The organism is Methylomonas sp. LWB (assembly GCF_001856095.1).
Classification (GTDB): domain Bacteria; phylum Pseudomonadota; class Gammaproteobacteria; order Methylococcales; family Methylomonadaceae; genus Methylomonas; species Methylomonas koyamae_A.
Map to the genome: position 1 here is coordinate 227438 of NZ_MKMC01000012.1, position 57671 is coordinate 285108.

A 57671-nucleotide genomic window follows, 5' to 3' on the forward strand; every position below is an offset into this window, starting at 1 on the left:
GGCAGAAATTATTTGATTCCGCAAGGCAAGGCCGTATTGGCCACGCCCGCGAAAATCAAGGAATTCGAAGAACGCCGCGCCGAACTGGAAAAACAAGCCGCCGACAAGTTGGCCGCTGCTACCGCTCGCGGCGAAGCCTTGAGCAAATTGAGCATTGTCATCGCTCACAAAACCGGCGACGAAGGCCGTCTGTTCGGTTCCGTCGGCACCCACAACATTGCCGATGCGGTGACCGCCGCCGGCGTTAAAGTCGAGAAACACGAAGTTCGTTTGCCGAACGGCGTGATTCGCAATATCGGCGAGTATGGCATCGCATTCAATCTGCATGCCGACGTAGTCGTGACCTTGCCGATCAAAGTCGTCGCCGAGTAATCCGGTATGATCGTCGTAACCGGCGGAGCGGGCTTCATCGGCAGCAATCTGGTGCTGGGGCTGAATGCTCGCGGTTACGACGATATTTTGGTGGTCGATCATTTGACCAACGGGGTCAAATATAAAAATCTGGTCGAGTGCCGGATCGCCGACTACCTGGATAGAAGTACTTTTCTGGAACGTCTCCAACAAGGCGCGTTCCGGGCCGAAGCGATAGAGGCGATTTTCCATCAGGGAGCTTGTTCGGCGACGACCGAATGGGACGGCCGTTACATGATGGACAATAACTACGAATACACGAAGACGCTGTTTCATTATTGCCAGAGCCATAAAATCCCGTTCATTTATGCGTCCAGCGCCGCGACCTATGGCGCCGATCCGACGTTCAAGGAAGAATTGGCTTACGAAGGTCCGCTGAACGTCTACGGTTATTCCAAGTTTCAATTCGACCAATACCTGCGCCGGCAAACACAGTTGACCGCCCAGGTCGTCGGGTTGCGTTATTTCAACGTCTACGGTCCGCGCGAAGCCCACAAAGGCAGCATGGCCAGCGTTGCGTTTCATCTGAACAACCAAATCAAACAAGCCGACGCGATCAAGCTATTCGAAGGTTGCGACGGTTACGGTAACGGCGAGCAACGCCGCGACTTCGTTTACGTCGGCGACGTGGTCGACGTCAATTTGTGGTTCCTCGATCATCCGGCGGTTTCCGGTATTTTCAATTGCGGTACCGGCCGCAGCCAGACCTTTAACGATGTCGCCAACGCCGTCATCGCCTATCACGGTCGCGGTCGTATCGAATACATTCCCTTCCCCGAGCACCTGAAAGGTTGCTATCAGAGCTTTACCGAAGCCAATCTCGATAAATTGCGCGCCAGCGGTTGCGACCTGCGGTTTAAAACCGTCGAAGAAGGCGTGCGTTTATATATGCAATGGCTGAACAGCTAAGATAAAAACGCTGCAACAACCTCTGCGAAAACCCCATACACCCCTTCGTAACAGGACGCCGCAACTGGTTGTTCTGCGACACGGTGGCCGGTGCTCAGGCCAGCGCCAATCTCTATTCGCTCATCGAAACCTGCAAAGCCAACCGCATCGATCCCTACAGCTATTTGGTGGAATTGTTCCGTCTGTTGCCGCAGGCCAAAACCGTCGAAGACTTCGACGCACTGCTACCTTGCAACAGGGCAAGTGTTCGCTGCCAGCTTATTCGATTTCGCTTCCAATTCGGTGGCGTTGAATCGTAAGGCGCCACCTTCTCCGGCGGCGTTGGTAAGGTAATTCCGATTGTCCCAAATGTGCATGCCGGGTCATGCTGTCGGCTAGCGCTTGCGTCGCGATAGGTTTAATCCGCCCCACGCCGTTTGTGCGGGATCGTGTTAACCTGAGATTTTATCCAAACCTAACGGTATGCCACGCATTATCCTGATTCGCCATGGTCGGCCGGCCGTGGCGCTGACCGGCAGGGCCAGGGCTCGCGAGCTGGCCGGCATTGCTCGCGCCTACCAAAACGCCGACATCGTCGATACGCCGCCGCCGGCAACGTTGGCGATCGCCGCCGGCGCGAAGCGGGTAGTTTGCAGCGATTTGCCGCGCGCCCGGCAGTCGGCGCGGGCCTTGGGATTCGACGATCGGCAAGCGGCGGAGGCGGTGTTTCGCGAAGCGGCGTTGCCGCATTTCAGTAGCGGTGCTTTAAAGTTGCCGATCTCGGTTTGGTTGACCTTGTTGCGCTTGGCATGGTTGGCGGGATACGCCCGAAATGGCGAATCCTATCGCAACGCCAGGCGCCGCGCGCGGACGGCGGCGCAGCGCTTGATCGGCCTGGCCGCCGAACTTGAGCCGGTCGTCTTGGTGGGGCATGGCGTTATCAACTATTTGATCGCGCGGGAATTACGGGCCCAGGGCTGGAGCGGTCCCGCGAAACCGGACCATGACTTTTGGGCATTCGCGGTATATCAGCGGCCCGGCACCGCTTCGGTCGGCGATTAAGCGGCGTCGGCCAGTTCCGGTATCAGGCGGCGCAGCCGAAAGTAGGTCGCCAGATAGGTCAGCCAGGCCAGTAACGCGAACAGCGCGCACACCCCAAAAACTGCCGCATAATCGGCGCCGCCGGCCAACAGCGATGCGGCGAGGTTGGGGCCGAAGATTTGGCCTAAGCCTTGCGCGGCGGGAATCAGCGACGAATAGCGGCCGGAGTGATCGGCGTTGGCGATAAAGCCCATTTGATACACGTCGATGAATATCCACAGCCAATTGAACGCCAACAGGCTCAGTGTCACGCTCGCGGTATTCATCCCCAAGCCGAGCAAGCCGACCGCCGCCGCCATCATCATCAACGCCGCCAATAGCGGCCTGGCCAAGCCGAAGCGGTTGCTGATCCGGGTCGCCAGCAAGCAACCCAAAATCCCGGCCAGCGAACCCCACACCAGCAAGCGGCTGATCCAATCCGGCGCGACGCCGGCCGAGCGGGCCGCGAGTTCGATATAGGTCCAATAACCGCCGATGTTGGTATAGGTCAGCAAGATCGCCAGCAGGCACAGCCAAACCAGGTAGGCCGGCACGCGGCGATGTTCGACGCGGTGGCCTTCGCCATTCTCGACATCGACAGCCACCTCCAACTGGCGGTCCTCGGCGTGGGCGGGCATCCAGTTCAGCCCCGCCAGACCGAGGGCGTAGGCCGCGATGAAACCGGCGTAAATGCCGTTCATCGACAAGTGCGGCAATACCTGTAATTCCAGCGCCTGGGAAAACGCGAACGCGAACAGCATGCGGTTATAGGCCCGGGCCGGCCGCGCGGTGGCGCCCAGATTGGCCACCGCCACCGACGTGTACAGACCGCTGCCCAAGCCGGCCAGCAGCCGCAGCAGCAGCGTGATCGGGTATTGTTGATAACGTAGGCACAAGGCATTGGCGACGATGACGGTCAGCGCGCCCAGCCATACCAGGTGCCGCCGGTTGCCCTTGGCAATCATGGTCGCGCCCAGCGCCGCGCCGGCGGCCAGACCGCCCAAGTCGGCGCTGGACAGCCGGCCGACCTGTTCTTCGGAAAACCCCAGCAAGGCCACGCGCGCGGCACTGATCGCCGGCAAGGCCACCAACACACCGTAGCCGACCAATGTCATGTACAGCGAAATCGCGATGGATCGCCGATCGTCGAAGGGCGTGCGGAAATGGTGGAGACGACTGGCGGCGGCGGTCACGGGGCTGGGCGAAGCAGACAACAAAACCGCGATTTTACAGGCATCCGGACGCGGGGTGGGCCGGCTGCCGCCAATCTGCCGCAACCCCGCGCCGCCGCGGCCTTGGATTGCCGACTCGGCCAGCGATGGGTTGAGCTTTGCGTGGATCGTTGACCTCGCCGAAGCGAAAGCCTTTGTGGACGTCGCGCCGCTGGTCTTGCCGATCGATCGACAACGATAACGGCACGGCTTCCACCGCAAAATTCATCCCGCATTGCCGGCGCGGATCGGACCGCCACCGCGAAACCGGAGCGGACTTTGGTCAAAGGAGTCAGGGCGGCGGCGGTCTCCGCGCCCGGATTGACCGCGACCGCTTGCAACAGATCGCAGCGTGGACGGCTTAGCCGATCCAGCGATGGCGCGATAGCGCTCCGTTGAATTTTGCGCCGCCGATGTCGTTGATACCCGGCGTCGAGATTTTTTGCCCGGCGTCGACCCGGCGATACTCGAAGCCGAGTGTTTTTTGCCCGACGTCGAGCCGGCGATACCCGCTTAGTGCAGAATCAATCCGGTTGCTTCCGCTCATCGGCAGCCGGCGAATCGGACCCACGCGACAGTTTGGCTTCGCGTGTAGGCTAGAGCTAAGGCAAAGACGGTTTCCTCAGCGACGTCTAAGGCGCTCACTGAGTTGAGGTTAGGGCGTTCCCTGAGCGGAGTCGAAGGGAACGAAGGGTTTGGTTTCATTGCGCTTGCCTTATAAATGGTCGGGCCGACCGCGTAGTTCAAGCACCAGCGCGTATTTGACCGGGCCCAGGCGAATGGCCTTTTAACGGTCCCGAGGCTGGATCAATAATCATGTTACCGGCCCAATCTAGCGTTGGTTCGCCAAGCGATGGGCCCGGCGTTTTTGCCGCCAACGGATGAAACCGGTGACGTACAGTATCGCCGGCACCGGGCCGCAGGCCATGACCAATAGTTGCCCGGCCGGCCCGAGCGCCTGGCCGCTGTGCAAGCCGAATTGCCAGGCGTGAAAGCGGTCGCCGGCGCTGAGGTGGGCCGGGTCGGTTCGGTGCAATAGGGCGCCGGAATATTGATCGATGGTCAGGCGATGGCCGGCCAGCGTCGGCGTCACTTCGTCGCCGCCGAACAACTCGACGACGTAGACGCCGTCCGGCATGGTCGGCAAGGCCAGCGTCGCCGGTTTGCCGCCGGGAAAATAGCGCCGCGCCGCCGCGACGGCGACATCCACCGACAGCGCGGGGCCGGCGCCGGGCGTCGAGTGCAAGTCGTCCGGAGCGGCCGTCAGCGGCGAAAAGCGATCGACGATGGCCCGGCTTTGCGCTGGAAAGTTCATGTAGGCGCCGGTGAACAACAACGCGGCGAACACGACAAACCCATAGCTCCCCGCCAATTTATGTAGATCGAACACCCGTCGCTGGCGGCTGGCGCCGGCCTTGGCCGTCAACGCCGCGCGCCATTTGCCGGGCTTCGGCCACCACAACGCGATACCGCTCAGGACCGAAACCAAACCGATCAAGCCGATGCCGCCCACCAGGGTTTGGCCGGTTTCGCCCAGCCAAAACGAGTCGTGAAATCGGTAAATCACGGTCATGATCGGTCCGTGCCAACTGCAACAGGCGGCGAAGTCGCCCCACAAGCGCTGGCCGACTACGCTAGCGGTGTAGGGATCGACGAACATCTCGTAGCTGTTGGGCGACGCCGGCCAGCGGTAACTGAAGCGAAAGGCTCGATCGGCTTGTTCGGGAAAAACCAGCCAGTCCAGCGGCGCGGCATCGGCAGGAAGGCGGGCTTGCGCCGCCGCGATGATTTCGGCCAAGGGCCGTGCCACCGCATCGGGCGGAACCGCTACCCGCGTCAGCTCACGATTCAACCAGGCGTCCAGCGGCCAGCCGAACACGATCAGACTGCCGCTCAAGCCGATCAGCGCCAGCGGCAAGCCCAGGAGCAGGCCCAGATAACGATGCAGCCTCAGCCACAGGCCGCGCAGGCGCCGGCGGCTCATTTAATACTCGATGCGCAACGAGCCCATGAAGGTGCGCGGCATGCCGTAATGGATGACCTGGCCGCCGTTGCTGCCGGAGTAATAGGTTTTATCCAACAGATTATCGACGTTCAATTGCACGCTGGCCCGGCTGCCGCCGAGCTTGAGTTTATAGCCCGCCATCAGGTTGAAGACGGCGTAGCCGGGTAGGGTGTAGCTGTTGTCGAAGTCGCCCTTGCGGTTGCCGATCGCGGTCGCGCCGCCACCCAGCGTCAGACCGTTCAGGTCGCCGGACTGGAATTCGTAGGTGGTCCACAAGCTGCCGTTGTGGCGGGCGACGTTGGGGTTGCGCTTGCCGGTTTTGCCGGGCGTCACGTTGCCGGTGCCGTCGTCGGCATAATCCTTGGTGACTTCGACGAAGGGGGTGTAGGCGTAGGCGCCGATGATCTGCCAGCCGGGCAGGAGCTTGCCGGCCAAATCGACTTCCAGGCCGCGGCTTGCCACTTCGCCGATGGCCACCGAGCGGTTGGGATGCAGCGGATCGACGGTCGGCATGTTTTGCTTGGTCAAGTCGAAGTAGGCCAGCGTGCCGGTGAAGCGTTCGTCCCACAGCTCGGTCTTGACGCCGACTTCCCATTGCCGCGCGGTTTGCGGCCTGAGCGGTTTGTTATCCTGATCGAAGGCATTGGTCGCGCCGAAGTTTTCGGTGTAGCTGCCGTAGACCGACAATTGCGGAATCGGCCGCCATAACAGACCGCCGCGCGGGCTGACCCGGTCGTCGACATAGCTGCTGAACGGCGCGAAATTGTCGGTGGTGGTGGCGTTGTCGTAACGCAAACCACCCAGCGCGTGCAGGTTGAAGGGCAGTTTGATCTGGTCTTGCAGATAAACGCCGTACCACTCGGTCAGGCTACCGTATTGGCCGACGTCGCCGCCGGCCAGCGACGGCCGGTTGGCCAAATGGCTGGGGTTGTAAACGTTGATCGGCAAGTCGCCGATGTAGTCGGCGTAATCGGCCATTTCGTCCTGCTGGTAATAATCGCCGCCGAGCAACAGCGTGTGCTTGGCGCCCCAGGTGTCGAACTTGCCGGTCAGGTCGACGTTGGTGAAATAAGTGTTCATCGTGTCGGTTTGCTGACCGTAATAGCGGCTGTCCACGCCGTCGCCAATCCAGCCGTTGCGGCCCACATACACTTCGTCCTCGGTGACCAGCTGCGTGTTGAAGCGTTGCTTGATGTTCCAATCGTCGTTGAAGTCGTGCGACCAATTCAGCCCCACCAAGATCTGTTCGTTATTGCGCTTGGCCCAGGATTCGCCGAGATTGCGTTCGCGCGGCAGTAGAATCGGCTTGCCGTTCAGCGGCGGAATGCCGATGTCCACCGGCGAGCGGATGTTGGCGTATTCCAGTTCCAGGCCAACGCGGGTGCGCGGGCTGATTTCCCAGACCAGGACCGGCGCGACGAAGATGTTTTCGTTCTTGTTGAATTCCTTGAACGAGTGGGCGTCTTCGTAGGACAAGTTCACCCGGTAGCGCAGCGATTTGTCGGCCGTTAACGGACCGGTCGCGTCGATCGCGGTGCGGTAAAAATCGTAAGAGCCGAATTGCTGTTGCAACGAATAATACGGATCGGCCAACGGTTGCTTGGTAACGATGTTGATGACGCCGCCGGGGTCGGCGCGGCCGTACAGAATAGAGCCGGGGCCTTTCAGCACTTCCACTCGCTCCACGTTGGCCATTTCCCTGGGTGAAAACAACCCCATCCGCAGGCCGTCGCGGTAGGTGTAAAAACTTTGAAAGCCGCGCACGTTAAAGCTTTCCACGGTCAAGTTGCCGGCCGGCTCGCGGGTCACGCCGCTGACGTTTTGCAGCGCCCGCTCCAAACGCACGCCTTGCTGATCCTCGATGACTTGTTGCGGAATCACCTTGACCGAAAACGGGGTTTCGATCAGCGCGGTATCGGTTTTGGTGGCGGTCGCGGCGGTAGGGCGGGTGTAGTCCGGATTATAGGGGTTGGTGCTGTCGTAAATGGCATTCGCGGTGACGGTCACCGCGCCCAGCGTCGAAGCGCCGTCGTTGCCGGCCGGCTTGAGGGTGACGGTACCGTCGGCGCCGATATGGAATGTCAGGCCGCTACCGGTCAGTAGGCGGCGCACGGCTTCCGTCAGCGTGAAATCGCCTTGCAGCGCCGGGCTGGTCTTGCCGGCTGCCGATTGTTCGGCATACAGCATCGCCGCGCCGGATTGGGCCGATAGCTGTTGCAAGGCCGAGACCAGGCTTTGCGCCGGAATGTTAAATCGGTGGATGCCTTCCTCGGCGTAGGCTTGCGCGGACATCAGCGCAATGCCGGCCGCCAGGCGTTTGATTGTCGGTGTCATATTCCTGTTCTCCATGTTTGGGGGTTACACAGGCATAGACGCAGCGGATTGAAAATCCCGCCAGCCAAGACGATTTGTGTCGCTTCGAGCTGGTTCGGAAGACTTGGGGGCATGTTCCCAGGCCGCGCCGCAACCCTTGTTGATTTGGCATCCCGTCCAGCCTTCCAGCCAACCCGCGAATGCCGAAAATCGAAGTGGCCCGCATCTTGAATACTTTTTAAGTCAAGTCGCGATAAGATGGCCGGCTTGCTTGGTCCGCGTCGGCCGGCCGGCGGGATCGGCGGCTGTCGTCGCGTCGTTGCCGGGTCCGAATTCGGGCAGGCAGGCGATCGGCGCGCCCGCCGAGATTGTGTGGAATCCGACAAAGTCGAATTCAGTTGAAGATTAATCAAACGAGGAGATGAAACAGTGCCTGGATTATTAGCCCATGTCGATCCGGATGGCTTGTTGGAATATTCGGTGGTCTACACCGACCGCGCGACCAATCATATGTCGGTAGTGTTTCAGGAAACCCTGCGCGACATCTCGCGCATTCTGAAAACCGTTTACAACGCCGAAGCGGCGATCGTCGTGCCGGGTTCCGGGACTTTCGGCATGGAAGCGGTGGCGCGCCAATTCGCCACCGGCAAAAAATGTCTGGTGATACGCAACGGCTGGTTCAGCTATCGCTGGACCCAGATTTTCGAGATGGGTGAGATTCCATCCGAAGCCATCGTGTTACAGGCCCGGCCCAACGAGGAGGGGCCGCAACCTGCCTATACGCCGGTGCCCATAGCCGAAGCGGTGGCGGCCATCGCCCGCGAGAAACCGGATTTTGTGTTTGCGCCGCACGTGGAAACCTCGGCCGGCATGATGTTGCCTGACGATTATTTGCGGGCGCTGGCCGACGCGGTGCACGCGGTCGGCGGGCTGTTTGTGCTGGATTGCATCGCGTCCGGCACGGTCTGGGTAGACATGAAGCAGCTTGGCGTGGACATCTTGATCAGCGCGCCGCAGAAAGACTGGAGCGCGTCGCCGTGTTGCGGTCTGGTGATGCTGGGTACGGCGGCGCGCGAGCGCATCGACGCGACGACCAGCACCAGTTTTGCCGCCGACCTGAAGAAATGGCTGCAAATCATGGAAACCTACGAGCAGGGCGGCCATGCCTACCACGCAACGATGCCGACCGACGGATTGCGCGGGTTGCGCGCGGTGATGCTGGAAACCGAAGCCTACGGTTTCGACAAGGTTAAGGACGAGCAGCTGGAATTGGGAAGTCGCGTGCGCGACTTGCTGGCCGAACGCGGCTTTAAATCGGTCGCCGCGACCGGTTTTGGTGCGCCGGGCGTGGTGGTGTGCTACACCAGCGACGACGACCTCAAGACCGGCAAGAAATTCGTCGATCTGGGTTTGCAGATCGCCGCCGGCGTGCCGTTGCAGTGCGGCGAAGGCGCGGATTTCAAAACCTTCCGGCTCGGTTTGTTCGGCTTGGACAAGCTGCAAAACCTCGACCGCACCGTGGCGACGCTGGCGGCGGCTTTGGACCAGTTGTAAGACTCGCCGCCGAGCGGTGTCGCGACGGCGCCTGGCCGAAGCCGGGTTGCGGTGTTGCCGGCGGCGGGGCGCGGCAACTCTGTTAAAATGCCGCCTCCTACTTTTTTAGGGCCGGGCTAGTTCTACTTTGTGAGATTGGTTGAAGATCGTCATGCCCGCCGGGAAGCGGGCATCCGGTGCCGTGGATGGTCTGCTAAATCCGTCCATGGCGTTTGGATTCGCTCCACGCTCTAACGGGTCCGGCCTCCATGCCGGAATGACGATGCTTATTGAGTCATCTGACAAAGTACAACTAGGCCCAGCCTCTCTATCTAACGGATATTTTCTTGATCTCTACAGCTAACATCACGATGCAATTCGGGGCTAAGCCCCTGTTCGAAAACATTTCGGTTAAATTCGGCAACGGCCATCGCTTTGGTCTGATCGGTGCGAACGGTTGCGGCAAATCGACCTTTATGAAAATCCTCAGCGGTGATTTGGAGCCGTCGGCCGGCAATGTCAGCATCGCGCCCAACGATCGCATCGGCGTGTTGCGTCAGGATCAATTCGCCTACGAAGACCGCCGCGTATTGGACGTGGTGATGATGGGCCACGCCGAAATGTGGGCGGCGATGTCGGAACGCGACGCCATTTATGCCAATCTGGACGCGACCGAAGACGACTACATGCGCGCCGCCGAGTTGGAAGCCGTATTCGCCGAATACAACGGTTACACCGCCGAATCCCGAGCCGGCGAACTGTTGCTGGGGCTGGATATTCCGCTGGAGCAGCATAACGGTCCGATGAGCGCGGTCGCCCCCGGCTGGAAACTGCGGGTGTTGCTGGCCCAGGCCTTGTTCGCCGATCCCGACATCATGTTGCTCGACGAGCCGACCAACAACCTGGATATCAACACGATACGCTGGCTGGAAAACGTGCTGAACGAGCGCGAATCGACGATGGTGATCATTTCCCACGATCGGCATTTCTTGAACAGCGTCTGCACCCACATGGCCGATCTGGATTACGGCGAGCTGCGGGTGTATCCGGGCAACTACGACGATTACATGACCGCCGTGACCCAGGTCAGGGAGCAGTTGCTGGCCAGCAATGCCAAGAAAAAAGCCCAGATCGCCGAATTGCAGACCTTCGTCAGCCGCTTTTCCGCCAATGCGTCCAAGGCCAAGCAAGCCACGTCGCGGGCGCGCCAGTTGGAAAAGATCAAGCTCGATGAAGTCAAGCCGTCCAGCCGGGTCAACCCCTTTATTCGTTTCGACCAAGCCAAAAAACTGCATCGCTTGGCCGTGGAAGTGGAAAACCTCGGCAAAGGCTATGGCGAGCGGCCTTTGTTCGAAAATCTCAATTTGATGATCGCCGCCGGCGAGCGGGTGGCGGTGATCGGCCCCAACGGCATCGGTAAGTCCACCTTGTTGAAAACCCTGGTCGGCGAATTGGCGCCGGATCACGGCGAGGTCAAGTGGGCCGAAAACGCCGATGTCGGCTATTTCGCGCAAGACCACGCCGAGGATTTTGCCGAAGATCTGACCTTGATAAATTGGATGGGCCAGTGGCGGAAGGAAAGCGACGACGATCAAGTGATACGCGGCACGCTGGGCCGTTTGTTGTTTTCGCAGGACGAGATCAATAAATCGGTGAAGGTGCTGTCCGGCGGCGAACAAGGCCGGATGCTGTTCGGCAAGCTAATCCTGCAAAAAAACAACGTGCTGGTGTTGGACGAGCCGACCAACCACTTGGACATGGAATCGATCGAATCGCTGAACATCGCGTTGGAAAACTACCCCGGCACATTGATTTTCGTCAGCCACGACCGCGAGTTCGTCTCGTCCTTGGCCACCCGCGTTATCGAACTCACCCCGAACGGCGTTGTCGATTACCAAGGCGAATACGAAGAGTATTTGCGCAGCCAGGATATTGCGTAGTCCCGTCCGCTTACTTAAAACGGCTCGGCACGATGCCATATTTTTTCAGCTTGGCGTAAACCGCTCTCGGCGTTAGCCCCATCGCGTCGGCGACCGGTTTGACGTTGCCGCGATGGTTTTGCAATGCCTGCCGCAGGAAGGCCGATTCGGCGTCATCGACCAAGCTTTGCTTGTGCGTTCGCCAGTCGTGGCCGACGGCGACAGGTTGTCTGTCCAGCTCAAGACGGGTCAATTCGCTGCCCTTGCAGAACAACACGCTGCGTTCCAACGTGTTTTCCAGCTCGCGCACGTTTCCGGGCCAATGGTAGGCGCGGATTTGTCCCATCACGTCGCGGCTGACCGACTGAACGTTTTTCGCGTAGGCTTGGTTCAGGCGTTTCAAGATCAATTGCACCAGATGTGGCAAGTCTTCCGGTCGTTGAGCCAACGGCGGTATCCATAGGCGCACCACATTCAAGCGATAGAATAAGTCCTGTCGAAATAAGCCTTGTTCGACGTGTTGCGTCAAGGATCGGTTGCTGGCCGAAACGATCCGCACGTCGACGTGCAAGGTGTGCTTGCCGCCGACCCGCTCCATCTCGCCCTCCTGAATCACGCGCAATAAGCGGGTTTGCGCGGCCGGGGACAAGGCATCGACTTCGTCGAGAAACAGTGTTCCGCCCTCGGCGCGTTCGAAAAAACCTTGATGAACCTCGATGGCGCCGGTAAACGCGCCTTTTTCGTGGCCGAACAACGCGCTTTCGATCAGACTTTCCGGTATAGCTCCGCAATTGATCGCCACGAACGGTTTGTGACCTCGGTCGCTCATCGCGTGTATCGCTCGCGCTATCAACTCCTTACCCACGCCGGTTTCGCCGTTAATCAGTACCGTGGCCTTAGTCGGCGCCACGACTTCAACTTGTTGCAAGACGCTTTGCATCGCCGCCGATTTGGCGACGATGGCCGGCGCTGGTTTGGTGGGATGACGCTTGGGTAGGCTCCACCAGACGTTACGCATCCGCTCTTCAATCCGCGAATGCAGCGCGGCCATTTCCAGCTTATCTTCCGGCTGATCCTCGCGGCGATATTCCAGACCGGGTTTGCCGACGGCGCCATCGCGCCGAGTGTGAATGCACACTTCGCAACCCCCGTTTTGCCGAGCGATGCTCTGGCGGATTTCGACTTTGGCGTAGCCGAAATTCCGGGCGGCGATTCCGCCAAACACGCTTGAGGTCATTCGACATAGTTCCGGAAAATTGCTTACGCCGTCCCCGAACGGACAACGGGTGTTTACGACGGTAATGGTGCCTGCCTCCACGGAAGCCAGCGAAAAATTGCCGCCGATATGATTTTTTAGAGCCAGAATCAAGTCGATGTAGGCGTCCTGGTCCAGTTCGCCGGACCGTCGGTATTCGGCCCGGTAAGTTTGCTCGAAGTACAGACCGGCACTCTTGGCGATGCGTTCGATCAAGGATTCGCAGTAGTCGCCGCCTTCCTGTTCGCAGGCGTGCATCAATTCCAGGATGAAGGTTTGCAGAAAAAACGCCGGGGAAATCTGGGAAAAATCGTGTTCGTTCATCGATCGCTAACAATTGAAATTAAATTTCACTTATTGAAGCACGGATTCGCGATTTGGCCGAATGGCTTGTGATAGGTCTTTGATTTTACGCCGATCAGGCATGTTTTGAGGCTTGGCCCGCGTATTGCTGTACTCGATGCGCCAGCCGGGTAAATTGCCGATTTCATTAAATCCGCGGGCTGGATTTAACAACAACGATAACGATCTTTCGAGGACAACAACATGAGTGACAACAAACCGCCATTGAACCCGCATCCATTGAGCGAATACGTGGCCTGGGCCGGTAATCGCAATCGCGAACCGATTTTAGGCGTATTAAAAGAGAAACTCCCCAAAGATAAAGGTCGGGTTTTGGAAATGGCCAGCGGCAGCGGCATGCATATCAATTTTTTCGCGCCGCATTTCGACCACTTGCACTTCCATCCGACTGATAAGGATCGGGAGGTCTTCGATAACATCAAGCAATTGACGGTGGATCACGGTAACGACAATATTGCCGACCCGGTCCATTTGGATTTGACCGATCCCGACACCTGGTTCAATCCCGGCGCGAAAGGCAGCTTCGACGCCATCTTTTGTATCAACATTTTTCAGGTTGCGCCGATCTCCATCGCCGACGGCATGATGGAGTGCGCCTCGCACTTGCTCGACAATCAGGGTATTTTGCTGATTTACGGCCCGTTCCGCGTGGAAGGCACTTTTACGACCGATTCGAACAAGGTGTTTCACGAAACTCTCAGTTCGGCGGGCGTTTCCGAGTGGGGCTTGAAAGATGTCGCCGATTTACGCGCCGCGGCCGAGCGGCACGGCATGGAATTGAAGGAGCAAATCGACATGCCGGCGAATAATTTCTCGCTGATTTTCGGCCGAAAATCCTAAGGAGGAGCGATGAGCGGATTCGGGTCGGCGGTTGTCATCGGGGTAGGGCCGGAGCGGGGATTGGGCGCCGCGTTGGCCAAACATTTCGCCGCGCAAGGGTTGCACGTATTCATTGCCGGACGTAGCGCCGGCAAACTGGAGCTGGTCGCCGAAAAAATCGCCCAGGCGGGCGGTCGGAGTAGCGCGGTAGTGGCCGATGCCACGTGCGAAACGGATGTCGAGCGTCTGTTCGACGCGATTCGCGAAAGCGGCTTGCCATTGGCGATCGCGGTGTATAACGTCGACAGCAACAACTGCGCGCCGTTGCTGGAAACCGACAGCGATATGTTTAGCCGCCTGTGGCGGCAAAACTGTCTCGGCGGGTTTTTATTCGGGAAACAGGCTGCCGCGATCATGCAATCCCAGGGACGTGGCACGTTGATTTTTACCGGCGCGACGGCCTCAACCCGCGCCAGACCGCCGTTTACCGCGTTCGCCACCGCCAAGGCTGGCTTGCGGGCCTTAGCGCAGGGCATGGCGCGGGAGTTCGGGCCCAAGGGTGTCCACGTCGTTCATACCATTATCGATGGCGTTATCGACGGCGACAGGGCAAGAGGCCAGTTTTCCCGATACGTCTCGACCAAGGGCGACGACGGCTTGTTAAAGCTGGAGGCGTTGGCCGAAAGCTACTGGGCGCTGCACCGGCAGCATCCCAGCGCCTGGACGCAGGAGCTGGATTTTCGACCCTTTAAGGAGCCGTTTTGAACAGATTGGCCGATCGGTCGGCGAGAGCCAAGAGTCGTCGGCGCCAACCGATCAGTTAACGATCGTCAAACGGTTTTCGTGCCCGAGAAATGCAGGGTCGGTTTGTGAGCGGCGATTGGGAGTATTCCTAGACCCTTATGTCGGTAAGCCTTCCAACGCCTTTCAGAGTCAAAACACTAATTCAAACGAGGTAGACGGATGAAAATATTTTTATATGCGGAGTTCCAAGTGGCGATTCCGTTCGAGCAAATTGATTGGAGACCGATCAATGTCGAGATGAAAACATATTCGGGTTTAAAGTCCAAAACTTGGTTGAGCGGTATCAACAATCACACGGTAGGCGGTTTTTACGAATTCGATTCGATAGAAAATGCCCAACGTTATATCGACGGCTTGTTACTGCCGTTTACCCAACAAGTGAAGGGCAATTTGTCGGTAAAACTGTTCGATGGCGACGTCACCCAAGACGCCAATATCGGCATGGACTCCCCGTTTTATACGGGTGGATAGCTTGGATGACGATGACGTTGCCCGTCGCGTTCAATACCGGAAGCCACGCACTTGAAATTCGTTAGAAGACGTCACGTTTACGCCAATATCGGCACGTTACCCTGGCGTTTCCAGGCGATCGGTCGCAAAGTCCGGCGCAGGGACGCCTAATGCGCGAGGGATGATCGTAACCGTACGCGGGGCGATGAAATCCACGTTGATGTTCTCGGTACTGCCGGCGCTATCGACGATGATGGAGTTTTCCTTCGAGACCTGGACTTTCTTTGCGCTGCCCAGTTGTTCCACCAGGCGGAAGCCCAGCTCTTCGGGAATCACCGTGCCGCCGGTCAGAATCGCCATGTCTTCCAGCATGGCTTTGCGGCGGTCGCCGAAGCCGGGCGCCTTGACCGCGCAGACTTTCAATATGCCGCGCAAGGTGTTGACCACCAGGGTCGCCAGCGCTTCGCCTTCTACGTCTTCGGCGACGATCGGTAGCGAACGGCCGGCTATGGAGACTTTTTCTAACGGCGGGATCAGATCGCGGATGTTCGATATTTTCTTGTCGTGCAACAGGATATAAGGATTTTCCAGTTCGGCGGTCATGCCTTCTTTTTGGTTGGCGAACTACGGCGAAATGTAGCCACGGTCGAACTGCATGCCTTCCACCACCTCCAGTTCATTCTGCATGCCGGAGCCCCCTTCGACGGTAATCACGCCTTCCTTGCCGACCTTGTCCATCGCATCGGCGATGATTTGACCTACAGCGTCGTCGGAGTTGGCCTAAATGCTACCGACTTGGGCGATGGCTTTGCTGTCGGTGCGGGGCTTGGAGAGTTTTTTCAATTCCTCGGCCGCGACGCTAACGGCTTGGTCGATGCCGCGCTTGATGCCCATCGGATTGGCGCCGGCCGAGACCGATTTCAAACCTTCGCGGACGATGGCTTGCGCAAGACCCGTCGCGGTGTTAGTGCCGTCGCCGGCCACGTCGGAAGTTTTGGACGACACTTCCTTGACCATTTGCGCGCCCATGTTCTCGAACTTGCGTTTCAGCTCGATTTCTTTTGCTACGGAGACGCCGTCCTTGGTCACGGTCGGCGCGCCGAAACTGCGCTCCAATACTACATTGCGGCCTTTCGGGCTCAGAGTTTGTTTGACGGTATCGGCCAGAACATTCACCCCGCCAGCATGCGTTGGCTGGCTTCGCCGGCAAATAACACTTGTTTGGCAGCCATAAATGCTTTTCCTCCAAAAACACTTAAATCGGAATGTTAAAAATGAATCGTCTTGGAAATTCAGGCTTCTAAGACGCCGAGGATTTCGTCCTCGCGCACCACGACATGCTCGACGCCGCCGACCTTGACTTCGTCCCCAAGCGAAATTACATCTGCGATTGCAGATAATTTTCCAGGCCGACTATTTGGATCAGACCCAATTGCTGTTCCAGCCAATGGGCGTGGTCTTCTTCAGTGTCGTCCAGCATCACTTCCAGGATTTCGCGGGTTTGGTAATCTCGCACGCTTTCGCAGTAGGCGATGACTTTGCGCAACGCGCCGACTACCGAGATTTCCACCGCCAGATCGTTTTTCAGCATCTCCGGCACCGTCGCGCCGACCAACAGCGGGTCGCGTTTGGACAGATTCGGCGTCCCTTCCAGGAACAGAATCCGCTTGATTAGCGCGTCGGCATGGTTGGTTTCGTCCTGTACTTCGTGGGCGATGCGCTCGTACAGTTTGTGTAATCCCCAGTTCTGATACATTCGGGAATGCACGAAGTATTGGTCTATCGCCGTTAGCTCGCCCGCCAGCAGTTCGTTGAGGTAGTCGATGACTTGTTTGTCGCCTTGCATATCCGCTCTCCCGTGTTGAATTGTCTGGGGACTATGGTAATACAAAACCCTTTGGTCCGGTGGTGTTCCGGGCGGTGGCTCGGGCTTTTCCGGCTTTCTGACTATACTCAGGATGTCCACCGCATTCGCGGTAGCGATTCCTGTTAATGAAGGTTCTCACCTTGGCCCCACGGATTGGCGATTGGCGCCGTTCACGGTAAGCTTGGGCTGGCTTCGATCGGCGTCGTCCAGGAGGGGAGATATGTCCGAGTTAAAGACCACACCACTTTACGATTTGCATGGCCGGCTAGGCGCGAAAATGACCGCCTTTGCCGGTTATCGGATGCCGGTGCAATACCGAAACGGCATTCTGCGCGAGCATCGGCATTGTCGAGAGCAGGCCGGATTGTTCGATATTTCGCACATGGGTCAGTGTCTGGTGCTGGGCAAGCATGCCGCCGAAGCACTGGACCAATTGACGCCGGGCGGCATGACCGAACTTACGATCGGCGCGCAGAAATACTCGGTGTTAACCCACCCCGACGGCGGCGTGATCGACGACATCATCGTCACCCGGATTCCGTCCGGGGTATCGATTGTGGTCAACGCCGGCTGCAAAGCCGGCGATTTTGCCTATCTGCAATCCGTTTTGCCCGCCTCTTGCGAATTCGTCGAACAGTCCGAGTTGGCGCTGTTGGCATTACAAGGACCGTCGGCCGCGACTATTCTCGAAAAGCTTTCGCCAAGTGCCTCGGCCTTGAAATTCATGCAGGTTTGCGACGACGACATCGCCGGGATCGCTTGCCACATTAGTCGTAGCGGTTACACCGGCGAGGATGGATTCGAGCTGTCGGTGCATGTTGACGATGTCGAGCGGCTAGCGGTTTTGTTGCTGGAACAGGATGGCGTAGCGCCGATAGGCTTGGGTGCCCGCGATACCCTGCGTTTGGAAGCCGGTTTATGTCTGTACGGCCACGAGCTGAGTGCCGATATTAGCCCGGTCGATGCCGGGTTGTCGTGGGTATTTAAACAAGGTCATCAAGATTTTCCAGGCAGTTCGATCATTCTGCCGCAGTTGCAACATGGACCGCGCCGGCGAAGGGTCGGATTGAGCATAACCGGCAAAATGCCGGTGCGCGATGGTGCCAAGCTGTTTGCCGGCGAGCGGCCGGTCGGCGTTGTCACCAGCGGCGGCTATTCGCCAACGCTAGGCCGGCCGATCGCGATGGCCTTGGTCGAAGCGGCCTGCAGCCAAGTCGGTACCGAATTGCTTGCCCAAGTCCGGGACCAAACCGTACAGGCCAGCGTCTGTCGGTTGCCCTTTGTTCCTCACCGTTATCGGAGATAGGCTATGTCGGAACGTCTACGTCTCGATCAATTGGAAATGCGCGGCAATTTCATCCAGCGCCATATTGGCCCGGACAGCCGGCAGACTCAGGCCATGCTGGCCGAGTTGGGCCTGGAAAATCTGGAAGAGCTGATCGACAAGATCGTGCCGACCGATATTCTGAACCGCGAACCGCTCAAGCTGACCGACACCATCAGCGAACGGGCGGTCATCAAATATTTGCGGCGAATGCGCGAGCGCAATCAAGTGCTGACTTCGATGATCGGCATGGGCTATTACGACACTATCCTGCCGTCGGTCATCAAGCGCAATGTGTTGGAGAACCCCGGTTGGTACACGGCCTATACGCCTTACCAGGCCGAAGTGAGCCAGGGACGCTTGGAGGCGCTGTTGAATTTCCAGCAGATGATCATCGATCTGACCGGCATGGAACTGGCGAACGCTTCGCTGCTGGACGAAGCCACTGCGGTCGCCGAAGCGATGACGATGTCGCGGCGGCTGGCGAAGAGCTCGTCGAATCTGGTGGTCGTGGACCGCGATTGCCATCCGCAAACGATCGCCGTCGTGCAAACTAGGGCCAGTTCGTTGGGTTATCGCGTGCTGGTGACCGACCCGTTCGACGCTTTGGAACAACATGAGTTTTTCGCGCTGATTCTGCAATATCCGGGCTGTAGCGGCGAGATTCATGATTTGACTGCCCCCATTGCCATCGCCCACCAAAAGCAAGCGCTGGCGACGGTGGCCGCCGACTTGCTGAGCTTGGTGTTGCTGAAGCCGCCGGCGGCGTTCGATGCCGATATCGCGGTCGGCAGCGCGCAGCGCTTCGGCTTGCCTATGGGTTACGGCGGTCCGCACGCGGCTTATTTCGCCACCCGCGACGAGTTCAAGCGTTCGGTGCCGGGCCGGATCATCGGCGTGTCCAGGGACGTGCACGGCCAGATGGCCCTGCGCATGGCCTTGCAGACTCGCGAGCAGCACATTCGCCGGGATAAGGCGACCAGCAACATTTGTACTTCCCAAGTATTGCTGGCTGTGATCGCCGGTTTTTACGCGGTTTACCACGGTGCGGCTGGCTTGCGTTTGATTGCCGGTCGGGTGCATCGCTACGCGCAAATTCTGGCCGCCGGCATCGTCGAAAGCGGGCATCAGGTGGTTAGCCTTTGTTATTTCGATACGATTGTCGTCCGCTTGCCCAACCGAGCCAAACGCATTGCCGCCCAAGCCGAGGAAGCCGGCATCAATCTGCGGGTGATCGACGCCGATCACGTCGGAATTTCGCTGGACGAAACCACGACTCGGGATCATCTGCGGGCGCTGTGGCAGGTGTTCGTGTCGCCGGTCGCCGATTTGCCGGACATTAACGGCCTGGATGGTCGATTGAGCGAATGTATTCCGGAAAAGCTGTTGCGCGGCGACGCGATTTTGCGGCATCCGGTGTTCAGCCTGTACCACTCCGAAACCGAGATGATGCGCTACATGCGCCGGCTGGCGCGGCGCGACATCGCGTTGGATAGGTCTATGATTCCGCTCGGTTCGTGTACGATGAAGTTGAACGCGGCGACCGAGATGCAGGCGATCTCGTTTTACGAATTCAACGCGATGCACCCCTTCGTACCGCTCTACCAAGCCCAGGGCTATCAGCAATTGTTCGCCGAGCTGGAAGACATGCTGTGCGACCTGACCGGCTTCCAGGCCTTTTCGTTTCAACCCAACGCCGGTTCGCAGGGCGAATATACCGGCTTGCTGGTGATTCGCAAATTCCACGACGTCAACGGCCAAAGCCAGCGTACGGTGTGCTTGATTCCGGCGTCCGCGCACGGCACCAACCCGGCGAGTGCGGCGCTGGCCGGGTTGCAAGTCGTCGTCGTGGCTTGCGACGACCACGGCAACGTCAGCGTCGACGATTTGCGCGCGAAATTGGCCGAACATGGCGATCGCGTCGCGGCCTTGATGATTACCTATCCCTCGACCCACGGCGTTTACGAACAGGCGTTCCGGCAAATCTGCGAACTGGTTCATCAAGCCGGCGGCCAGGTGTATATGGACGGCGCCAACTTCAACGCGTTGGTTGGATTGTGCCGGCCGGGCGCGATCGGTGCCGACGTAATGCATTTGAATCTGCACAAGACCTTCTGCATTCCGCACGGTGGCGGCGGTCCGGGCGTCGGGCCTATCGGCGTGCGCGAGCATCTGGCGCCATTTCTGCCGGATCATCCGGTAGTGGAAGGCGTCAATCCGCTGAAGGGCGAACATGGCACCGTCGGCACGGTGTCGGCGGCGCCGTGGGGCTCGGCTAGCATATTGACCATCTCCTGGGCTTACATTGCGATGATGGGCGCGGCCGGTCTGAAACGGGCCACGCTGACCGCGCTATTGAACGCCAATTACGTCGCGCGCCGGTTGGCGCCGCACTATCCGATTCTGTACACCGATGCGAACGGCTGGGTGGCTCACGAGTGCATCATCGATTGCCACGAGTTCAAGAAGACCGCCAACGTCAGCGTCGAGGATATCGCCAAGCGTTTGATCGACTACGGCTTTCACGCGCCGACCGTGGCGTTCCCGGTCGCCGATACTTTAATGATCGAGCCGACCGAAAGCGAAAATCAGGCCGAAATCGACCGCTTTTGCGATGCGATGATTGCGATTCGGCACGAAATCCGCGAGATCGAAGCGGGGCGCGCGGCTATCGACAACAATCTTTTGCATAACGCGCCACATACGCATAGGCTGTTGCTGCAGGAATGGAACTTGCCGTATTCGCGGCAACAAGCACTGTTTCCGGATAGCCACCAGCATGACGACAAGTATTGGCCGCCGGTCGGCCGCATCGACAATGTCTACGGTGATCGCCACGTGTTCTGTAGCTGTCCTTTGGATTGGACGGAAGCGGATTCAGGCGCGGTTTGATGCTTGCAGCGACTCGGTATTTTTAGCTTCGGCGCGCCAATTCTCTTCGAAAACTGCGCAAGTGAGCGGAGCGCGACAGGGAAGTCAGTGGAAAAAGCTTGCAACAAAAAAAAACATCGTTATAATGCCCGAATCGAATGACAGACTTTAGGCGCGTAGCTCAGTTTGGTTAGAGCACCACCTTGACATGGTGGGGGTCGGTGGTTCGAGTCCACTCGCGCCTACCAAATATAAAGCACCGCATGACGGTGCTTTTTTTATTGTGGGATCGAAAAATGCCGGTAATTACACTTCCAGACGGTTCTCAACGCCAATTCGACCAAGCGGTTACCGTAATGGATGTCGCCACGTCCATCGGCGCGGGTTTGGCAAAAGCCACCCTGGCGGGCAAGGTCAATGGCCGATTAGTCGATGCGTCCACGCTTATTGAAACCGATGCCACTCTGCAAATTGTTACCGCCAAGGACGATGAAGGCGTTGAAGTGATTCGCCATTCGACCGCGCATTTGCTGGCTCAAGCCGTTAAGCAGTTATTTCCTTCAGCGCAAGTCACGATCGGTCCGGTCGTCGAAAACGGCTTTTACTACGATTTTGCTTTCGAACGCTCGTTTACGCCCGACGATTTGGCGGCTATCGAGAAGCGCATGCAAGAACTGGCTTCGCAAGATATATCGGTTAGCCGGTCGGTGTTGTCGCGCGACGAGGCGGTTAGCTTTTTCGAGGGTCTGGGCGAAAAATACAAGGCGGAAATCATTGCTTCGATTCCGGCCAACGAAGATCTGTCGCTTTATAAGCAAGGCGATTTCACCGATTTGTGCCGCGGCCCGCATGTGCCGAGCACCGGCAAGCTAAAGGCGTTCAAATTAATGAAGATCGCTGGCGCCTATTGGCGCGGCGACTCCAAAAACGAAATGCTGCAACGCATCTACGGTACCGCCTGGGGCGATGCCAAGGAATTGGCGGCGTATCTGCATCGGCTGGAAGAGGCCGAAAAGCGCGACCACCGTAAAATCGGCAAGGTCCTGGATTTGTTTCATACCCAGGAAGAAGCGCCGGGCATGGTATTCTGGCACGACAAAGGCTGGACCATTTATCAACAGATCGAGCAATACATTCGCGAAAAATTGCGAGTGAACGGCTACGGCGAAGTCAAGACTCCGCAGATCGTCGATCGCAGCTTGTGGGAAAGGTCGGGTCACTGGGATAAATTCAGTGCGATGATGTTTACGACCAATTCGGAAAATCGCGATTACGCGGTCAAGCCGATGAACTGTCCGTGCCACATCCAGATTTACAACCAAGGCATCAAGAGCTATCGCGATTTGCCGGTCCGCTTGGCCGAATTCGGTTCCTGTCATCGCAACGAACCTTCTGGCACGCTGCACGGCTTGATGCGGGTGCGCAATTTCGTTCAGGACGACGCGCACATCTTCTGTACCGAAGACCAGATTCAATCCGAAGTTTCCACTTTTATCGACCTGTTGTTTGAGGTTTATCAGGACTTTGGCTTCGACGAGGTGATCATCAAATTATCCACCCGTCCCGAAAATCGCGTCGGCGATGACGCGGTTTGGGATAAGGCGGAAGGCGCTCTTGAGTTGGCCTTGAACAACAAAGGCCTGGACTGGCAATTGCAACCTGGGGAAGGGGCTTTTTACGGTCCGAAGATCGAATTTTCATTAAAAGATTGCATTGGCCGGGTTTGGCAGTGCGGCACGATACAGGTGGATTTTTCGATGCCGGCCCGCTTGGATGCCAGTTATATCGGCGAAGACAGCGCTCGCCATGTGCCGGTGATGCTGCACAGAGCGGTGTTGGGCTCGCTTGAGCGTTTCATCGGTATTCTGATCGAGCAATACGCCGGAAATTTTCCGTTGTGGCTGGCGCCCGTCCAGGTCGTCGTGATGAATATTACCGACAAACAGGCCGATTACGCCGAACAGGTGCGTCTGGAGCTGGAAAAACAAGGTCTTAGAGTTAAAATTGACTTGAGAAACGAGAAGATAGGCTTTAAAATCCGCGAGCATTCCATGCAGCGTGTACCGTATTTACTGGTAATCGGTGACAAAGAGATGGAGAATAGGACCGTCGCGGTGCGTACGCAGCAAGGTGACGATCTGGGAAGTCTGGCGGTTTCGGAGTTGGTTGAACGCTTGAAACATGAGATTGCCGACAGGAAATAATAACAACGTGGAGGATTAGGGTATCAGCTCTAAAAAAGATGCAACACGCTTAAACACCGATATAACCGCTAGACGGGTTCGGGTGATAGGCGCAGAAGGTGAACAAGTCGGTGTAGTCTCAATAAACGAAGCTTTACAGCTTGCTTACGACGCAAATCTGGATTTGGTCGAGATTTCGCCGAATGCCGATCCTCCCGTTTGTAAAATCATGGATTTTGGCAAGTATCAGTTTGAGCAGAACAAAAAACTGCAAGCTGCCAAGAAGAAACAAAAGCAAATCCAGATTAAGGAAATCAAGTTCCGACCGGGCACCGAAGAAGGTGATTATCAGGTCAAGATTCGGAGTTTGGTCAAATTCCTCAACGAGGGCGATAAAACCAAGATTACCGTGCGTTTTAAAGGTCGCGAACTGACTCACCGTGAGTTGGGTATGGACTTGCTGAAGCGTATCGAAACCGATCTGGAAGAGCTGGCCTCCGTCGAGCAATTCCCCAAGTTGGAAGGTCGGCAGATGGTCATGGTTATGGCCCCGAAAAGAAAGAAATAATTAAGATTTCGCCGTTTCGATAAACGGTAGTCCGCGCGGGATGGTGCGGTCTTAAGGGCGTTTTGCCCAAAAATTCAATGGGGCCAAGCATTTTGCCTCACTGGGTTTTTTCTCAGGGATTATTACTTTGACTCATTGGAGAAAACAAATGCCAAAACTGAAAAGCCACAGTGGCGCAGGTAAGCGCTTCAAGAAAACCGGCACCGGCGGTTTCAAATGCAAGCAATCGCATAAGCGTCATATCCTGACCAAAAAAACCACCAAACGTAAAAGACAATTGCGTAAAACAGCCATCCTGCATCCATCGGATACGCCATTGGTAGCACGCATGCTGCCTTATAGTTGATCGATTCGTTATTTGCAGAGAGAGTTAAAACATGGCTAGAGTTAAACGCGGTGTCACCGCTAGAGCAAGACACAAAAAAATCCTGAAATTGGCTAAAGGCTATTATGGCGCCCGCAGCCGAGTCTATCGCGTCGCCAAGCAAGCGGTCATTAAGGCCGGCCAGTACGCTTACCGCGACCGTAAGGCTAAAAAACGCCAATTCCGCGCTCTGTGGATCGTGCGTATCAACGCTGCCGCGCGTCAGTTCGGCATATCCTACAGTCGCATGATCAACGGTTTGAACAAAGCCAATGTCGCGATTGATCGCAAAGTCCTGGCCGATTTGGCCGTGCGCGACATCGAAGCGTTTGGCGAGATAGCCAAAGTCGCTATCGCCAACCAAAGCAAACCGTAACAAAATCCGAGTCGTCCGCGCGGACGACTCGCGGTCGCTACCTCTCCGCCAAGGCGGGGAGGGCTCCCCGGGAATCCGCTAAAGGGAGCGGTTACCCCCTCAATGTCAGACTATAGTGAGCTGAGTCGTGTCGGCTGGTATCGAAGATATTATTACGCAGGCATTGCAAGCGCTTGCCAATGCACAAGATCTGGAACAGCTGGATCAGATCAGGGTTCATTATTTGGGCAAAAAAGGCCTGTTTACGGAGCGCATGAAGGCCCTGGGCGGTTTGGACCCCGAGCAGAGACGGAGTGTCGGTCAAGTTATCAATAATGCCAAAACCGCCTTTCAGGACGCGCTCGAAACGCGTAGGCAGTTGCTGGAGAATGCCGAACTCGAGGCTCGTTTGTCTGCGGGGCGAATCGACGTCACGTTGCCCGGTAGAGGGCAATCCAGCGCCGGACTGCATCCGGTAACCGTCACCCAGCGACGCATCGCCAAGATCTTCGCGGACGCCGGTTTTACGATCGCCGAAGGTCCGGAAATCGAAGACGATTACCATAATTTCGGCGCGCTCAACATACCCGAGCATCACCCGGCCAGGGCGATGCACGATACCTTTTATTTCGATGCGCATACCGTGCTGCGCACCCATACGTCGCCGGTACAAATTCGGGTCATGGAATCGGAGAAGCCGCCGCTGAAAGTCATCGCGCCCGGCCGCGTCTACCGTTGCGATTCCGATATGACCCATTCGCCGATGTTTCATCAGGTTGAGGGCTTTCTGGTCGATACCGACGTCAGCTTCGGCGACCTGAAGGGCGTCATATTCGAATTCCTGCGGGCTTTTTTTGAGAAGGAAGTCGACGTCAGGTTTCGGCCGTCTTATTTCCCGTTCACCGAGCCGTCGGCTGAGTTCGACGTTTCATGCGTCATGTGCGACGGCCAGGGCTGTCGCGTCTGTAAACAGACAGGTTGGCTGGAAGTGGGCGGATGCGGGATGATCCATCCGGAAGTCTTCAAGTCGGTCGGTATCGATCCCGAGCAATACTCGGGTTTCGCCTTCGGAACCGGTGTTGAGCGCTTGGCAATGATGCGTTACGGTATCAACGACCTGCGGATGTTCTTCGAAAACGACTTGAAATTTTTGCAACAGTTTAGGTAACGGTGGATTGAATCATGCAAGTTAGCGAAGCCTGGTTGAGGGAGCTGGTTAACCCGCCGATCGATACCGCCGCCTTGGTTGCTCAACTGACGATGGCCGGCTTGGAAGTCGATGCGGTCACGCCGGTCGCGGCGGAATTCAGCGGCGTCGTCGTCGCGGAAGTGCTGTCGACCGAGCAGCACCCCAACGCCGATAAGTTAAGAGTCTGTCGAGTCAATGTCGGCCAAGCCGAGCCTCTGCAAATCGTTTGCGGTGCCAGCAATGTCCGGCCTGGTTTGAAGGTGCCGGCCGCTCTGATTGGCGCGATCTTGCCCGGCGACTTCAAAATCAAGGAATCCAAGTTACGCGGTGAATTATCGTTCGGTATGCTGTGTTCGGAAAAAGAACTCGGCCTTGCGGCGACTTCAGACGGTTTGATGGAGCTGCAAAGCGACGCGCCGGTAGGCGTCGATATTCGCGAATATCTGTTGTTGAACGACAATATTATCGAGTTGGGATTGACGCCTAATCGAGCCGATTGCCTCAGTGCGGTTGGCGTTGCCAGGGAAATGGCGGTATTGAACAAGCAGGCGTTTACGCCAACCGAACCCGCCGCCGCCGAAATCGGTCATTCGGACGTGCTGGAAGTTCAGGTTGAAGCACCGGAAGCGTGCCCGGTTTATTTGGGGCGCTTGATTAAAGGGATCGCTCGGGGTGCCAAAACCCCGCTCTGGATGCTGGAACGCTTGCGTCGTAGCGGCGTCCGCGGCTTGAGTGCGGTCGTCGATGTCACCAATTACGTGCTTCTGGAATTGGGTCAGCCCTTGCATGCGTTCGATGCGGCTAAGCTGGCCGCGCCCGTTGTCGTTCGGCGCGCTAACGCGGGCGAATCGCTAGCGCTGTTAAACGACCAAACCATCGTGTTGGACGACGGCAGTCTGGTTATTGCTGATCAACGCCAATCCCTGGCGTTGGCCGGTGTGATGGGCGGCAAGGACAGCGCGGTATCGGACCAAACTTGCGATATTTTCTTGGAATGCGCATTCTTCACGCCGATTAGCGTAGCCGGCAAGGCTCGGCAATATGGCTTGCATACCGATTCGTCCCACCGTTTCGAACGCGGCGTCGATTTCAGATTGCAACATCGGGCCCTCGAGCGCGCGACGCAATTGATACTTGAGATTGCGGGTGGTAGCGCTGGTCCGATCACGGAAGCGGTCGACGAAGATGCGCTGCCGGCCCGTAGTCCGGTCAAGTTGCGTAGCGACCGAATTGCGAAGATACTCGGAATCGAGTTGTCCAACGAAGCGGTCGCAACCTTATTCCAGGGCTTGGGAATGACGGTTGCGCAAGTCGCGGATGGTTGGGAAATCACCCCGCCAGGATTTCGTTTCGATATAGCCATCGAAGCGGATCTATTGGAAGAAATCGGCCGCATCCATGGTTATAACAACCTGCCCAGCAGCAATTTGCGCATGCGCGCCGAACTGGGCAAAGCGCCGGAAAATCGCTTGACGCTCGAGCGGTTGCAAGACGCATTGGTGGATAGAGGCTATCAGGAAGTTATCACGTACAGCTTTGTCGATGAGGCGATGCAAAAGGCCGTCGCACCCGGTGCCGAATTTATAAGGATTCAAAACCCGATTTCGTCGGAACTGGCGGTCATGCGTACCACGCTCTGGTGCGGTCTGTTGAACGCCGCGCTTTACAACACTCATCGCCAACAAAGTCGAGTTCGCTTGTTCGAGTCCGGCCTGCGTTTCGTATATCGCGATGGTCAGATCCAGCAGCAAAAAATGCTCGCCGGGCTGGCCCTGGGTAGCGTTCATGCGGAACAATGGGCAGAGAAGGCCTGTAGGGTCGATTTCTTCGATGTGAAGGCTGATGTCGAAGCTCTACTCGCGTTAGGTGCGTCAGCCGCCGGTTTCCGCAGTGCTCAACATTCGGCCCTGCATCCTGGTCAGTCGGCTGAAATCGTTGGTTTAGAGGGCGACAGTATCGGTTGGCTGGGAATGTTGCATCCTTTGTTGGAAAAGCAGTTGGGTTTCGATAGTCCGGTATTTTTATTTGAATTGGCTCTCGATGCTTTAACGATTCGGCAAGTGCCCAGTTTCAGCCCGCTGTCTAAATTCCCGTCGGTACGTCGGGATTTAGCATTGGTGGTCGATCAGGCCGTTGCCGCCGGCGATATCGTCCGTTGTGTCCTAGACTGTCGGGAACCGGCTATTCGGGAAGCGGCGATTTTCGACGTCTACCAAGGGCAAGGCGTCAGTGAAGGTCACAAAAGCGTGGCCTTGAGCGTGGTATTACAGGATTTCGAGCAAACTCTGACCGACACTGAAATTGATGCTATATTTCGCAGGGTGCTCGATACTTTGGCGACCAATCTGAATGCAAAATTGAGGGAGTGATTGTGGCATTAACCAAAGCAGACATTGCGGAAAGACTCTTCGAAGACCTAGGCTTGAACAAACGAGAAGCCAAGGAAATTGTCGAATTGTTTTTCGAAGAAATTAAACGTTGCCTGGAGACAGGGGAGCAAGTGAAAATTTCCGGATTCGGCAAATTCGAGCTGAGAGACAAAAACGGCCGACCGGGCCGTAACCCCAAAACCGGAGAAGAAATCCCGATTACTCCACGCCGGGTCGTGACGTTCAGAACCGGACAGAAACTGAAAGCCCGAGTGGAAGCCTATGCTGGAACCCAGTAATAACAACGAGTTGCCGGTCATACCGGCGAAGCGCTATTTCACGATAGGCGAAGTTAGCGAACTATGCGGGGTTAAGCCCCACGTATTGCGGTACTGGGAGCAGGAGTTTAGCGAACTCAGTCCGGTAAAACGCCGCGGCAACCGCCGTTATTACCAACGACACGACGTATTACTGATACGGCAAATCAGAGCGCTGTTGTACGAGCAAGGCTACACGATAGGCGGCGCCAGGGCGCATCTGGCCAGCGGTAGCGCCAAGGAAGACACGCTAAGGACCAAGCAGCTTATCCACCAGATGATAAGCGAACTGGAAGATATTTTAGAACTTTTGAAGTGATCAGTCGACAAAACCGTGTTAGAATAACCGGCTAGTTTAGTTTGTCACATTTCTTTTCGGGGCGTAGCGCAGCCTGGTAGCGCACTTGTCTGGGGGACAAGGGGTCGTGGGTTCGAATCCCGCCGTCCCGACCAATTAAATCAATAAGATAGAAAACGTACTACTGTAAAAGATATAGAAGTACCTGATTTCGGGATACATTCCGGGATACATTTTTTAATCGCTTGACCGTGCTGCTATCGTTTTTACGAAACAGATTCGCCTAACTTCAAATTAGCGACTCATCTTCAAACAAACGCAGCCGCGTAACGATCCCGGCTAACGACTGATTGACCAATACATCGTGTTTTAGCTGGAGCTTATGGAATGTTGTCCAGTGCATACCTTTCGGCTTGACGCCATTGGGATTCAAGATCCCCACCTGCCATCCCAACTTTTCACGAATTCGGTCTGCTTTTCTACTCGCTCGGTCATCTCGTTTTTCTCGGGTAGATCCATAGGCCAGTTTATGGCAATGCCGACACGCAAAGATTTTTCCGCCGTAAAGAATCGCCACCCTCTTACCGCAACCATGTGCAGGGCAGAGGAACCAAGTTCTCTGCCCGCCCATGTTGCAATGGGTCTTCTCCAAGTAGACAGGATAATCTAGGTTTTGCCAAGGACCGTTGTGTCTCTGATGCCGATATTGAAGAATGATCCGATCCGCGTGCGCCGTGATTTGTATCGATCCGATCACGGTGCCGGATCGGGACCACGTCAAGCTTGAGGTTCGACCCGGCGTTAACAAACCTTGGCGTTGCAAGTAGCGTACATCCAGTGCTTGCATGTCGTTGGTCGTATTTTTGCCGCCTTGATAACGGCGGCCGCTGCCGATTCCACCCATATTTTTTCTCAGATTTTGCCTAAATCATTTGGCAAGTTTGAATGTGGTTGTTTAGCTAAATTGGCCAGAGGCCTTGCTGGGACTGGCCTTGGCATGCATTTTTACGGAGTCGGATTGATAGGGCTACGCAGGTCTTTCAGCTTCAAAAGCATCGCCAACGTGCGCTCAAATTTACGATCCAGGTGGACTTCATAACGGTTTAGCTTCTCCAATTGCTGTGGTCTTAGCCCTTCGCCCAGCGTTTGCGCCTTGATTTCCTGGTAATACCGCGCCTCTTTTTGCATTTGCAGGCAAAGTGGATGTAGTTTTTCGCGAATGAATTCTGCCAACCCTTCCGCCGTGGAAGGATATTCCTCCTCTTCCACATAGTCGTCCCACATGTCGCGGCTTTCGGGAATCAAAGCGTTGCGGGCCCGAGCGTAGGCGGTTTTGCCGCCTTTACGCAGTATGGCCGCCGCTTTTTCCGTGGCGGCGAGATCAAGTTCGGCTTCATGGAGCCTGGCTTGGTTTTCTTCCGGGGTATCGCAAATAATGTCGGTGACCCATAAATGACTGGTTTTCAGACCAGGATCGAACGGTACAGCCGCTGGCACAATACTACTATCGGTTTGACTGGCTATTTGCCTGAGGTTGCGATTGATCGATGCGCCTTCCGCCAAAAGCACTCGGCGCTTGCGCCACAAGATCGTCGCCAATTCTTCCACCAAGTGCATTTCGGTCATGCCGGCCGGTTGATGTTCCGCTTTTAACGCCGACAACAGATTGTCAAACTCGGCTTTATCCTCGTGAGGCAATACGGCATGCTTCGACAAAATGCCGTGTGTCATGGCGTTATAGCGCACCGTTTCGTAGGGTCCGCTAGAATGCAGTGCTGGATTGGCCGTTAACACTTCATTTTCCAGGTTGTTCATAAATGGATACTCCTAATTCATTCGCCGCGACTAGCACGGGCATAAGCGTTATCGTTTTTGGCTTGATTGACAGTTTTTACAATCGGGCTAGAGAAAACCTCCGAAACCGATAAAACCGATTCCACCCGCCAGCGCTCGGATGAACTATTGCCAGGGGCACGCAGGAAGCGTTTGCCATCGACAATGCGGCCGGCATGTCGCTTTATCCAGCGGCCGAGCTTGCGCCGATTGATCTCGCCGCGTTCACTGGCAATATCATCCAGCACCTCACGCAATTCTTGATGGTCTTCGAATGCTAAATTCGATTTATTGATGGCCTCTCGGATCATAGCGGCGGTATTGCCAAACACGGCCTGCCAAGCTGAAAGTAAGCGCGCCAATGTCTCGCGGTCCGGGTCCTCGGCCATTGCTTCAAATACGGATGCGACCGGATCGGTGCAGCCCAGCCACAGCAATGGCTGGCAGCACAGTTCGGACCATTCGTCATAGCTTCCCAGTGGTTTGCAGTCCGTTTTCGGCCGTCCGGCGGCAATCCAGGCCCGAACGATAGTCAGTGCAGCCGATACAAATCGCCCGCGTTCGCGCAGGACATCGCGGATAAGATGAGGGCGCTTGAAACTGCGTGAGGCCGGTATCTCGCAACCTGGATCAAGGTGGATCGTCACGCAACGCCGAGCCATGTCCTGCACCGGGCCGACGTTATTGCCGCTGGAGATAAACAGTGTTCGCGTGCTGACCGTTGCCGTTTTGGAAACGCCCAGTATCCGACCGCTGATAAATTCCGCCGTCAACGCGGTACACAAGCTCTTATGAGCAACCAGGTCACCGGTCAGATTATCGAACTCCACCACGGCCGGCGCTCGCAGCAACTCGGCTAATAGCAGTTTCCGACACTCTTCGTCATCACCGGGAAAGGTGGTGGGCGTGCCGCGCTGTGGAGTGGCAAAGGCTGTCATCAGTGCGCACAAATAGGATTTACCCGAGCCTGGCATGTGCGCCTTAACATGAAACATCGGTGCGACGGTTAGACTTGGCCGTACCACGGCGGTGAGAATTGCGGCCAGTGCGGCGGCTTGGTCGGTTGGGGTAGCGAAACTGAATTCCGCCAACGTATCAATCAGCACTGCCAATGCGGCTTCGGCCTCGATACGGGTTGGCTGTATCGGCACCGCGAAGTCGCGCGTGTCAAACACGCCGAACATCCCCGTCGTAGCGTCATAACCCGCCGCTGTCATCAAACTGCCATCCGGTCGCAGATAGGGCTGACGCGCCAAGCCGTTTAACACGGGCAGATGTGGATAGCTCGGTGAATCGAACAAGACGGCCGCATGCCGAGCTGGCGGATCGGTGCGCACCCAACCCACGGCGCGTGCATCAAATCGCTCCCAGGTCGCCGCACCCGCCAATGCGCGGACCAACCCTGGCTGAGTCACTTCCTGTACCCGCGATTCACGCGTAACGGGATCGGTGACGATCGTGACGATCAGCCCGCCGCGTTGGTAATGGTGACGTGATTGCGCCAATTCACACTCGGCGGCATCCACTACGCGATGAATCTCACCAGCCATGATGCGGATCGTGGCTTTCATGCGTGCCGCACTAATCTCAATGTCGAGAAAGTCCAGCAGATCGCGAATATGTCGTTCCGCACAGTGCCCATGTAAACACTTGAAACCACCGATAGGCCAAAGGTCTTCTGGCTCGAAATACGCCGTTCCGCCATCCATCTCGCCAGTATGTTCCGCGACCCACGGACAAGTGATGTCGTGCTTACCATGACCAAGCGGCGACTTGTATAAACCCAAGTCGCGCAATACCGCAATAACCGCATTTTCGGCTGGACGCGGTATCCAAACCGGATCACCGTCCTGCGGCTGTTCGAGTGTCGCGTGCCTCCGTTGCCGTTTTGGCCGTTCGGATGTCGCCATTTCCAACTGCAAACCGTCCATCAACGCCTGCATCGAATAGTTCAATTCAGGATTCCAGTTCACCATATGGCAAGGGAAGGGTGGTTCATGCTTGCCGTTCACCGCCACCGGCAAACGCGCCAAGCGTGCGCGAGGACCGTTAGCCCCCGGATCGCACAAACCGGCGCTGATAACTGCATTCATCAACCGGTCAGCCAAGGGGCCATCCGTCAGCGGTTCGCTTAACAAATAGCCGGCCTGATGGTTGCCCGGCGAGGTTTCCAGCAGCCAGGTCGGCGGCAACGTCAAGCGTTCCATCGCCACCTTGCTACCCACATCGTCCAGCATCACCGCATATAACGCATGGAATTGGACTTTTTGGCGTCGGTAGGTGCCTTCTTCGTCCGGGTGGAACACCGCCAATGAAAAATAGTTATTGGCATCCGGAGGCAGCGAAACCTTCATCTCTGAATTGCTAGCCCATGGCCGGCCAAACCAAGCGCTTTTCTGAACTTTGGCCGGACTGCCTGCAAAGCTCACTATCAGCGGTTTAATATCAGCTTGCGCAATGCTGAAAATTGCCGACAAAAACGCCTGATTACTGACCAAATCGGTTTTGTCGCTTTTATCGGTTTCGGCGGGTGCAAAATCAAAATCTGTCAAAGGCATATCCATGACGCCCCCTTAACCAACCGATTTACGGCTTGCTTCGATACGCTGATTCAGCCACGCATCGACCTCGGCCTCGATCCAGCCTACCGCGCGGCCGCCAAGCGAAACCGGTGCCGGAAAACTGCCTTCGGCTACTCGCAAATAGATCGTGGAACGGGAAAGTCCGGTGCGGGTTTTAACGGCGGGAAGTCTTAAAATCTTGGTAACCATGTTAGTGCCTCCTTGAGGCTTGTTGAACATGGTTACGTATTGAGAACCAGCTAGGGGACTAGCTTGCAAGCTAGCTAGTGAAAAATCGCGCTAGGCCGCTGTAGCACTGGCTTTTAGAAAATGTACTGGCTAGGGCTTACCACTATGATTTAGATTTTTTCGGTTCGTCGTCCTCGGCTAGCAACTGTTTTAATCGCGAAACACTGATGCCTTCTTCCTCGGCAACGGTTTTTAAAAAGGCTTTGATGCCCTTGTTTGTTAATACCTGAACGCGCTTCTTGAGCCGTTCCTTCCTTTGCGCGGCCGACTCGACATCGCCGCCACCTAACGCCGGTTTATCGACAAACCGGGTTAATTTACGTTTATCGACCTTGAATGCTTGGCCATCAAATGTCAGCACTTCAACCACTGCAACCGTATGCCCGGCCAGCGACAATAACAGCCCGGCATCAGCAGTTAGAACCAAATGACTCGTGTGCTTGGCCCCTTTAAGCAAACCAATTTCCCATCGGGCCGTTTCCGAGCCAGTCTTGTCTGCCTTGCGCAAATCCAGCAACGCCGCCAACATGTTTGCCAGAGAATCGCCTGATGCCTGCCGCTGTTCCAAACATTCGATGGCTACCGGCACCCGGCTAATGTCGTCGCGTTTATCGCAAACCATCAAGGCCTGGACATGGCCTGTGGCATTGGACATTAAATGCACCGGCATCATGCATTCGCGCTCGCAGCCAGGGCACACTGCGCTTTTTGCCGGTGACGCTTTACTGAGTAACCCTTGTTGTATCATCGCCGCCACAATCGAAGTCGGCCACTGTCTTAATTCGCGGCTATCGATCAACACCGGTGCGCCGCGCATTGAGCCAAGGCGCTCCAGCAATTCGATCAAGGTTTCGTCGGGGGTCATGCTGCGTCGGAATCAGCAGTTTCTTCTTCCTGATCGGATTGTTCCTTCGGTTCAATGCCGGAAGCCTCCAGCATATCGCGCAATTTCAAATCCACTTCGTCATATTTCAGCGAACAGGAATTCGGGTAAGTGATGCGGATGGTGACCGTTTTAGCCGGTTTGTCCGGCTTGGTAATAATCGAAGCGGCAAGTTCCACTTGGGTAATATTGAATAAATGCAGCGGTATGGACTGGCCGATTTTGTCTAGCAACGTATAGATTGCGTCCGAGTCTTCCAAGGCATCTGCTTCCAGCGTGACGCGGTCGCCTTTGCGTGCCCGAGAGGACAGGCGCAGTTTTTTGACCAACACATGTTCGATGCCACTGCCCACGCCATAACTGAACTGAAAGCTTTTGCGGCGCAGCGGGTTCAAATCGTAAACCCGTTGGTCTTTCGGGTCCGGCGGCAATTCGTCGAGTTTTAAAATGGCATTGGCGAACATGCCTTGTAAGGGTTCAACAGCCTTGTGCGAACCGCGAAAATTCAAATCCAGCGAGCCGTCCTTTTGCGAGTAGACGTAGACCACTTCAAACGCCGGATTGTGCGGTCGCCGGCCGAACTCCCCATCGATCCATTCAATGCTTTGCTGGGAATAGTCCTCCGGATAGGCGAAGAAATAATCCAGATCGCCACGTTTCAATGGCTCCACCACGCAATGGTTACCTCGGCCTTCCGTGCGATGAAAGTAATGACGGATTAAATCGGCTAATTCACAAATACTGACATCATCCACGGCTGCCGGTCTATGGCCCATGTTTTTGCGTTTGCGCCAATAGGGCAGGGTATCGGCATGAAAAAAACGGGTTGCGCCGCGCCAGCACTCGGCATGGTCAAGATAGGTCAGCATCGCTCGGTGATAGTGGCTTGGTTGCGCCGAAAGCGCATCAATAAAAGCGGTCAACGTTTCGGGAGTGGACTGCATTTGCCATTCGGCTTCGTCGATGATAGCTTTAAAACCTCTCTCGCAACTCATTCCGAAAATGTCGCGAAAATCCCCGTCCAGTTTATGGCGTTGGTCTTCCGGCAGATCAATCCAAGCCGAAAACAAAGCATCGGGCTTGCTATCGGGCATGCCGGCAAAATCGAACGTCTTCAACAAGTCCCGTTCCTGAAAAAACCGCGCCAGTAACACATTTGGCATCTGCCGAAAAAAATCCCTGGTCGTGTAATGCCGTGGCATTGAATTCCTCCATGTAGCTTAGTTGATTCGTTAGCTTGGATTATATGGGACTTTCTTGTACATTGAGGGGCAAAATAAATCAACACGGACGATTCAGTTTACTCTCGCATGACGCAATACATAGCTCATATCAGAAATCACGATAAGAAAATTCAGACATTGGATTGTCATCTCTACGAGGCATCGGAATTATCCCGACTGTTTGCTTGTAAGTGTGGCGCGAGGAATGAAATCGGCTTCAATATCAAAGCGCTTAATCGAGCTTAATGGAATAAAACTCGTGCCAACACAACAATCTAATCACACTGTTTACTATGCCCACTCAGGAACTCTTGATGATTTATCCGATGGCCAAACATTATTTAATCACCTGAGCAAGGTAAGCGATATTGCCGGACAAAACGCGCAGTGGTTTGGGGCTGAAGAATTAGCCACCTATGCCGGTTTGCTTCATGATCTTGGCAAATATTGCCCAGAATTTCTAAAGCGATTGCAAGGCGGAAAAGTCAGAGTCGATCATGCTACTGCCGGAGCAAAGATAGCTAATGAGCGCTGGCAACAAATGGGAAAATTGCTCGCCTTTTGCATCGCTGGGCATCATACCGGCTTAGCAAATGGCATTGATGAAGGACAGCAACGTTCAACACTGGATGAGCGTTTGAAACTTAAGTTCGGCGACGATATTCCTGATCTTGATCCTGTATGGCAGCAGGAAATAAAGCTGCCGGCGCATTTAACGCTACCAGCATTAAAACCCCATAAAATTTGGCCTGGCTTTCAACTGGCTTTTTTTACACGCATGATTTTTTCATGCTTGATTGATGCCGACAGAAAAGATACCAACAACTATTACCTTCGCTTGGAAGGGAAAGAAAGAGAACCAATCTACCCATCGATACAGGCCTTGCGCCAGCGGTTCAATGCCAAATTAGAAGAAGTCCGGCAGAAGCTGGCTGTCCAGCCGCCTAAACGCATCAATCAGCTTAGGCAACGCATTCTTGACCATAGCCGCAAACAAGCGGAATTACCTCCCGGCTTGTTTTCTCTTACCGTGCCGACCGGAGGCGGGAAAACTTATACCTCAATGGCTTTTGCATTGGACCACGCCATTGCTCATCAATTGCGCCGAATTATTTATGTCATTCCGTTTACCAGCATTATTGAACAGAACGCCAAAGTCTTTAAAGAAGCGTTTGACGATTTGGCCGATGCGGTCATAGAACATCACAGCGCTTTTGATGACACTAATCTGCCCAATAACAACGCCCGTGACAATTTGAAGCGGGCAATGGAAACCTGGGATGCGCCTATTATTGTTACGACTGCTGTGCAATTTTTTGAATCGTTGTTTGCCGACCGGCCTTCGCAATGCCGCAAACTCCATAATATTGCCGGTAGCGTGATCATTCTCGATGAAGCTCAAACCTTGCCACTTAAACTGCTTCGGCCGATTATGGCTGCGCTTGATGAGTTGGCGCTGAATTATCGGTGCAGCATTGTTTTATGTACGGCGACGCAACCTGCGCTTAAGAAAGACAATGGTTTCATCAATGGTTTTGAAAATGTTCGTGAAATTTCGCCTGATCCGCTAGCGTTGTTTACAGAACTTGAACGGGTCACGGTAAAAAATATTGGCGAACAAACCGATGAGCAACTGCTGAGCCATTTACAGGAAAAACAACAGGTACTCTTTATCGCCAACAATCGCCGTCACGCCCGTAGTTTGTATGACAGCATGAAGAAGTTAAAGCTAGAGGGCGCAACCCATCTGACTACGCTGATGTGCGCCAAACATCGCTCGCAGATTTTGGAAAAAGTACGGGATGATTTGTTACAGGGAAAGCCTTGCCGTTTGGTTTCAACCTCTTTGATAGAAGCCGGTGTAGATGTTGATTTCCCCTGCGTACTACGCGCAGAAGCGGGGTTGGATTCTATTGCCCAGGCCGCAGGACGTTGTAACCGTGAAGGCAAGCGCGAGCGTAAAGACAGCGAAGTGTTGGTATTTCAAAGCCCAGATTGGCGAGCGCCGCCCGAATTGGAGCAATTGGCTGGCAATATGCGCCAAGTTATGCGCAATCATAGCGGAAACTTGCTATCCCCCGGTGCTTTAACAAGCTATTTCAATGCGGTGTACTGGTCTAAAGGCGATGAGCTAGACAAGAAAAAAATTCTGGAAACTCATAACAATCACTGCCGAAAACTCAGCTTTCCTTTTCAGAATATCGCCCGCGACTTTCGCATGATAGAAACGTGCCTTAAGCCGGTAATCATTGCATTCGATGACAACGCCGCAAAGCTACTGCAAGATTTGGAGTTTGCCGAAAATGTCGGCGGTATCGCCCGTCAGCTACAGGTTTATTTAGTTCAAATTCCTGAACAAGGTTTCAAAGAGCTGTTGAGAGTTGGTGCCGTTGAATCGATCAAGCCCGAAAAATTCGGCGACCAGTTTTGGCGTTTGACCGATCCTGATTTGTATGACAAAGAAGCGGGGCTTAGTTGGGATAAGGAAAGTCTTGTTTTCATGGAAGCCAAGAAAACAATATTTTAAAAAACATAAAGGTTAAACATTATGGCGTATGGAATAAAACTACATATCTGGGGCGACTATGCGTGTTTTACCCGCCCGGAAATGAAGGTAGAGCGCGTATCTTACGATGTCATCACGCCCTCAGCAGCGCGGGGCATCCTTGAAGCCATTCACTGGAAACCAGCGATTCGTTGGGTTATCGACAAAATTCACGTTTTGAAACCGGTGCGTTTTGAGTCGATACGGCGTAACGAGGTCGGCAGCAAGATTTCCGCGGCTAAAATCAAAACCGCGATGCGCAATCAAAGCACACAGGATTTATATCTGGTTGCTGATGATTCCAAAGAGCGCCAGCAGCGGGCTTCAACGGTATTGCGCGATGTCGCTTACGTTATTGAAGCCCATTTTGAGTTGACCGATTTAGCCGGCGAAGAAGATAACGAAGGCAAGCATTTGGATATATTCAATCGCAGGGCGCGAAAAGGCCAATGCTTCCAGCAGCCTTGCATGGGCGTTCGCGAGTTTCCGGCTTATTTTTCGTTGATAGAACCGGAACAATCTTTGCCGGAATCGGCATTGACGCAGGAACAGCTTAACCGTGAATTAGGTTGGATGCTGCACGATATTGATTTTGCCAATGGCATGATGCCGCGTTTTTTCAAAGCCGAACTTAGCGGCGGCGTAATCACAGTGCCGGATTTTTACAGCGACGAGGTGAAGGCATGATACTGAGTTCCTTGGCGCAATATTATCAACGGTTAGCGGACACACCTGATCCGGTTTCCGGTTTGGCGCGAGTGCCGTCTTATGGATTTAGTGGAGAGCGCATTAGTTACATTTTAGTCCTGAATCGTGATGGAGAGCTTGTCGATGTGCAGTCCAATTTGTCGGACGAAAAAAAGCAAAAAGGCAGATATTTGACTGTGCCTTGGTCTGTTAAACGAAGCGGGCAATTTACTGAAAAAGCTTTTAAGGAGGGAAAAAACAATGCTTTCTTCCTATGGGATAAAACAGCATATTGTCTTGGAGTTGAATCGAGCGATAAAAAAGATTTGAGAATATCGCAGCTTACATTCGAGGCTTTTAAGAAATTACATTTGGACTTATTGAGTGATACCGAGGATGAAGGTTTAAAGGCTGTTTGTCTTTTTTTAAAAAACTGGTCGCCGGATCAATTCAAAACCCAGTTTTTCAAAAATGAAATGCTTGACGCTAATTTCGTTTTTAAACTTGATGGCGAGAAGGGATATATTCATGAAAGGCAGGAGGCAATCAAAGTATGGTTAAAAACTATCGCGCCTAAAGCAGATGCCAACAAGGCCGTTTGTCTTGACACTGGGAAGAATGAACCATTCATGAATTTGCATCCATCCATAAAAGGCGTTTACGGCGGACAAAGTGCAGGCGGCTCGATAGTTTCCTTTAATGCCGATGCCTATACATCCTATGGAAAATCGCAAGGCGAGAATGCGCCTGTTTCGGAAATGACCGCATTCGCATACACCACGGCTTTAAATTATCTGCTCAGACGCGAAAACAACCAGTGCGTATCCATCGGCGATACCAGCACCGTTTTTTGGGCGGTTGCCGGTGACGGACAAACCGCGCAACAGGCCGAGTCCTTGTTTGGGTTTATGCTGAACATGCCAGTAGATGATGGGGAGCAAGCAGCACAAATAAGACCGGTATTGGACAAAATAGCCAAAGGCCGACCATTAAAGGAATTTGCGCCCGATCTCGACCCCGAAACCCGATTTTTTGTCCTCGGTTTAGCTCCTAATGCAGCAAGACTATCGATTCGTTACTGGCTTGATACCACATTTGGGCAATTGGCTAACCATATTAGCGACCATTTCCAGGATTTATCCTTGAATCCATTGCCTTGGCGCGAGCCGCCCTCTGTTTGGCGTTTATTGATACAAACAGCGACGCAAGGCAAAAGCGAAAACATACCGCCTCAATTAGCAGGCGAATTGATGCGAACCATTATTACCGGACAACCCTATCCGCGTATGTTGTTGACGCAACTGATTCAAAGAATCCGCTCGGATGGCGACATTAGCGGCATCCGAGTGGCAATGATAAAAGCCATTATTCAACGCGATTTTCGTAAAGGATTAATACAGGAGGAAGTACCCGTGAGTTTAGATTTAAGCAGCACTCATACCGCCTACCGATTGGGAAGGCTTTTTGCCGTCATAGAACGGATTCAGGAGGCGGCTTTAGGGCGTGACTTGAACAGCACCGTCACTGATAAATATTACGGAACGGCTTCAACAGTACCTTTTTCGGTATTTCCTCGCTTGCTGGCAGGCAGTCAGAATCACCTGACAAAGCTACGCAAGGACAAACCTGGCTATGCTGTCAACCTTAAAAAGGATTTAGCCGAAATTATTGCCGGTATAGAAAACAGTTTTCCACGGCATTTATCTGTCGAAGAACAAGGACGCTTTGCCATCGGTTATTACCACCAAAAGCAAGCGTATTTTGAAAGCAGCAAAAAGGCTGATGCCGTCGCCGACCAATCTAACGAATCAACAAACAATTAAGGACAACCATAATGACCATTCAAAATCGCTACGAATTTGTTTATTTATTTGACGTAAGCAACGGCAATCCCAATGGCGATCCCGATGCGGGCAATATGCCGCGTCTGGACCCTGAATCCAGTAAAGGCTTAGTTACCGATGTTTGCTTGAAGCGAAAAATCCGTAATTTCATTGAATTAACGGATGAAAAAACACCCGGCTATAAAATTTATGTCAAGGAAAAAAGCATATTAAATCTACAACATGAAGAAGCTTATAAAGCACTTGGAATTGAGCATGTGTCGAAAAAACTGCCCAAAGATACTACGAAGGCGGATGAGATAACCCTTTGGATGTGCAAGCACTTTTTCGACATACGTGCTTTTGGTGCTGTTATGACCACCGAAGTCAATTGCGGCCAGGTGCGCGGCCCAGTCCAGCTGGCATTCGCCAAATCAATAGACCCGATCATTCCGCTGGAAATATCCATCACTCGTATGGCGGTAACCACTGAAAAAGAGGCCGAGGAACAAGCCGGCGGAAACCGCACAATGGGACGCAAGCACATCGTACCTTACGGTTTGTACCGCGCACATGGTTTTATTTCCGCTAAGCTGGCGAAAAAAACCGGTTTTTCGGAAACCGATTTGGAAAAACTTTGGCAAGCACTGGCGTTAATGTTCGAACACGACCGCTCGGCTGCTCGCGGTGAAATGGCGGCACGTAAATTGGTAGTGTTTAAACATAGCGATGCGCTAGGCAATGTACCGGCGCATGCGCTATTCGAGCGTGTAAAAGTTGAGCGCATTAACGGCGAAAATGACACGCCGGCCTCAAGTTTTAGCGATTATAAAATCAGCATCGACAAAACCGATCTTAAGGATGTCACCGTCGAAGAAAGGTTTTGAATTGCCGATGCAAACGCTGGAATCCATCTACCTCTCGCGTCTGCAACACTATCTGTATTGTCCCCGGCAGTTTGGCTTAATCGAACTGGAAGACGTTTGGAGCGAAAACCAATTCACCGCCGAAGGCAAAGTGTTGCATCAGCGCGTTGATCAGGCGGACAAACAAACGCGCGGAGCCATTCGGACGGTCCGCGCGTTGCGTTTGTCACACGCGCGGTTGGGCGTTGAGGGCGTGGCCGACGTGGTGGAGTATCACCGTCAAGCCGACGGCAGCGAACAGCCGTTTCCCATTGAATACAAACGCGGCAAGCCCAAACAGCATCGCGCTGATGAAGTGCAATTGTGCGCCCAGGCCTTGTGTCTTGAGGATATGGAAGGACGGGATGTACCGAACGGTGCGTTGTTTTACGGTGAGGTACGGCGTCGGCATCCAGTCGATTTCGATGCGGCATTGCGGGAGCTGACCTTGCAAACCATTCAAGCCTGCCGGGACATCATTCAATCCAAAGTGACTCCCAAGGCGGTTTATCAGGCTGGTAAATGTCGACATTGTTCGCTGATCGAGCTTTGTCATCCAAGAGACTTTACCCGGCCCGCATCAACGTGGCTGGCGCAACAATTGGCAGAGGTTTAAGCATGCGGCCGTTACGCAACGTGATTTATATTCAAACCCAAAACGCCTGGATACATAAGGATAACGACAATCTGGTAATGAAGGTCGGCGACGAGATTAAGGCTCGTGTGCCGATACACAAATTACAAGGTTTGGTTTGTTTCGGTCAGGTCAGTATTTCCCCTTATCTGATGGCGCATTGTGCGGAAAATGCCGTCACCATTACCTATTTGAATCAATTCGGCAAGTTTCTGGCCCGTGTCGAGGGTCCGGTCAGCGGCAATGTGCTGTTGCGCCGCACTCAGCATTTAACGGGTGCCAATACAGAAAAAAGCGTCGACATCGCTCGAACCATGTTGTCTGGCAAACTGTATAACCAGCGCGCGGTGGTGCGGCGTTATCTGCGCGACTACGGGGAACAACCGGACGGACAAGCGATGTCGGCCGAACTGGCGACGGCAGAGAAACGTTTGAGTCGTTGCCTGCAGCAATTAGCCGACTGCGAATCGATTGACACGTTGATGGGACGGGAGGGGGAGGCTGCGCAGGTCTATTTCGGCGTATTTCAGCACCTTATCCGGCAACCGGATTTTCAATTCGATGCTCGCAGGCGACGCCCGCCGACCGATCCGGTAAATGCCTTGCTGTCATTTTGTTACACCTTGCTGACCCACGATTGCCGATCGGCTTTGGAAACTACCGGTCTTGATCCAGCCAGTGGTTTTTTGCACCAGCTACGCAGCGGCAGGCCATCATTGGCGCTGGACTTGGCGGAAGAGTTTCGGCCGATGATAGACCGGTTCGTGCTGTCTTTGATCAACAAACGCCAATTGGCTATCAAGGATTTTGAGGAATGGCCCAACGGTTCTTTTACACTGAAGGAAGAACCGCGCCGAACCCTACTGGCCGCTTGGCAAGATCGTAAGCAGGATACCTTGATGCATCCTTGGTTCGAAGAGTCGGTGCCGATGGGCTTGTTGCCGTGGTTACAAGCGCAAATTTTGGCTAGATTTCTGCGCGGAGATTGCGATAGTTATGTGCCGTTTTTATGGAAATAAACCAGGAATTTACTGATGATGATCTTGGTCACCTACGATGTCAGCTTTAAAAATGAAGGTGGTCCGAAGCGTCTAAGGCGCATGGCCCGGCTTTGTCAGGTATTTGGACAGCGGGTTCAGTATTCCGTGTTCGAAATCGAAGTGGATATGGCGCAATGGACTGAGCTGAAAAATCAGCTGATTAGTGTGATGGACCCAGAGGAAGATAGCCTGAGGATTTATTACCTGGGTAGTAATTGGGAACGTAAGGTAGAGCATATCGGAGCAAAAAAGGCGTTGGACTTAAACGGTCTGTTGCTGATGTGATGCGAACCCCAAGCATACATAAAAATCCCTTAGGTTTCGCATTTACGCTAACTTACTGAAAATAAAGCAACTACAAAATCTCCCCAAATTCAAATAGAATGCTTTTTGCGTTGAATGCTATCGGTTCGCATGGACAAGGCGATTACGCCTTTAAAATCAACTGGTAATAACAACGCAGTCGCGCCCCGCGTGGGCGCGTGGATTGAAACTCGATCGCATGAACCGCATCGATAGCCTTCAACGTCGCGCCCCGCGTGGGCGCGTGGATTGAAACGGCATCTGAGCGACAACCAACAACAGCAACCCGGTCGCGCCCCGCGTGGGCGCGTGGATTGAAACTTCGGGCGTTTCGTTTTGCCAGTTGCTGGTCCAGTCGCGCCCCGCGTGGGCGCGTGGATTGAAACCAGCATTAAAAACACGCCGGTTGCCCAGTCGTGTCGCGCCCCGCGTGGGCGCGTGGATTGAAACGCAATTTTACGCGACGGTCGCGGAAAAATTGAGTCGCGCCCCGCGTGGGCGCGTGGATTGAAACATGCCTTGACCACTTCCGCCGCGTAGTCGGCAAGTCGCGCCCCGCGTGGGCGCGTGGATTGAAACTCAATAATTTATCGAAAGCGGGTGTCGATCCGCGTCGCGCCCCGCGTGGGCGCGTGGATTGAAACTCTCAAAACAAGCTCAAATACACTTGGGAAAGGGTCGCGCCCCGCGTGGGCGCGTGGATTGAAACACGATTTCGACGGCCTACGGCGAGATCGAAATACGTCGCGCCCCGCGTGGGCGCGTGGATTGAAACTATCACAACTCTTGAAGAACAACTCACTGGTGTGTCGCGCCCCGCGTGGGCGCGTGGATTGAAACTTCCGTGATTTGACTGAAGAAAATGGCTTTCAGAGTCGCGCCCCGCGTGGGCGCGTGGATTGAAACTTGTATTGCGATAACAGAGGCTATAAGGAAAGGGTCGCGCCCCGCGTGGGCGCGTGGATTGAAACCTCCCGGAGAACAAGCCATGTGCCGATTAATCGTCGCGCCCCGCGTGGGCGCGTGGATTGAAACAGCATTAACGGAAAGACTGTATATAGAAGCACGTCGCGCCCCGCGTGGGCGCGTGGATTGAAACTTGGACGGTCCATTGCCGGGTTGATAGCAACTGTCGCGCCCCGCGTGGGCGCGTGGATTGAAACCTTCCAGATCGAAAAGGTTTTGCCTTTGCGCCGGTCGCGCCCCGCGTGGGCGCGTGGATTGAAACCAGCAGCGTCCAGGCCAAATCGGTGGCGGATTGTCGCGCCCCGCGTGGGCGCGTGGATTGAAACATTAACACCCGCCAGGCCAACGGATGCAAGGCGGTCGCGCCCCGCGTGGGCGCGTGGATTGAAACATTTACCTGGCGGGCGATGCGGGTTACCCAAGCCGTCGCGCCCCGCGTGGGCGCGTGGATTGAAACGAGGACTTGACGTGAGCTACTGCACCCAGACCGTCGCGCCCCGCGTGGGCGCGTGGATTGAAACTTTTGTTTGGCGTCCTCCAGCGTATCCACGCGAGTCGCGCCCCGCGTGGGCGCGTGGATTGAAACCATAATTGGTGGCCATGAACTAGCCTTAAGCCGTCGCGCCCCGCGTGGGCGCGTGGATTGAAACGCGCCGACAATTTGCACGAAACGACGGCCGGGGTCGCGCCCCGCGTGGGCGCGTGGATTGAAACAGCAAATTGACGCGGATCGGCTGGCTGCCGGCGTCGCGCCCCGCGTGGGCGCGTGGATTGAAACATACGTCCTTATGCCTCATAAAACACACGGTCGTCGCGCCCCGCGTGGGCGCGTGGATTGAAACCACGCCACCGATCGGTAGTAATAGCCGTAGGTGTCGCGCCCCGCGTGGGCGCGTGGATTGAAACATGCCGTCCAACCTGATCAACAAGCGGCTGCCGTCGCGCCCCGCGTGGGCGCGTGGATTGAAACACCACGCCGTCGGCGATAAAGGATGGCTTGGCGTCGCGCCCCGCGTGGGCGCGTGGATTGAAACAAAGACCCGTTTACCGACGACGTGCAAGAACCGTCGCGCCCCGCGTGGGCGCGTGGATTGAAACGCCGAACTCCATCCGGCGAAGACAACCTGGCCGGTCGCGCCCCGCGTGGGCGCGTGGATTGAAACTCGATCGGCGACAGCTCGCTGAGCTGACCCAAGTCGCGCCCCGCGTGGGCGCGTGGATTGAAACTCGGCGATGGCTTCCACTTGTTTGCTGACGCAGGTCGCGCCCCGCGTGGGCGCGTGGATTGAAACGTGAATGATGACGTTACCGATGCACCAGGACATGTCGCGCCCCGCGTGGGCGCGTGGATTGAAACGGTTACGTCTTGCGCGTAACCCATCATCAGCCGAGTCGCGCCCCGCGTGGGCGCGTGGATTGAAACGCGGCGAACAAAGCGGCCGCGCTGCCGGCGCCGTCGCGCCCCGCGTGGGCGCGTGGATTGAAACAGTACGTCTTTCAGCATAAAACCGCCGGATCCATAGGTCGCGCCCCGCGTGGGCGCGTGGATTGAAACGCGCCGGACTCGCGCAACGACTCTTCCGTACAGGTCGCGCCCCGCGTGGGCGCGTGGATTGAAACGATCAGGATGACGTATCGAATTTTGTCGAAGTCGTCGCGCCCCGCGTGGGCGCGTGGATTGAAACGATTTCCTGGATCAATGCGGATTCGGCTTCTTTCGTCGCGCCCCGCGTGGGCGCGTGGATTGAAACGCGGTTGGTTATATCAACGGCGTGATCAAGGCGTCGCGCCCCGCGTGGGCGCGTGGATTGAAACATTGCCGGCTGCCGGGAGCTTTACGACCAACTGTCGCGCCCCGCGTGGGCGCGTGGATTGAAACGGTAAATTGATGACTAGGAGCCTGTCGGACTTAAAAGCCAATAGTCCCTTCGGTAACTTGGTTAGATAAAATAGGTGGTATAGAAAGAACCAGCAACCGGGAGAGCCCTTGATGAGTCGATTCATTCCTGTCAACCGCCATCAAGTCTATCTATTACCCCCCTCGGTGGACGAATGGTTGCCGGAGGATCACTTGGCGCGTTTTGTCGTCGAAGTCATCGAGCAGTTGGATTTAAGCCGGTTGACGAGCCGCTATCAAGGTCGGGGTTCGGCGGCGCACCATCCGGCGATATTATTGGCACTGCTGGTCTATGGGTACGCCACCGGCGTGTTTTCCAGCCGGAAGATCGAACGGGCCACCTACGATTCGGTGGCGTTTCGTTTCTTGTCTGGTGATACCCATCCCGATCACGATACCCTGGCTCACTTCCGCAAGACGTTCCTGGTCGAGTTGGAAGACCTGTTCGTCCAAGTGCTGAGTCTGGCGCAAGCGATGAAGTTGGTGAAGCTGGGGCAAATCGCGTTGGACGGCACCAAGCTCAAAGCGAATGCCTCCAAGCACAAGGCCTTGTCCCACAGCCATATCGAAAAGCTCGAAGCACAGCTACGAGACGAAGTTCAGGCCTTACTGCAAAAGGCCGACGAAACCGACGCGGTGGACGACCGGGACGGCCTTGATCTGCCGGACGAATTGGCGCGGCGGGAAGACCGGCTGAAAGCCTTGCGTGAAGCGAAAGCCAAGATCGCCGAGCGGGCCAAACCGCGCGACGCGCAAGCCGAACAGGCATACGAGGACAAGGTGTCCCGCCGGGAAGCCCAGCGGCAAGCTGGCCAAAAGCCGCGAGGCCCGGAACCCAAGGCGCCGGTAGCCGGCCCCAAGCCCGACGATCAAATCAACCTGACCGACGAGGAATCGCGCATCCTGCCGAGTCACGAAGGCTTTGTGCAAGGCTACAACAGTCAGGCCGCCGTCGATGTCGATACGATGCTGATCGTGGCCACCACGGTCACGCAGCAGACCAACGACAAACAACAAGTTGAGCCGATGCTGGCCGAACTGAAAAAACTGCCCGACGCCTTGGGCCAAGCCGAAGCCCTACTGGCGGACACCGGCTACTTCAGTGCCGCCAACGTCCAGGCTTGCGAACGAAACCGGATCGAACCTTTAATCGCCATGGGCCGTGACAGTCATCATCGGCCGTTGGCGGAACGTTTAGCCCCGGATGCGCCGGAACCGACTGGCGACGATCCGCTGGAAAAGATGGCTTGGTACTTGAAAACCCGCGAAGGCAAAGCCCGTTATGCCAAGCGCAAATGCACGGTGGAACCCGTGTTCGGGATCATCAAACAGGTACTCGGCTTTCGCCAATTCTCCTTACGCGGTCTGGATGCGGTCACCGGTGAGTGGAAACTGGTGGCCATGGCCTTCAACTTGAAACGGATGCATATCTTGGCGAGGGTCGTCTAATGGTCGAAACGATTGGCCAGCAAAAGGCTCGATTGGCGTTATCGGAATCCAACGCCAAAACGCTCGCCTAACCAGTGGCAAATCCTTCCTTCGACCGCCGTCTTCGCTGAGCTGGATGACAACAGAAGTGCTGGTAAGTTAAGTCCGACAGGCTCCTAGACCGCCCCACGCACTCGTCGCGCCCCGCGTGGGCGCGTGGATTGAAACAGGCTGTAGCTATCAAATCGATTTAGTTTAATTGCTCAGCGGTAGGAATAATTTTAACGGTTGGTTGGGGAAAATGATAAAACCGAACTGTTTATAAAAGTCTGCAGCCGATGGATTCAGAGCATCCACGACAATGGCATAAACCGCCATCACCGTGCTGGCTTGCTCCACGCGTTGTACGGCGTCGGCTAGCAGTATCATTCCCAATCGTTGGCCTTGATGGTTTTTATCAACGGCTAACCGGCCAAGCAATGCGACCGGCACCGGGTAGTTGGGTAGGCGGCGATTGTGCTCCGGCGGCAAGTCATCGGCTCGGACACTGCCGGCACTAAGGGTGTAGTAGCCGAGAATGGTTTGAGGCGAATTGATGTCGGTCGCCACAAACACCTTGTTGATGCGATGTTTTACGTTTTGGCGGGCGTATCGCTGCAAATAGCTGTTTAAGCTGGCTTCGCCGCAATCGAAGGCTTTGCGTTGGTGGCCGGGGTTGAGCGCTTCGATTTTGAGTGGCATTAATCCCTGACAACGGATTGTTTATGCAATGCCAAGGCTTCTTGCATTTTGGCGTTTTTGGCTTGCGGGTTTTCCAGCGCGTCTAAAAACAGCGTCCAATCGGTCTTTGAAAGGCTGATTTGTTCGTGTTCGTTGATGATGTTTTCGGCGGCGGCTAGCGACTGGGTCAAGACAAATTCCGACAGTTTTTTATGGCTGTAGCTAGCGGCTTTTTCCAGCTTTTGCTTGGAAAGGGCGTCCAGGCGAATGTGCATCCGCTCTTGTTTGATGGTTTCTGTCGTAGGCATATAAAAGTCCTCCAAATTGCTTGGCGATCATTGTACGCCAATTGTGCGTCTGGTTTTTGTTTCGCGTTAGCTTGCCCGCTTGATTGGAACTACGTTTGAGGACTGGGTAGTCAATAACTCCAGTCGTTCCCCCAATATGCGCCAAGCCTCCGCCTGCTCTGCTTTTAATTCTTGATGCTGGTAGACGCGTTTCAGCTTGTTTTCTTGGGTGTGGTTCAGGCACTTTTCGATCACGTCGCCATGTATGCCAAGGTTACCCATCATCGTGGCGCCAGTTCTACGCAGGTCGTGCGGCGTCCATTTGCCGCCGGGCAATACCAAGGCTTGGTTGGCTTTGCTGCGATTGCTATACACGGTCGAATTTTGGCGGCCGTCGATTTGCTTGGTGATGGATTTTTCGCAAACGTGGTCAGTGTCTTTGGTATTGGGGAATAACCAGATTTCCGATTGCCGGGATGCGTGCAGGAGTCGAAATTGATTCAAGGCAAAGTCGGATAAGTAAACGGTATGGGCTTTGTCGTTTTTGCTGTTTTCGACGGGGATAAAAAAGGTCTTGGCGTCGAAGTCGATATGTTTCCATTGGGCTTTGCTGAGTTCGCCGACACGGCAAAGTGTTGATAGCATGATCCAGATCGCACATTGTGTGGACTGCATCAAGCCGGCGGCATGGAGTTGTTCATTCAATAACTTGATTTCGTCTTGCGATAACACGCGGTCGCGTTCGGTATTTTTGGTGGTGACCTTGCTAACGCTCAAACTGGCTGTCGGATCGAATTCGATAATGTCGCGGTCAACCGCAAACTTGAACATTTGCCTCATCAATTTGAGTAGATTTCGCGCCGTGTGAACCGAGCCGCGTTGTTTGATGCGGTCGATAACGTCGGTGACATGGCTTTTTCTAATGTCTTGGGCATTGATGGTGCCTATGATAGACAACACGTCCTTGGCAAACATCCGTTGCACTTCGGTTAAATCCTTGCGCTGCTGCAAGTCAGTCATTACCCAGCGCTCAAATAATCCGTTGACGCTGGTAAGAGCTTGCTGTCTGGCTAATTCGTCTTGTTCGGCGAGTTGGGCCGCTCTAGTTCGTTCGGCCGACAATTTTTGCTCAGTAATTGGGTCTATCCCTTGTTTAGCAATAGTTTTGTTGTTGTCCCGTTCCTTTCGGGCTTCCGCTAATGTTTTTGACTTGAGTGTCATCCATATTTGTTTGCCCTTGAGCAAGTACCGAAAACGAAACGATACCGCACCGCCATCGGCAATTGATCTAACCCGAATATACAGACCTCCACCGTCTGGAATGAGTTGTTCCTTGTCCTGCGGTTTTAACTTGCGGAAAGCCAAGTCGGTAAGTTTGTTGTTTGCCATGATTTAGGTCTCCCATCCTATTTTCCGGGATACATTTCGGGATACATTTTTTATAGGATTTTATTAAATCACGATGGACGAATCTGGACAATAAGCTTACTAAAAAATTTATATGTGCATGATAATTATGAAATAAAAATACGCTATTGGATTTTGTTGGAATGATGGTTACTTTTCTGGGGGGGCAAGTGGTAGTGGGTTCAAATCCCGCCGTCCCGACCAATTAAATCAACTACTTATAAAGCAACTGGTTGCTATAAGTTTCAGAATTGTCATTTCGGTACAACAATTTTCAATGCTTGCCGACTGATCGTTACTGGAAAGCTACTTAATCTCTTTGCTCTAGCCGGACTTGGTTAAAATCCCGGTCATCTAAATTAGTTGCAAACTAATCCCGGCCTGATTACCAAATTTTCTGGCAATATCTAAGTTCAGCCACTCTAACGTTATACTATTCGGCCAACCGAATCGTTAGATAGGACTCCTGATTTAGGGATAGAAACGAAAAGAAGGCCCTCAGCGAAACCGACATCTGCGACCTTTTCATCACTCCAGCTATCCGCGACGCCGGCTGGGACACCATCCGACAAATTCGCCGCGAAGTAACTTTAACCCCCGGCCCCATCGTCGTTCGTGGCAATGTTTCCTCGCGCAATAAGAAAAAAAGAAATTTGCCGACTATGTGCTGTACTGGGAACCCGGCGTGCCGGTTGCGGTAGTCGAAGTCAAAGACAACAACCACACCGTCAGCCACGGTCTGCAACAAGCTTTGGGCTATGCCGAAATCCTGCAAGTGCCTAGCGCCTTTAGCTCCAACGGCGATGCGTTTGCCGCATACAACAAAGTCCCAGCTCCTAACGAAGACATCGAAACCGAATTCACCCTGGATGCCTTTTTGCCCCCAGACCAACTCTGGCAACGCTACAAGCAATTTCGCGGAATCACCGACCAAAACGAAAAACTGGTCATTCAGTCCCGAGGCTTCCGGTTTCTGGAGTGGGGCGAAGTCTCAGCAGCGCCGCCATTTATCGGCCACGAGGTGCCAATTGCTAAACTGACACTTGTCGCGTGCTAATTGCCCACAGTTTGAACATTGCACTAAGCCGGTTGTGACCTCGTGTTCTACGTTCAAAACATGTTCCGCATGGCTTAGCGCCGCTGCCATGGTTGTCGCATCCTGACTGCACTACCCGAGGAGTTCATTGATGATGCTGGGATCGTTTTCGCCAATGACTGCCAAGTAATCTAGTAGCTTCTGACGATCACTGGCTGATAGCTCTACTTTCAGCTTGATGCTCTTTCTGTCTGACAGAACCTGCGGAACCTCTGTTATTAAATTAAAACAGGCTAAAAATTGCGTTTCAGGTAAAATCCGCAGTCCAAATCCGGCGCGATCCCACCGCCGGCAATCTCTGCTATTCTGACATTTCCCTCTTGTTATCAAATGGATATGAGTTTTTTTGCTCGCGTGATTTTTTTGGCGCTTTGCCTGTATTCCGCGGTCGGCCGAGCTGCCGATGTCGACAATGCCGGCTTTCTGATTTTGAATTACCACGACATTCTGGAAGAGGAAGAGCGAGTGCCGCCGTTCGACAGGATCGCGGTCAACAAAACCCATCTGGAAGACCACTTCGCCTGGCTAAAAAAGAACAACTACCATGTCATCAGCATTCAGGATTTAGTGGATGCCCAGCACGGTGAGAAGGCGCTGCCCAGCAAGGCGGTGATTCTGACCTTCGACGACGGCTATTTGAGTTTTTATACCAGAGCCTTGCCCTTGCTGAAAAAGTACAAGTATCCGGCGACGTTGGCGGTGGTCGGTTCGTGGTTGGATCAAAAAGCCTCGCACAACAATATTCCGCTGATGAGCGCGGCCCAGGTTCGCGAAGTGATGGCCAGCGGTTTGGTCGAGATCGCTTCGCATAGCTACGACCTGCATCATGGCGTGGTCGCCAATCCGCAAGGTAGTGAAGAAAGCGCCGTCACGTCCAGACTTTACAGTAGCGAATACGAAGAGTACGAAAAAGACGAGGATTATCGAAAACGCCTGTTTCAGGAGCTTAATAAGAGTTCGGAGCGACTGTTGCAGGTATTGGGTCAGCGGCCCCGTGTGATGGTATGGCCCTACGGCGAATACAACACTATCGCGCTGGAAGCCGCCAAAATGGCCGGCATGTCATTGACGATGGGCTTGGACGACGGGGTGAACACGCTGGCCAACGTTCACGCGATGAAACGGATGATGTTGGCCGACGATCCCAATGTTCAACAATTCGCGGAAATCGTCACCAAGAAACGCGTGGGGAGAGAGTTGCGGGTCGCGCATGTAGACATGGACTATATCTACGACGACGACGAGGAGCAGACCGCCAAAAACTTGAGCGCGTTGGTCGAACGGATCGCGCAGAGCGGCGCCAATACTGTTTATCTACAAGCCTATTCCGATCCCGATGGCGACGGCAACGCCGATAAATTGTATTTCCCGAATCGGCACCTGCCGGTACGCCGGGATATGTTTAATTACGTGGCGTTTCAATTGCGTAAGCGTGCCGGCGTCAAGGTCTACGCCTGGATGCCGATCATGGCCTACAAGGCCGACGCGCCGTTGAAGTGGTATGTTAAGGAGTGGCGGGACGGCGAGCCGCAGTTATCTCGGCACGTCTACACCCGCTTGTCGCCGTTCAACCCGGAAGCTCGCCAATTCGTCGGCGAAATTTACGAGGACTTGGCCAAGCATTGCGATTTCAACGGTATTTTGTTTCATGACGACGGCATTCTGTCCGATTTCGAGGATGTGTCGCCCCAGGCATTGGAGTTTGCCCGCGACGTTTGGGGATTGCCGGCCGAATTCGACAAACTCCACGCTTCCAGCGAACTGCGTCTCCGCTGGGCGCAACACAAGACCGAGTTGATCGGCCAGTTCACCGACTATTTGACCGATCGAGTGCGCTTTTACCGCCCCTATATTTCGACCGCGCGCAATTTTTATTCGCTGCCTTTGTTGAAGCCGTATAGCGAGGAGTGGTATGCCCAATCGTTTCCGGCCTTTATGAAGCATTACGACTATGTGGCGATCGAGGCGATGCCGTTCATGGAAGATGCCGAGAATCCCAAGCAATGGTTGACGGAATTGGTGCAGAAAACCGCGCAAGTGCCTGGCGGCTTAGACAAAATGGTGTTCGAACTGCAAACGGTGAATTGGAAAAAACAGCAGGACATCCCGATGGCGGTATTCGGCGAACAATTTCAGATTCTGAAAAAAAACGGCGCCAAGCACATCGGCTATTATCCGGATAACCTGTATCACGACCAGCCCAAGTTGGAAGAATTGAAGAAGTATTTTCCGGTCGCCAGGAAGGAATAAGCCCTTATGGATGACATCATGGCTCAACCGTGGTTCGAACAGCTGATTGACTGGAAACTGCTGTTGCAGGAACGTTTGCAAGACTTACCTTGGGAGCACATCGACGAATGGTTGTCGCGCTTCGTATTTTACTATCCGTTGCTGATGGCCTACGTCTGGATGCTGGGCGGCATCCTGTATTACTGGCGTTGGGAACGCAAGCGCGGTAGCGTTTGGTCGGACGTTCCGGATTTGGCCGAATACCCGCCGGTGTCGATTCTGATCCCTTGTTACAACGAGGGCGAGAATGTCCGCGAGACCATCGAATACTTACTGCACCAGAAATACCCGAATTTCGAAATTATCGCGATTAACGACGGCAGCAAGGACAATACCCTGGAAATTCTGCACGAGTTGGCCGACCAACATTCCAAGCTTAGAGTCGTGAATCTGGCCAGCAACCAAGGTAAGGCCGTGGGTTTGCGGACGGCGGCCTTGTTGGCCAACAGCGAGATTCTGATCGGCATCGACGGCGATGCGCTATTGGCGCCCAATGCGACCGCCTGGATCGTCAGGCATTTTCTGGAAGATCCGAACGTCGGCGCGGTGACCGGCAATCCCCGCATCCGTAATCGCTCGACACTGCTGGGCAAGATTCAGGTCGGCGAATTTTCGGCGATCGTCGGCATGATTAAGCGCGCGCAGCGCTCTTACGGACATATCTTTACGATTTCCGGCGTGATAGCGGGCTTTCGCAAGTCCGCGTTGCACGATGTCGGCTATTGGAGTCCGGACATGGTGACCGAGGACATCGACATCAGTTGGAAGTTGCAACTGGCCGGCTGGATGATACGCTTCGAGCCGAATGCCTTATGCTGGGTGCTGATGCCGGAGACCTTGAAGGGCTTGTGGAAACAGCGTAGCCGCTGGGCGCAAGGCGGCGTCGAGGTGATGCTGCGCTATTTTCGCTCGCTGTTTAACTGGCGCAGCCGCGGTATGTGGCCTTTATACCTGGAATGCTGCATTAGTCTGAGCTGGGCGTTTTTGGTTGTGGGAATGTTGGCTTGGGTGCCTTGGCAATGGGTTTCCGCCCAGCAGCCGGCCGAGGCTCTGGAGGACCTGTCGCCGCATTGGACCAGCATGCTGTTGTGCGTGACCTGCCTGATCCAATTTGGGGTGAGTCTGGCGATCGATGCGCGCTATGAGCGCCAGAACGGCCAGTCCGCGCAGCATTACTACTGGATGATTTGGTATCCGATCGTGTATTGGTTGATCAATGTCGGCACGACCATCAACGGCTGCATCAGCGCATTGCGTAAGAAGCGCGGCCAACGAGCGGTCTGGGTCACCTTGGACAGAGGTTTGCGGAGCAAATGAAGGATATCATCATCAATCAGCCGCACCTGCAAAGCGTGCAGCAGAAGCTTGGTTCGGCGCTGCTGGCGCTCGCGAGTTGGCTGTTGTGGCTATATTTCTTAACACCCTTGTTCACGCTTGGGGCCTGGCTGATGGGTTTGAAGAGTCTGTCCGACGAAATCCGCTGGTTCGGCGGCTACAAAACCCTGTTGGAGCTGATGCAGCTCTATGCCGAAATTATATTGGTCATAGCGCTGCTTTGGTTGGTGTGGACGGTCTATCTGGCTTGGCTACGTGCGCATCGTCCGCCGCATCGGCCGCCGCCGGTGACTGACTCGCAGTTGGCCACCGCCTTCAAAGTCGACGTCGAGCTGTTGAGCAAAGCGCGTACGGGTAATAAGTTGACCGTGCATTTCGACGACCACGCCGTCATTACCCGGATCAACAACGGTCCTTGAATCGACCAGCCGGCGCGGGTGGCTTTTGTCCGGACAGGGCTTGATGCTACACTGTAAAGACCCGTTTTTAAGGATCAATGACCATGCAGCTTGCAATCTCGGCGCTAGGCAACAAGGCTAGCGGCTTCATCGTGGAAATTTTATCGGCATTGAGTGCCTGTCAGTGCACGGTGATCGAGTTGCGTACCGCTAATCTGACCCAACTGAGTTCCGCCTATTTATTGATATCCGGCAACTGGAATCATATCGCCAAATTGGAAGGCATGCTGGATGCCGTCAAGCTGCGTTTCAACCTGCAAATCAGTTATCTGAGGCCCGAGGACGGCAAATTGGATATTGAGGGCGTGCCTTATACGCTGGAAACCATTTCAGTGGATAAGGACGATGTGTTGTTCGCGGTCAGTGCGTTTTTGATGGAGCGGGGCATCACGATCGAGGAAGTCAGTGCCAGCCGCCATCAAGCGCCATTCTTCAACAATCCGGTTCTGTCCAGCCGTTTCGTGCTGCTGGTCCCGCCGGACGTGCGGATTCTGTCGTTGCGGGAAGAGTTTTTGGATTTCTGCGACACCTTGAATATCGATGCGATTTTGGAACCTATCAAAAGGTAACGTGATGACTCTTTCTATTGGCGCCCCTGTTCCTGATTTTGAAATTGCCGCCACCGGCGATAAAACCATTCGTCTCGGCGACTACCGGGGTAGGAAACTGGTTTTGTATTTCTACCCCAAAGACAATACGCCGGGCTGCACTCAGGAAGGTATTGCGTTTCGCGATAATATAGACCGCTTCTCTCAATTGAATGCGGTGATCTTCGGGATTTCCCGCGACAGCGTTAAAGTACACGAAGGCTTTAAAGCCAAGCAACAATTTCCGTTCGATCTACTGGCCGACCAGGACGAGGCGCTTTGTCGTTTGTTCGATGTGATCAAGACCAAGAATATGTACGGCAAACAAGTATTAGGCATCGAACGCAGCACCTTCGTCATCGACGAAAACGGGGTATTGCTGAAGGAATGGCGTAAGGTGCAGGTCAAAACGCATATCCCGGAAGTCTTGGCCTATTTGGAAAGTCTGGCCTGATTCCCCGGTCGAGCTGGCCCTCCCTAGGTGTTTAAGGAATCGCTAGGGAAGTCCCCGTTGGGTTAATTCGCGCGATTGCCGCCCAAAAAGCGATCTGCCGCCGCTTAGTTGGAACGCCCGATACCCGATAGGTTTTCCGGCCTGATTTCAACTTCTTACGAGCGCTAGGCCGCGCCCGCTCTAGCGTTCGTTCCATTGCCCGTCCTAGCTCGCGGCCCGCTTAAGATTGTTTAATCGGGTGGTTTTGGCGATAATGCCGTGACATATTAATCATTTGGACACCAAACATGAACGAAATGCTGACCTCCGGAATTGAAGTCATGTTGATTGGCATGGGCATGGTTTACGCATTTTTGGCCATGCTGATCGTCGCGATCAGCTTAATGTCGGCGTTTATCCAACGCTATTTTCCGGAACTGCCGGCTCAGTATCCGGATGCTCCGGTCGCTCAAAGCGGTGACAAAGCCGTGGTTGCCGCCATCGCGGCGGCGGTACATCAATACCGCAAGAAACATCGAAAAGCATAAGCCTTGCCCAAAAGGCATCGATATACGACCCAAAAAAGTCATTAGGAGATAGAGAGTGGAAAAGGTTATCAAGCCCCTGGGAATCACCGAGGTGGTGTTGCGAGACGCCCATCAGTCGATTCTGGCAACTCGGTTGCGTATCGAGGATATGCTGCCGATCTGCGCGCAGTTGGATCAAATCGGCTACTGGTCGCTCGAGTCTTGGGGCGGCGCTACTTTCGACGCTTGCGTGCGCTATTTGGGTGAAGATCCTTGGGAGCGTTTGCGCTTGCTCAAAAAAGCCATGCCCAACACGCCGCAACAGATGTTGTTTCGCGGCCAGAATATTTTGGGTTACCGGCACTATGCCGACGATGTGGTCGATAAATTTGTCGAGCGTTGCGTCGTAAACGGTATCGATGTGTTCCGGATATTCGACGCGATGAACGACATGCGCAATATCGAACGTGCCGTCAAAGCTGTTTTAAATACCGACGCTCACGCCCAAGGCACGATTTCGTACACCACCAGCCCGGTACATACCATTAAAAAGTGGGTCGAACTCGGCAAACAGATCGAGGACATGGGGGCCCATTCCATCTGTATCAAGGACATGGCCGGTCTGTTGACGCCTTATGACGCCTACGAATTGGTCAGCAAGCTGAAACGAGCGGTGGCCGTTCCTATCCATATGCAATGCCATGCCACCACCGGCCTGAGTGTCGGGACCTATATCAAGGCGATAGAGGCCGGCGTCGATAACGTCGATACCGCGATCTCGTCGCTGAGCATGACTTAC

At 54.7% G+C, this 57671-nt stretch carries 49 protein-coding genes, 2 tRNA genes, 3 pseudogenes and 1 CRISPR repeat array (2 of these 55 running past the window's edge); of the genes and pseudogenes, 38 read left to right on the top strand and 16 right to left on the bottom strand.

The window, feature by feature from the left end; all coding sequences use genetic code 11:
- The 4 genes and pseudogenes from rplI to BJL95_RS06985 form a co-directional block, all read left to right on the top strand.
- A protein-coding gene (gene rplI / locus BJL95_RS06970) for a 50S ribosomal protein L9 (RefSeq protein WP_064029775.1) crosses the window boundary here: on the top strand, positions 1 to 372 show its 3' portion. 75 nt of this gene lie to the left of the window's left edge; only the last 372 of its 447 coding nucleotides appear in the window; the start codon falls outside the window, past its left edge; it ends in the stop codon at positions 370 to 372.
- A gap of 6 nt (positions 373 to 378) precedes the next feature.
- A complete protein-coding gene (gene rfaD, locus BJL95_RS06975) occupies positions 379 to 1320 on the top strand; it encodes an ADP-glyceromanno-heptose 6-epimerase (protein WP_071156589.1) in 942 nt (313 codons plus the stop codon).
- Between the two features lie 14 nt (positions 1321 to 1334).
- Positions 1335 to 1619, top strand: a pseudogene (locus tag BJL95_RS06980) (transposase domain-containing protein); the annotation flags it as partial.
- Between the two features lie 163 nt (positions 1620 to 1782).
- Complete coding sequence (locus tag BJL95_RS06985) at positions 1783 to 2361, top strand: phosphoglycerate mutase family protein (RefSeq protein ID WP_071156591.1); 579 nt, start codon at positions 1783 to 1785, stop codon at positions 2359 to 2361.
- Here BJL95_RS06985 and BJL95_RS06990 read toward each other — a convergent pair.
- On the bottom strand, positions 2358 to 3494 hold the full coding sequence (locus BJL95_RS06990; protein ID WP_139306158.1) for an MFS transporter: 1137 nt from the start codon (positions 3492 to 3494) through the stop codon (positions 2358 to 2360). The two genes, BJL95_RS06985 and BJL95_RS06990, sit on opposite strands and share 4 nt — an antisense overlap.
- On the opposite strand from BJL95_RS06990, the gene BJL95_RS24515 reads away from it, so the two are divergent.
- Positions 3493 to 3792 (top strand): hypothetical protein, encoded by a 300-nt coding sequence (locus tag BJL95_RS24515; protein WP_139306159.1) that lies wholly within the window; start codon positions 3493 to 3495, stop codon positions 3790 to 3792. The two genes, BJL95_RS06990 and BJL95_RS24515, sit on opposite strands and share 2 nt — an antisense overlap.
- 159 nt (positions 3793 to 3951) lie before the next feature.
- Here the strand turns inward: BJL95_RS24515 and BJL95_RS07000 are convergent, their stop codons facing one another.
- From BJL95_RS07000 to BJL95_RS07010, 3 genes are all read right to left on the bottom strand, one after another.
- Positions 3952 to 4161: a hypothetical protein gene (locus tag BJL95_RS07000; RefSeq protein ID WP_175463660.1), complete on the bottom strand. Its 210-nt coding sequence runs from the start codon at positions 4159 to 4161 to the stop codon at positions 3952 to 3954.
- A 261-nt stretch (positions 4162 to 4422) separates the two neighbouring features.
- Positions 4423 to 5574, bottom strand: a complete 1152-nt coding sequence (locus BJL95_RS07005) for a PepSY domain-containing protein (protein ID WP_071156599.1) — start codon at positions 5572 to 5574, stop codon at positions 4423 to 4425.
- Positions 5575 to 7929: a TonB-dependent receptor gene (locus BJL95_RS07010; RefSeq protein ID WP_071157045.1), complete on the bottom strand. Its 2355-nt coding sequence runs from the start codon at positions 7927 to 7929 to the stop codon at positions 5575 to 5577. It lies immediately after the preceding gene.
- Positions 7930 to 8337: 408 nt separating this feature from the next.
- Between BJL95_RS07010 and BJL95_RS07015 the strand changes: the two genes are divergently transcribed.
- Both BJL95_RS07015 and BJL95_RS07020 read left to right on the top strand, forming a co-directional pair.
- Positions 8338 to 9462 carry an aminotransferase class V-fold PLP-dependent enzyme gene (locus tag BJL95_RS07015; RefSeq protein ID WP_071156601.1) on the top strand — a complete coding sequence of 375 codons (1125 nt, stop codon included), beginning with the start codon at positions 8338 to 8340 and terminating at the stop codon, positions 9460 to 9462.
- Positions 9463 to 9788: 326 nt separating this feature from the next.
- Entirely contained in the window at positions 9789 to 11381 is a 1593-nt protein-coding gene (locus BJL95_RS07020; RefSeq protein WP_071156603.1) for an ABC-F family ATPase, read from the top strand.
- 10 nt (positions 11382 to 11391) lie between these two features.
- On the opposite strand, the gene BJL95_RS07025 is transcribed toward BJL95_RS07020, so the two are convergent.
- Positions 11392 to 12939 carry a sigma 54-interacting transcriptional regulator gene (locus BJL95_RS07025; protein ID WP_064029752.1) on the bottom strand — a complete coding sequence of 516 codons (1548 nt, stop codon included), beginning with the start codon at positions 12937 to 12939 and terminating at the stop codon, positions 11392 to 11394.
- Between the two features lie 222 nt (positions 12940 to 13161).
- Here BJL95_RS07025 and BJL95_RS07030 point away from each other — a divergent pair, with 222 nt between their 5' ends.
- The 3 genes from BJL95_RS07030 (at position 13162) to BJL95_RS07040 (ending at position 15072) form a co-directional block, all read left to right on the top strand.
- On the top strand, positions 13162 to 13818 hold the full coding sequence (locus tag BJL95_RS07030; protein ID WP_071156605.1) for a DUF938 domain-containing protein: 657 nt from the start codon (positions 13162 to 13164) through the stop codon (positions 13816 to 13818).
- Between the two features lie 9 nt (positions 13819 to 13827).
- Positions 13828 to 14562, top strand: coding sequence for an SDR family NAD(P)-dependent oxidoreductase (locus BJL95_RS07035; protein ID WP_071156607.1), 735 nt, complete (start codon positions 13828 to 13830; stop codon positions 14560 to 14562).
- A gap of 198 nt (positions 14563 to 14760) precedes the next feature.
- Positions 14761 to 15072 (top strand): hypothetical protein, encoded by a 312-nt coding sequence (locus BJL95_RS07040; RefSeq protein WP_071156609.1) that lies wholly within the window; start codon positions 14761 to 14763, stop codon positions 15070 to 15072.
- A gap of 222 nt (positions 15073 to 15294) precedes the next feature.
- On the opposite strand, the pseudogene groEL reads toward BJL95_RS07040, so the two are convergent.
- Together groEL and bfr are read right to left on the bottom strand one after the other, a co-directional pair.
- Positions 15295 to 16283, bottom strand: a pseudogene (groEL, locus tag BJL95_RS07045) (chaperonin GroEL); the annotation flags it as partial.
- A 146-nt stretch (positions 16284 to 16429) separates the two neighbouring features.
- Positions 16430 to 16897: a bacterioferritin gene (bfr, locus tag BJL95_RS07050; RefSeq protein WP_071156611.1), complete on the bottom strand. Its 468-nt coding sequence runs from the start codon at positions 16895 to 16897 to the stop codon at positions 16430 to 16432.
- A 241-nt stretch (positions 16898 to 17138) separates the two neighbouring features.
- Here bfr and gcvT point away from each other — a divergent pair, with 241 nt between their 5' ends.
- The 12 genes from gcvT to BJL95_RS07110 all read left to right on the top strand — a co-directional run bounded on the left by gcvT (position 17139) and on the right by BJL95_RS07110 (position 28911).
- Positions 17139 to 18224 (top strand): glycine cleavage system aminomethyltransferase GcvT, encoded by a 1086-nt coding sequence (gene gcvT / locus BJL95_RS07055; protein ID WP_064029743.1) that lies wholly within the window; start codon positions 17139 to 17141, stop codon positions 18222 to 18224.
- 3 nt (positions 18225 to 18227) lie between these two features.
- On the top strand, positions 18228 to 21134 hold the full coding sequence (gene gcvP / locus BJL95_RS07060) for an aminomethyl-transferring glycine dehydrogenase (protein WP_071156613.1): 2907 nt from the start codon (positions 18228 to 18230) through the stop codon (positions 21132 to 21134).
- 149 nt (positions 21135 to 21283) lie between these two features.
- Positions 21284 to 21361: transfer RNA gene (locus BJL95_RS07065), tRNA-Val, on the top strand.
- 48 nt (positions 21362 to 21409) lie between these two features.
- Entirely contained in the window at positions 21410 to 23317 is a 1908-nt protein-coding gene (gene thrS / locus BJL95_RS07070) for a threonine--tRNA ligase (protein WP_071156615.1), read from the top strand.
- Between the two features lie 22 nt (positions 23318 to 23339).
- Complete coding sequence (gene infC, locus BJL95_RS07075; protein ID WP_082885574.1) at positions 23340 to 23864, top strand: translation initiation factor IF-3; 525 nt, start codon at positions 23340 to 23342, stop codon at positions 23862 to 23864.
- A 148-nt stretch (positions 23865 to 24012) separates the two neighbouring features.
- A complete protein-coding gene (gene rpmI, locus BJL95_RS07080) occupies positions 24013 to 24210 on the top strand; it encodes a 50S ribosomal protein L35 (RefSeq protein ID WP_054761633.1) in 198 nt (65 codons plus the stop codon).
- Between the two features lie 31 nt (positions 24211 to 24241).
- Positions 24242 to 24604 carry a 50S ribosomal protein L20 gene (gene rplT, locus BJL95_RS07085; RefSeq protein WP_071156617.1) on the top strand — a complete coding sequence of 121 codons (363 nt, stop codon included), beginning with the start codon at positions 24242 to 24244 and terminating at the stop codon, positions 24602 to 24604.
- A gap of 127 nt (positions 24605 to 24731) precedes the next feature.
- A complete protein-coding gene (pheS, locus tag BJL95_RS07090) occupies positions 24732 to 25751 on the top strand; it encodes a phenylalanine--tRNA ligase subunit alpha (RefSeq protein WP_071156619.1) in 1020 nt (339 codons plus the stop codon).
- Positions 25752 to 25765: 14 nt separating this feature from the next.
- On the top strand, positions 25766 to 28141 hold the full coding sequence (gene pheT, locus BJL95_RS07095; RefSeq protein ID WP_071156621.1) for a phenylalanine--tRNA ligase subunit beta: 2376 nt from the start codon (positions 25766 to 25768) through the stop codon (positions 28139 to 28141).
- The gene (ihfA, locus tag BJL95_RS07100) at positions 28141 to 28440 is read left to right on the top strand and encodes an integration host factor subunit alpha (protein WP_064029817.1); all 300 of its coding nucleotides are present in this window, start codon (positions 28141 to 28143) and stop codon (positions 28438 to 28440) included. The genes pheT and ihfA overlap by 1 nt, the downstream gene beginning before the upstream one ends.
- Positions 28424 to 28777, top strand: a complete 354-nt coding sequence (locus BJL95_RS07105; RefSeq protein WP_064029728.1) for a MerR family transcriptional regulator — start codon at positions 28424 to 28426, stop codon at positions 28775 to 28777. The genes ihfA and BJL95_RS07105 overlap by 17 nt, the downstream gene beginning before the upstream one ends.
- Positions 28778 to 28834: 57 nt before the next feature.
- Positions 28835 to 28911, top strand: a tRNA-Pro gene (locus tag BJL95_RS07110).
- Between the two features lie 134 nt (positions 28912 to 29045).
- Here the strand turns inward: BJL95_RS07110 and BJL95_RS07115 are convergent.
- From BJL95_RS07115 to BJL95_RS07140, 6 genes are all read right to left on the bottom strand, one after another.
- Positions 29046 to 29660, bottom strand: a complete 615-nt coding sequence (locus BJL95_RS07115; RefSeq protein WP_071156623.1) for a hypothetical protein — start codon at positions 29658 to 29660, stop codon at positions 29046 to 29048.
- A gap of 101 nt (positions 29661 to 29761) precedes the next feature.
- Positions 29762 to 30571: a hypothetical protein gene (locus BJL95_RS07120; protein WP_071156625.1), complete on the bottom strand. Its 810-nt coding sequence runs from the start codon at positions 30569 to 30571 to the stop codon at positions 29762 to 29764.
- A 17-nt stretch (positions 30572 to 30588) separates the two neighbouring features.
- A complete protein-coding gene (locus BJL95_RS07125; protein WP_071156627.1) occupies positions 30589 to 33153 on the bottom strand; it encodes a hypothetical protein in 2565 nt (854 codons plus the stop codon).
- Positions 33154 to 33162: 9 nt separating this feature from the next.
- Positions 33163 to 33360 carry an AlpA family transcriptional regulator gene (locus BJL95_RS07130; RefSeq protein ID WP_071157047.1) on the bottom strand — a complete coding sequence of 66 codons (198 nt, stop codon included), beginning with the start codon at positions 33358 to 33360 and terminating at the stop codon, positions 33163 to 33165.
- Positions 33361 to 33502: 142 nt separating this feature from the next.
- Positions 33503 to 34246, bottom strand: a complete 744-nt coding sequence (locus BJL95_RS07135) for a hypothetical protein (protein ID WP_139306160.1) — start codon at positions 34244 to 34246, stop codon at positions 33503 to 33505.
- Between the two features lie 14 nt (positions 34247 to 34260).
- Complete coding sequence (locus BJL95_RS07140; protein WP_071156631.1) at positions 34261 to 35484, bottom strand: hypothetical protein; 1224 nt, start codon at positions 35482 to 35484, stop codon at positions 34261 to 34263.
- A gap of 226 nt (positions 35485 to 35710) precedes the next feature.
- Between BJL95_RS07140 and BJL95_RS07145 the strand changes: the two genes are divergently transcribed.
- The 8 genes from BJL95_RS07145 to BJL95_RS07180 all read left to right on the top strand — a co-directional run bounded on the left by BJL95_RS07145 (position 35711) and on the right by BJL95_RS07180 (position 47754).
- Complete coding sequence (locus tag BJL95_RS07145; RefSeq protein ID WP_083385753.1) at positions 35711 to 38032, top strand: CRISPR-associated helicase/endonuclease Cas3; 2322 nt, start codon at positions 35711 to 35713, stop codon at positions 38030 to 38032.
- A gap of 21 nt (positions 38033 to 38053) precedes the next feature.
- Positions 38054 to 38737, top strand: a complete 684-nt coding sequence (cas5c, locus tag BJL95_RS07150) for a type I-C CRISPR-associated protein Cas5c (protein ID WP_071156633.1) — start codon at positions 38054 to 38056, stop codon at positions 38735 to 38737.
- Complete coding sequence (gene cas8c / locus BJL95_RS07155; protein ID WP_071156635.1) at positions 38734 to 40560, top strand: type I-C CRISPR-associated protein Cas8c/Csd1; 1827 nt, start codon at positions 38734 to 38736, stop codon at positions 40558 to 40560. Before cas5c ends, cas8c begins: the two co-directional genes overlap by 4 nt.
- Positions 40561 to 40568: 8 nt before the next feature.
- Positions 40569 to 41447 carry a type I-C CRISPR-associated protein Cas7/Csd2 gene (gene cas7c, locus BJL95_RS07160; RefSeq protein WP_217631669.1) on the top strand — a complete coding sequence of 293 codons (879 nt, stop codon included), beginning with the start codon at positions 40569 to 40571 and terminating at the stop codon, positions 41445 to 41447.
- Positions 41422 to 42081 (top strand): CRISPR-associated protein Cas4, encoded by a 660-nt coding sequence (cas4, locus tag BJL95_RS07165; RefSeq protein WP_254786711.1) that lies wholly within the window; start codon positions 41422 to 41424, stop codon positions 42079 to 42081. The genes cas7c and cas4 overlap by 26 nt, the downstream gene beginning before the upstream one ends.
- A gap of 2 nt (positions 42082 to 42083) precedes the next feature.
- Positions 42084 to 43118, top strand: coding sequence for a type I-C CRISPR-associated endonuclease Cas1c (gene cas1c, locus BJL95_RS07170; RefSeq protein ID WP_071156641.1), 1035 nt, complete (start codon positions 42084 to 42086; stop codon positions 43116 to 43118).
- A gap of 15 nt (positions 43119 to 43133) precedes the next feature.
- Complete coding sequence (gene cas2 / locus BJL95_RS07175; RefSeq protein ID WP_071156643.1) at positions 43134 to 43424, top strand: CRISPR-associated endonuclease Cas2; 291 nt, start codon at positions 43134 to 43136, stop codon at positions 43422 to 43424.
- 177 nt (positions 43425 to 43601) lie between these two features.
- Positions 43602 to 46287: direct repeats of the CRISPR family, unit length 32 nt; unit sequence GTCGCGCCCCGCGTGGGCGCGTGGATTGAAAC.
- A gap of 111 nt (positions 46288 to 46398) precedes the next feature.
- A complete protein-coding gene (locus BJL95_RS07180; RefSeq protein WP_071156645.1) occupies positions 46399 to 47754 on the top strand; it encodes an IS1182 family transposase in 1356 nt (451 codons plus the stop codon).
- A 234-nt stretch (positions 47755 to 47988) separates the two neighbouring features.
- On the opposite strand, the gene BJL95_RS07185 is transcribed toward BJL95_RS07180, so the two are convergent.
- The 3 genes from BJL95_RS07185 to BJL95_RS07195 all read right to left on the bottom strand — a co-directional run bounded on the left by BJL95_RS07185 (position 47989) and on the right by BJL95_RS07195 (position 50129).
- Positions 47989 to 48474: a GNAT family N-acetyltransferase gene (locus tag BJL95_RS07185; protein WP_071156647.1), complete on the bottom strand. Its 486-nt coding sequence runs from the start codon at positions 48472 to 48474 to the stop codon at positions 47989 to 47991.
- On the bottom strand, positions 48474 to 48761 hold the full coding sequence (locus tag BJL95_RS07190) for a DUF1778 domain-containing protein (protein WP_071156649.1): 288 nt from the start codon (positions 48759 to 48761) through the stop codon (positions 48474 to 48476). Before BJL95_RS07190 ends, BJL95_RS07185 begins: the two co-directional genes overlap by 1 nt.
- 66 nt (positions 48762 to 48827) lie before the next feature.
- On the bottom strand, positions 48828 to 50129 hold the full coding sequence (locus tag BJL95_RS07195) for a site-specific integrase (RefSeq protein ID WP_071156651.1): 1302 nt from the start codon (positions 50127 to 50129) through the stop codon (positions 48828 to 48830).
- A 530-nt stretch (positions 50130 to 50659) separates the two neighbouring features.
- Between BJL95_RS07195 and BJL95_RS07200 the strand changes: the two are divergent.
- The 8 genes and pseudogenes from BJL95_RS07200 to oadA form a co-directional block, all read left to right on the top strand.
- Positions 50660 to 51102, top strand: a pseudogene (locus BJL95_RS07200) (type I restriction enzyme HsdR N-terminal domain-containing protein); the annotation flags it as partial.
- A 477-nt stretch (positions 51103 to 51579) separates the two neighbouring features.
- Positions 51580 to 53493 (top strand): poly-beta-1,6-N-acetyl-D-glucosamine N-deacetylase PgaB, encoded by a 1914-nt coding sequence (pgaB, locus tag BJL95_RS07205; RefSeq protein WP_254786713.1) that lies wholly within the window; start codon positions 51580 to 51582, stop codon positions 53491 to 53493.
- A gap of 6 nt (positions 53494 to 53499) precedes the next feature.
- Positions 53500 to 54849: a poly-beta-1,6-N-acetyl-D-glucosamine synthase gene (gene pgaC, locus BJL95_RS07210; RefSeq protein ID WP_139306161.1), complete on the top strand. Its 1350-nt coding sequence runs from the start codon at positions 53500 to 53502 to the stop codon at positions 54847 to 54849.
- A complete protein-coding gene (pgaD, locus tag BJL95_RS07215) occupies positions 54846 to 55286 on the top strand; it encodes a poly-beta-1,6-N-acetyl-D-glucosamine biosynthesis protein PgaD (protein WP_071156657.1) in 441 nt (146 codons plus the stop codon). The genes pgaC and pgaD overlap by 4 nt, the downstream gene beginning before the upstream one ends.
- 83 nt (positions 55287 to 55369) lie before the next feature.
- Positions 55370 to 55894 (top strand): glycine cleavage system protein R, encoded by a 525-nt coding sequence (locus tag BJL95_RS07220; protein ID WP_071157051.1) that lies wholly within the window; start codon positions 55370 to 55372, stop codon positions 55892 to 55894.
- Between the two features lies 1 nt (position 55895).
- Complete coding sequence (locus tag BJL95_RS07225) at positions 55896 to 56366, top strand: peroxiredoxin (protein ID WP_217631665.1); 471 nt, start codon at positions 55896 to 55898, stop codon at positions 56364 to 56366.
- A gap of 287 nt (positions 56367 to 56653) precedes the next feature.
- Positions 56654 to 56893, top strand: coding sequence for an OadG family protein (locus tag BJL95_RS07230; RefSeq protein WP_064029716.1), 240 nt, complete (start codon positions 56654 to 56656; stop codon positions 56891 to 56893).
- 55 nt (positions 56894 to 56948) lie between these two features.
- A protein-coding gene (gene oadA / locus BJL95_RS07235; protein WP_071156661.1) for a sodium-extruding oxaloacetate decarboxylase subunit alpha crosses the window boundary here: on the top strand, positions 56949 to 57671 show its 5' end (the start). It continues 1098 nt past the right edge of the window; 723 of the gene's 1821 nt are visible here — the first part of the coding sequence; it begins with the start codon at positions 56949 to 56951; the stop codon falls past the right edge of the window.

Excerpts from the sequence above, each read along its gene's own strand:
- BJL95_RS07125 (WP_071156627.1), bottom strand. The coding sequence starts at position 33,153 with ATGGATATGCCTTTGACAGATTTTGATTTTGCACCCGCCGAAACCGAT.
- BJL95_RS07105 (WP_064029728.1), top strand. The coding sequence starts at position 28,424 with ATGCTGGAACCCAGTAATAACAACGAGTTGCCGGTCATACCGGCGAAG.
- BJL95_RS07140 (WP_071156631.1), bottom strand. The coding sequence starts at position 35,484 with ATGCCACGGCATTACACGACCAGGGATTTTTTTCGGCAGATGCCAAAT.
- BJL95_RS07040 (WP_071156609.1), top strand. The coding sequence starts at position 14,761 with ATGAAAATATTTTTATATGCGGAGTTCCAAGTGGCGATTCCGTTCGAG.
- pgaC (WP_139306161.1), top strand. The coding sequence starts at position 53,500 with ATGGATGACATCATGGCTCAACCGTGGTTCGAACAGCTGATTGACTGG.
- BJL95_RS07005 (WP_071156599.1), bottom strand. The coding sequence starts at position 5,574 with ATGAGCCGCCGGCGCCTGCGCGGCCTGTGGCTGAGGCTGCATCGTTAT.
- BJL95_RS07010 (WP_071157045.1), bottom strand. The coding sequence starts at position 7,929 with ATGACACCGACAATCAAACGCCTGGCGGCCGGCATTGCGCTGATGTCC.
- BJL95_RS06990 (WP_139306158.1), bottom strand. The coding sequence starts at position 3,494 with ATGACATTGGTCGGCTACGGTGTGTTGGTGGCCTTGCCGGCGATCAGT.
- rplT (WP_071156617.1), top strand. The coding sequence starts at position 24,242 with ATGGCTAGAGTTAAACGCGGTGTCACCGCTAGAGCAAGACACAAAAAA.
- cas4 (WP_254786711.1), top strand. The coding sequence starts at position 41,422 with ATGTCACCGTCGAAGAAAGGTTTTGAATTGCCGATGCAAACGCTGGAA.
- BJL95_RS07230 (WP_064029716.1), top strand. The coding sequence starts at position 56,654 with ATGAACGAAATGCTGACCTCCGGAATTGAAGTCATGTTGATTGGCATG.
- cas1c (WP_071156641.1), top strand. The coding sequence starts at position 42,084 with ATGCGGCCGTTACGCAACGTGATTTATATTCAAACCCAAAACGCCTGG.
- pheT (WP_071156621.1), top strand. The coding sequence starts at position 25,766 with ATGCAAGTTAGCGAAGCCTGGTTGAGGGAGCTGGTTAACCCGCCGATC.
- BJL95_RS07130 (WP_071157047.1), bottom strand. The coding sequence starts at position 33,360 with ATGGTTACCAAGATTTTAAGACTTCCCGCCGTTAAAACCCGCACCGGA.
- BJL95_RS07120 (WP_071156625.1), bottom strand. The coding sequence starts at position 30,571 with ATGAACAACCTGGAAAATGAAGTGTTAACGGCCAATCCAGCACTGCAT.
- BJL95_RS07180 (WP_071156645.1), top strand. The coding sequence starts at position 46,399 with ATGAGTCGATTCATTCCTGTCAACCGCCATCAAGTCTATCTATTACCC.
- pgaB (WP_254786713.1), top strand. The coding sequence starts at position 51,580 with ATGAGTTTTTTTGCTCGCGTGATTTTTTTGGCGCTTTGCCTGTATTCC.
- BJL95_RS07185 (WP_071156647.1), bottom strand. The coding sequence starts at position 48,474 with ATGCCACTCAAAATCGAAGCGCTCAACCCCGGCCACCAACGCAAAGCC.
- cas5c (WP_071156633.1), top strand. The coding sequence starts at position 38,054 with ATGGCGTATGGAATAAAACTACATATCTGGGGCGACTATGCGTGTTTT.
- BJL95_RS24515 (WP_139306159.1), top strand. The coding sequence starts at position 3,493 with ATGTACAGCGAAATCGCGATGGATCGCCGATCGTCGAAGGGCGTGCGG.
- gcvP (WP_071156613.1), top strand. The coding sequence starts at position 18,228 with ATGTCGGAACGTCTACGTCTCGATCAATTGGAAATGCGCGGCAATTTC.
- gcvT (WP_064029743.1), top strand. The coding sequence starts at position 17,139 with ATGTCCGAGTTAAAGACCACACCACTTTACGATTTGCATGGCCGGCTA.
- BJL95_RS07190 (WP_071156649.1), bottom strand. The coding sequence starts at position 48,761 with ATGCCTACGACAGAAACCATCAAACAAGAGCGGATGCACATTCGCCTG.
- BJL95_RS07220 (WP_071157051.1), top strand. The coding sequence starts at position 55,370 with ATGCAGCTTGCAATCTCGGCGCTAGGCAACAAGGCTAGCGGCTTCATC.
- BJL95_RS07195 (WP_071156651.1), bottom strand. The coding sequence starts at position 50,129 with ATGGCAAACAACAAACTTACCGACTTGGCTTTCCGCAAGTTAAAACCG.
- bfr (WP_071156611.1), bottom strand. The coding sequence starts at position 16,897 with ATGCAAGGCGACAAACAAGTCATCGACTACCTCAACGAACTGCTGGCG.
- BJL95_RS07035 (WP_071156607.1), top strand. The coding sequence starts at position 13,828 with ATGAGCGGATTCGGGTCGGCGGTTGTCATCGGGGTAGGGCCGGAGCGG.
- BJL95_RS07145 (WP_083385753.1), top strand. The coding sequence starts at position 35,711 with ATGAAATCGGCTTCAATATCAAAGCGCTTAATCGAGCTTAATGGAATA.
- pgaD (WP_071156657.1), top strand. The coding sequence starts at position 54,846 with ATGAAGGATATCATCATCAATCAGCCGCACCTGCAAAGCGTGCAGCAG.
- BJL95_RS07025 (WP_064029752.1), bottom strand. The coding sequence starts at position 12,939 with ATGAACGAACACGATTTTTCCCAGATTTCCCCGGCGTTTTTTCTGCAA.
- rfaD (WP_071156589.1), top strand. The coding sequence starts at position 379 with ATGATCGTCGTAACCGGCGGAGCGGGCTTCATCGGCAGCAATCTGGTG.
- thrS (WP_071156615.1), top strand. The coding sequence starts at position 21,410 with ATGCCGGTAATTACACTTCCAGACGGTTCTCAACGCCAATTCGACCAA.
- cas2 (WP_071156643.1), top strand. The coding sequence starts at position 43,134 with ATGATGATCTTGGTCACCTACGATGTCAGCTTTAAAAATGAAGGTGGT.
- BJL95_RS07030 (WP_071156605.1), top strand. The coding sequence starts at position 13,162 with ATGAGTGACAACAAACCGCCATTGAACCCGCATCCATTGAGCGAATAC.
- cas8c (WP_071156635.1), top strand. The coding sequence starts at position 38,734 with ATGATACTGAGTTCCTTGGCGCAATATTATCAACGGTTAGCGGACACA.
- BJL95_RS06985 (WP_071156591.1), top strand. The coding sequence starts at position 1,783 with ATGCCACGCATTATCCTGATTCGCCATGGTCGGCCGGCCGTGGCGCTG.
- BJL95_RS07115 (WP_071156623.1), bottom strand. The coding sequence starts at position 29,660 with ATGGGTGGAATCGGCAGCGGCCGCCGTTATCAAGGCGGCAAAAATACG.
- rpmI (WP_054761633.1), top strand. The coding sequence starts at position 24,013 with ATGCCAAAACTGAAAAGCCACAGTGGCGCAGGTAAGCGCTTCAAGAAA.